Consider the following 56,170-nt stretch of genomic DNA (forward strand, 5'->3'; position numbering starts at 1 on the left):
CATGGACTTCCGCTTTGCCGGCCCCTACACCGGGCTGGAGACCTTTACCGAGGCCGGGACCGTAATCGGCTGGCGCGACGGCGAGCCGGTGGTGACGCCGTATCCGGATTGCGTGCTGGTGATGCCGTCGCTGCGCCAGTTGCGCCCGGGCGTGACCGTAGTGCGCCTGGGCCGGCTGGAACGCTGACCCGGATACGCTGGGCCGGGCGCGGCTGCGCCCGGCAGGATGCGGTGCACAGGCTCATGGCGCGGCCCTCCGGTTGACTGTAGGTGGGGTAAGCGGAAGGGCTAGGCGGCCGGCGCGGGCGCCGTGTCCTCCGGCGGCGGAGGCGGCAGCATGCCGGGGAACAGCTGCTCGACCAGCTCATCGAGCTTGGACGACGGCTGCACGAAGTTGCTCAGGTTCAGCCCGCCGGCGCTGCGGTTGGCGTTGTAGATGGCCTTGCCGACCCGGTCGCCATTGAGAAACACGGTGATGTCGGCGTTGTTCAGGTAGGTGTTCCAGAACCAGGCGCCGCGCGCGGTGTACAGCGCCACCATCGGGCACGATGCGATCGAGGTCTGCGCCTGCAGCACCTTCACCTCGAAATTGCGCCGGCGCAGCGATGACAGGAAGTTCTCGACAAAGTCATTGCCGCTGACCGGGTTCACCACCACGCACAGCAGCGTGCCGTGGGCGCCGTAGTTGCCGAGCGGGCCGCCGCCAGCCGGGAGCTGGAACGCGACAACGGGATCGGTGGGGTCAAGGCGGTCGACCGGCGTCACGGCCTGGTAGGTCGAGCAGCCGGTGAGCAGCAGGCCCACGCAGGCCGCCAGCAGTGCATGGTTCATGGAATGTCCTGGAGGGCTGGGCGGCGCGCCACGACAAGGCGCAATGGCCACCGCATACCTTCACACTGTAGGCGCCGGCAGGCCAATCCAATCGGCCGAACAGAAGCGCAAACCGGCCGCTTCTGGCGTGGCGGATGGCGCCTCAGCCGCCCGCGCCGCCCTGCGCCAGCCGGCCCACCAGCACCAGGCAGAGCGCGGCCAGGCACACACCGACCACCGCCACCTGCACGCGCGTCACGGGTTTGCCGCCGAGCAGCGTCTGGCTGAGCCAGGCGGGCGAGATCACGCCGACGACGGTCGCCACCATGACCAGGATGGCAAGGACGGACAGCACGGATTGCATGGCAGGTAACTCCGGAATCGACGGGGTTCGATCAGTTGGCGCCGCCGCGCAGCAGGCAGTCGCGCAGCAGCGGCATGCCGTCGGCCAGGCCGGCGCCGTTGCACTCCACCGCCACCTTCTGGCCGCGCCGCACCATGGTGGCGCGCGCTTCCACTTCGCACTCGCGCCCGGCCGGGCCGCAGATCTGGCGCGGCAGCAGCAGCGCGCGCACATTGGCGCCCGGGTCGTTGGTGCGGATGTCGACAAAGACCTGCTCGCCCTCGCGGCGGATGCCGCTGGCCACGCCTTCGACGATCAGGTACTGGTCCAGGTAATTGCGATCCGCTTGCGCGGCATTGTCGCGGTACGCCTTCAGCAGCGCATCGGCCTGCAGTTGCGGCAGGCGGTCGGCGGGGCGTTGCGGGTCGATGCTGACCGGATCCAGCGTGCCGTTGCGCGGTACGCCACGCACCTCGGTCGCCGGCACCGCGCTGGCCTCGGCCTGCGCATCGGCCGGCGTGTCGGGCACGGCACCGCCGACATCGTCGCGGCGGTCATTGCCGGCAAACCACAACATGCCAAGGACGGCCACGGCGACGATGGCAACGAGGATCTGCTGGGTGCGGTTCAACATCGGGAAGGTCCTGCGTAGTGAGAGCGGAGGGCGAAGGGCGAATTATGCGCCCTGCCTGCCGCAGAAGCGCGTACGGCGTCGGGAAACGCCGGCCACATCGCCTTGCCGCGTGGGCGGAGCCGTTGGGACACGCCGGCTTGCCTCACCCTACTTCCCAATACAAAACCGCGTAAAAATCGTCCCCAGCAGGTCATCGCTGGTGAACTCGCCGGTAATGCTGTTCAGGTGTTCCTGCGCCAGCCGCAGTTCTTCCGCGAACAGGTCCAGCGCCTGGGCCTGGCGCTGGCTTTGTTCGGCGGCCACGTCCAGGTGCGATTGCGCCTGCCGCAGCGCGGTCAGGTGCCGCTCGCGCGCGAGGAAGGTGCCTTCGTTGCCGGATTGCCAGCCCACCAGCCGCAGCAGTTCGCGGCGCAGCAGTTCGATGCCGGCGCCGGTGCGCGCCGAGATCCAGATCTCGGTCGGGTTGGGGCCGTTGGCGGCGACCACGTGCGGGCGGTTGCCGCCGAACATGACCTCGCCCACCGCGGGGGCCTTGTCGATCTTGTTGACCACGCGCACGATCGGCGCACCCGGCGGCAGCTGGCCGCTGAGCTTGTCGTCGATGGCGTCGTCGATCTCGGACAGGCCGTGGCGCAGGTAGTCGGTGGCGTCGACCAGATGCAGCACGATGTCGGCGCGGCGGATGGCGTCCCAGGTGCGTTCGATGCCGATGCGCTCGACTTCGTCGGTGGCTTCCTCGCGCAGGCCGGCGGTGTCGATGATATGCAGCGGGATGCCGTCGATCTGGATGGTCTCGCGCACGCGGTCGCGCGTGGTGCCGGCGATCGGCGTGACAATGGCCAGTTCCGCGCCGGCCAGCGCGTTCAGCAGCGACGACTTGCCCACGTTGGGCTGGCCCGCCAGCACCACCGACAGCCCCTCGCGCAGCAGCGCGCCCTGGCGCGCCTGCGCCAGCACCGCGCCAAGTTCATCGCGGATGGTGGCAAGCTGGCCGCGCGCGTCGGACTGCTCCAGGAAATCGATCTCTTCCTCGGGGAAATCCAGCGTGGCCTCCACCAGCATGCGCAGGTGGATGACCTTGTCCACCAGCTGGCGGATGGCGTTGGAGAACTCGCCCTCCATCGAGCGCGCGGCCGAGCGCGCCGCGGCCTCGGTGCTGGCTTCGATCAGGTCGGCCACGGCCTCGGCCTGGGCCAGGTCGAGCTTGTCGTTGAGGAAGGCGCGGCGCGTGAACTCGCCGGGTTCGGCCAGGCGCAGGCCGATGCCGTCGCCGGCCTGCAGGCAGCGCGTCAGCAGCATCTGCATCACCACCGGGCCGCCGTGGCCCTGCAGCTCCAGCACTTCCTCGCCGGTATAGGAGTTGGGCGCCGGGAAATACAGTGCCAGGCCGTGGTCGATGACCTTGCCGTTGCCATCGAGAAACGGCAGGTAGGTGGCGTGGCGCGGCTTCAGTGCCTGGCCGCAGACGGCGCGCATCACGGGGCCGACATCGGGGCCGGACACGCGCACCACGCCGATGCCGCCGCGGCCGGGCGCGGTGGCGATGGCGGCAATGGGAAGCTGGGGAGCAGTCATGGCGGTATTGTCGCAGATCGGGTGCGGTTGGCGTGGCACGCGCTGGAACGCGCTGGAACGCTATGGCGGGCCGCCATGGCTGGCGGGACGGTCAGCTGGCGCCGGGCAACGGCGGCGCCTCGTCCGGCATCGCCTGCAGGTCCAGGCACTCGGCCATCAGGCGGCGCGCGACGATGCCGTCGACCTGCCGACCCAGCCGGGCCTGCCGCTTGACCAGCTTGCCGTGCAGGCGCCTGGTATAGCGCGCCGGCAGCACCGGCGCCAGCGCTTCGATCACGTAGCGCAGACGCTTGCCGGCGATGCGCTGCGCGTGCACCGCGGCGGGATCGCCCTTGCGGGCATGCCGGGCCAGTGCCCGCAGCTGCTTGCGGCCGCGGCGCACGCGCCGGCGCGCAAAGGTGGCCAGGCGGGCGCCGTCGCCGCGGGCGCGCGCGGCGAGTTGCGCCAGGTGCGCAAGGTCGCGATGCAGCGCGGGCAGTGGCCAGTCGCGGTAAGTGGCCAGTGTCGCCAGCATCGCGGCGCGCGCGGCATCGCGGCGCTGCCGGGCGGTGTCGGCGATGGCGGCCAGTATCGTGTCTTGCGGCTCCAGTTCGCGGGCCGGGCCGATAGTCTCGGCCAGGAACACATCCCAGTCGCGCACCGTGGTGGTGGTGCGGGCCAGCGTGCGCAAGTCGCGCTTCCAGCGGTCGCGCTCCTGCCGCGGCAAGGCCGGGCCCATGGCCCACACGACCGCGCGCGCCCGGCGCAGGGCAATGCGCAGCTGGTGCAGGTCTTCCGGGTCGTCGCGGCGCTGCAGCGGGTCCAGGCACGCGTCGATGCGCGCCAGGCTGGCTTGCGCCAGCGCGGCAAAGGCTGCGGCGGGCCGCGCCTTGCGGCGCAGCTTGGGAGAATTGGCGTCGGCGTTCATGGCGGACTGCATGCGGTCAGGCGCGCACGCGGGACGCAGATGCCTTCAGTGTAGGCGACAGCACGCGCTTGGGCGGAATGCGGCGCCAGCGCCGCTTTGGCGGTTGACACGCCCTGTCCTTCAGGCTGGAATGCGCAGATTCGCCAGGACCAGCACCCTGACCCACGAGGAAACCGCCATGACCACCGAACAGGAACGGCTTCTGCTGCGCGACACCATCGAGGCCGGCTTCCGCCAGGCCGCCTTCGTCAACGACGTCGGCATCGCGCTTGCTGACTGCGGGCCCGGCTGGTGCGAGTCCACGCTGGCCATCACGGCGCGCCACCTGCAGCACGGCGGCATCGTCCACGCGGGCGTGCAGGCCACCATGGCCGACCACACCGCCGGCGCGGCCGCATCCACCATCCTGGAAGCGGGCCAGCACGTGGTCACCGCGGAATTCAAGATCAACCTGCTGCGGGCCGTGCGCAGCGAACGGCTGCGCTGCCGCGCCGATGTGCTCAAGTCCGGCCGCTCCATCATCGTGGTGGAGGCCGACGTGTTTGCCGACGTTCACGGCGAATCCGTGCTGGTCAGCCGGCTCAACGCCACCATGAGCGTGCTGGACCTGGCCTGAGATCCTCTCTCTCCCATCTCGACAAAGGAAGCCACCCATGATCGACCACACCGGCGTCAGCGTCAGCGATTACGAGAAAAGCCGCGCCTTCTACCAGGCCGCGCTGGGCGCCATCGGCTACGTGCTGGACAAGGAATTCCCGGCCAGCGTCACCGGCAGCACCGATGTCGCCGGCTTCGGCACGCCCGGCCATCCAGATTTCTGGATCCACCGCGGCACGCCCAACCAGCCGCCGGTGCACGTGGCGTTCCGCGTCGACAGCCGCGCGACCGTCGATGCGTTCCATCGCGCGGCACTGGCCGCGGGCGGGCGCGACAACGGCGCACCCGGCCTGCGCGCGCACTACCACCCCGACTACTACGGCGCCTTCGTGCTGGACCCGGACGGCCACAACATCGAGGCGGTCTGCCACAAGCCCGCGTGATGCGGATTCAGCGGCGGATTCAGCGGCGGGTTCAGGGGCGGGTTCAGGGGCGGGTTCAGCGCGTCGCGACGATAAACAGGCGCGGGAACGGCAGCAGCACCGAGCCGTCCGGCAGCGCCGGGTACGCGTTGGCGATCTCGGTCTGGTAACGGGCCAGGTAGGCGGTACGCTCGGCCTCGTCCAGCGGCTGCAGGAAGGGGCGCAGGCCGCTGCCCTTGAACCACTCCACCACCGCGGCCGGGCCACCGGCGAGCGGATGGTGATAGGTGGTCAGCCACACGTCCACGCGCTGGCACAGCGGGCGCAGCAGCTCGTAGTACCAGCGCGCCGGCGCGCGTTCGGCGCGGGCCTTGCTGGCGCCGGCAAGCTTGTCGGCCCACGGGCCTTCCGCCGCCACCCGGCGCATCAGCTGGTGCGCGGGTTCTTCCAGGTTGTCCGGCATCTGCACGGCTAGCGTGCCACCCGGGGAAAGCTTCGACACCAGTTCGGGAAACAAGCGGGCGTGGTCGGGCAGCCACTGCAGCACCGCGTTGGCGAGGATCACGTCGTACGGGCCGGCCTCGTCCCAGGCGCCGATGTCGGCCACGCGGAACTGCACGTCGGGCAGGCGCTTGCGCGCGGCGTCGATCATGTCCTGCGAGCTGTCCAGCCCGGTTACCGAGGCGCCGGCATAGCGCGCCAGCAGCACCTCGGTGGAGTTGCCGGGACCGCAGCCGATATCCACCGCGCTGCGCGCGATCTCGTTGGGAATGGCTGCCACCAGGTCACGGACCGGGCGGGTGCGTTCGTCTTCGAAGGCGACGTATTGGTGGGCGGACCAGCTCATGGGGATCTCCTGATATCGGGCGCAGGTCAGTAGGATACGCCTGCAGTAGCCGGCACCGCAGGCCGTAGCCAACACCGCATGAGCGCGGCTCCCTCTCACGCGAAGTGGGAGAGGGGAGCAAACCGGCGGCAGGCACAGGCCATCGGTCGGCAAAAAACAAAAAGCCCGGCATCTCTGCCGGGCTTTCCATCACCGCATCTTGCAACAGGCTCAGCTCTTGGCCACCACGGCCGTCTTGCCCTTGCCCAGCATCCGGTTGATCTGCCACTGCTGCGCGATCGACAGGATGTTGTTCACCACCCAGTACAGCACCAGGCCGGCCGGGAAGAAGAAGAACATCACCGAGAACACGAGCGGCATGATCGTCATCACCTTGGCCTGCACCGGATCCGGCGGGGTCGGGTTCAGCTTGGTCTGCACGAACATCGACACGGCCATCACGATCGGCAGGATGTAGAACGGATCCGGCACCGACAGGTCCTTGATCCAGCCCAGCCACGGCGCCCCGCGCATTTCCACCGACGACAGCAGCACCCAGTACAGCGCGATGAACACCGGGATCTGGATCACGATCGGCAGGCAGCCGCCGAGCGGGTTGACCTTCTCGGTGCGGTACAGGCCCATCATCTCCTGGTTCATCTTTTGCGGGTCGTTCTTGTAACGCTCGCGGATCGCGGTCATGCGCGGCTGCAGGTCCTTCATCTTGCCCATGGACTTGTAGCTCGCCGCCGACAGCGGGAAGAACACCAGCTTGATCAGCACCGTCAGCGCGATGATCGACCAGCCCCAGTTGCCCAGGAAGCCGTGCAGCTTTTCCAGCAGCCAGAACAGCGGCTTGGCCAGGATGGTCAGCCAGCCGTAGTCCTTCACCAGCTCCAGGCCCGGGGCGATCTTCTCGAGCATGTGCTCTTCCTGCGGGCCGGCGAACAGGCGCGCATCGGTGCTCACGCTCGCGCCCGGGGCCAGTTGGCCCAGCGGCTGCTGCACGCCCACGCGGTACAGGTGCGGATCGATCTGCTGCACGTAGAAGCTGCGCTCCTTGCCGGTCTGCGGAATCCACGCCGAGGCAAAGTAGTGCTGCACCATCGCCACCCAGCCGTTATTGGCGGCGGCCGGCACGGTGGCCTTGCCCTTGGCGATGTCTTCGAAGTCGATCTTGTGGTACTTGTCGGCGTCGGTGTAGACCGCCGGACCGGTGAAGGTGCTGTAGAACTGCGACTGCTCTACCTTGCTGCCGTCGCGCGCCAGTTCCAGGTACAGCGTCGGCGAGACCGGCGCGGTGCCCGCGTTGGTCACGTCGAACTTGCTGTCGACCACGTAGCTGCCCTTGCGGAAGGTGTAGGTCTTGACCAGCTTCACGCCGTTCTTCTCGGCGCTCAGCACCACCTGCAGCTGCTCGGCGCCGTCCAGCGTGCGCGGGCCCGGGGCCGCGGTGAACAGCGTGGTGTGGTTGGGCAGGTCGCCGCCGATCAGGCCCGAGCGGGCCATGTAGGTGCGCACGTTGTCGCGCTCGAACAGCACCACCGGCTTGCCGTCCTTCTCATGCTCCTTGAGCAGCTCCAGGCGCGACACGATGCCGCCGGCGGTGTCGATCTCGGCGCGCACCGTGTCGGTGGTCACCACGATCTTCTCGCCGGTGGGCTGGGCCGCGGCCTGCGGCGCGGCGCCCGCGGCCGGGGCGGCTGCACCCGGCTGGACGTTGGCCTTGGGCACGTCGCCCTGCGCGGCCGCGCCGCTGGCGGCCGGCGCCGAAGCGGCCTGCTGCTGCGTCGTGCTCGGGAAGAACATCGACGCATGGCCGTTGGCGCGCTGCCAGTTGTCGTAGAGCAGCACGAGGGACATCGAGAAGATGACCCAGAGGATGGTGCGTTTGATATCCATGTCTGGCTGTGGTCGGAAAAATCAGGGTCTGGGCAGACGGATTGCCACGGGCGCATGGCCTGTGGCGGCATGGACTGGCGTGTCTGCTTCCGTGCCCGGCACGGGATCATACCCGCCTTGGGCGAAAGGATGGCAGCGGCACAGCCGGCAGGCGGCCATCCAGCTGCCGCGCGCGGCGCCATGATGGACGATGGCGTCGCGGGCGTAGTCGGAACAGGTCGGCAGGAAGCGGCACTGCGAGCCCAGGTAAGGGCTGAGGGCGATCTTGTAGACGCGCAGCAGGGCTAGCAGGATTCGCTTCATGGCGGGGCGGTCAGGCTGGCTGGCCTGGTGGCTGGCTTGGCGAGGGGCTCGCCGGCGGCGCCGCGGTGGGCGGTGCCGGGGGCGAGGCAGGCGGCGCGGGCGGCGGCAGTGGCTTTGCCGCTACGTCGAGCAGGCTGGCGATTTCCGCCGCGCATGCCCTTCGGACCGCCGCGCGCGTGGCAAATTCCACGCGCGGGAACTTCGCTTGCAGGCGCAGCAGCACGTCGCGGCCCGCCAGTTGTTCACGGCGCTGGCGGAACAGCTCGCGCGCCATGCGCTTCACCAGGTTGCGCTCGGCGGCGCGCGGCGCGAACTTCTTGCCCACCACCACGCCCAGGCGGCCTTCCGGCCGGTCATTGGGGCGTACATAGAGCACGAAGTGGGTGCTGCGCCGCCGGGGCCGCAAAGCAAAAACGGATGAAAACTCATCCGTCTTTGTAAGCCTCGCGGCTTTGGGGAAGGCATGGGCTGACACGCTGGGTGACACTGGCAAGCGCTGGCAAATAAGACTGCTGGCGCGAAGCGGCGCCCTGCGGCAAGCTGCCGGCCGACCTGAAGCCGGGGCGGTGGGCATTGACGGCCGCGCGGCACGGCTGCGGTACGCTGCAGCCGGCGCCGGGCGCGCCGTCAGGCCGGTCGCCCGGGCCTCAGATGGCCAGGCGCTTGCGGCCCTTGGCGCGGCGAGCGTTGATGACGGCACGGCCGCCGCGGGTCTTCATGCGCACGCGGAAACCGTGGGTACGCTTGCGGCGGGTAACGGAAGGTTGGTAGGTACGTTTCATGTTGCACTCTCTGGTTGATCTTGGCTCGCCCGACTCCGGCCGGTGCCGGGGTGCCGTGGCCGCCGCGTATGGTTCGCATGGGGTTGCCGCTTGCGAGGGAACTGCAGCGGCGTGTCCGACGATTCTGGTTCTGTCTTAGCTGCCGGCCGAAGGGCGCGCGCTGCAGGCAGGTAGCCTGTGGGCGCGGACGGCACGGACAGGCCAGACCCGGCGATGCGCATACGTGATCCCCTGCCGCATCGCAGAACCCGCCATTTAAACGATTTTCCGCGACGCTGTCAAGGCGACAGTCAGTGTGCGACGGCACAATCACCACACCGCCTGGTGGCGCGTGGTGCGCCATTGTCCACAACGGCCAGTGGGTAACCGCTAGTGCCCAGAAGGACACCTCTAGGTCTGTCATCCACAGGCGAAGTCCCTGTTTTTCCTGAATCTTTGCCCGTTTCCCCACCCCGGAAACCCGCGTCGCAGCAGGGGTTGTGCACATCAATCCACTGCATTTGCACAAGTTGTCCACAGACTTATCCTTTGTGGATAACTCAGGGGCGGGGGTACAATCCGGGTCCAAACACAACACGGGCTGCGTGGCGCAGGCGCAACCCGGGCTCCCACCGCGGCAACGCATGACTTTACGCACGCCAGTGCGGCGAACCGGAAGGCTCGCTGGCGGCTGCATGGCATGCCGCGGCGGCCTCGACCGTGGGAATGGATTCCCAATAGAGCCGAGGCGGCCCGGATCACGCGGCGCATACGCCGCCCGTGGCGTACCCGGGCCGCCGGCAAGGCGGCAACGGGTGCGATTACTTAACAACAAACAATGCAAGATTTCTGGCAGGCGGCAGCCGCGCAACTCGAGCGCGAACTGACGCCGCAACAGTTCAAAACGTGGATCAAGCCGCTGGCGCCCGTTGCGTTCGATGAAGAAACGCATGCGCTGCGGATTGCTGCGCCCAACCGTTTCAAGCTCGACTGGGTCAAGAGTCAGTTTTCGGGGCGCATCACCGCCCTGGCCTGCGAATATTGGGAAGCGCAGGTCAGCGTCCAGTTCGTGCTCGATCCCGCCGCGTCGGGGCGTGCCGCTGCCTACATGCAGCCGGCCCAGCCCGGCATGGGCGTGGGCGGCATGGACCGCATGGAACATCACGCAGCCCCGGGTACGGGCATGGGTGGCTATCCCGGCGCCCAGCCCGTCCAGCCGATGGGTGGCCAGGCCCCGTTTGCCATGCCTGGCCAGCCGGCGCAGCCCGGCTATGGCGAATACCCGAGCGCGGCCGCTTATGGCCTGGGGCAGCCGCAATACGGCAATCCGGGCAACCCCGGCAACCCGGCCGGCATGCCCTCCGCCGCCCCGCTTCCGGCCGGCGCGCGCCACCAGGGCATGGGCCAGCATCCCGGCCAGCACCACCCGCAGCACAGCGCCGAGCTGGGCGAGATCGACGTGGTCCAGATGGACCCCGCCGAAGCCAGCGCCCGCTCCTATCGCGCGCCGCAGCAGGGCCAGCACCCGCATGCCGCGATGGGCAACGCTGTGCAGATGCCCGGCCACCAGCCCAGCGACACGGTCCATGAGCGCTCGCGCCTGAACCCGATCCTGACCTTCGACAACTTCGTCACGGGTAAAGCCAACCAGCTGGCGCGCGCCGCCGCCATCCAGGTCGCAAACAACCCGGGCAAGTCGTACAACCCGCTGTATCTCTATGGCGGCGTGGGCCTGGGCAAGACCCACCTGATCCACTCCATCGGCAACCACATGCTGATGGAGAACCCGCGCGCGCGCATCCGCTACATCCACGCCGAGCAATACGTGTCCGACGTGGTCAAGGCCTACCAGCGCAAGGCGTTCGACGAGTTCAAGCGCTACTACCACTCGCTGGACCTGCTGCTGATCGACGATATCCAGTTCTTCTCCGGCAAGAACCGCACGCAGGAAGAGTTCTTCTACGCCTTCGAGGCCCTGATTGCCAACCGGGCGCAGGTGATCATCACCAGCGATACCTACCCCAAGGAAATCACCGGCATCGACGACCGCCTGATCTCGCGCTTCGATTCCGGCCTGACCGTGGCGATCGAGCCGCCCGAGCTGGAAATGCGCGTGGCGATCCTGATGAAGAAGGCCGCCGCCGAGAACGTGAACGTTCCGGAAGAGGTCGCCTTCTTCGTCGCCAAGCACCTGCGCTCAAACGTGCGCGAGCTGGAAGGCGCGCTGCGCAAGATCCTGGCGTTCAGCAACTTCCACGGCAAGGACATCACCATCGAGGTGACGCGCGAAGCGCTGAAGGACCTGCTGACCGTGCAGAACCGCCAGATCTCTGTGGAGAACATCCAGAAGACCTGCGCGGATTTCTACAACATCAAGGTCGCTGACATGTATTCGAAAAAGCGGCCTGCCAATATTGCACGGCCGCGCCAGATCGCGATGTACCTGGCCAAGGAGCTGACGCAGAAGAGCCTGCCGGAGATCGGCGAACTCTTCGGCGGCCGCGACCACACCACCGTGCTGCACGCCGTGCGCAAGATTGCCGACGAACGCAGCAAGGATGCGCAGCTCAACCATGAGCTGCACGTGCTGGAGCAGACGCTCAAGGGCTGATCGCCGGCTGGTACCCGGGGCGGCTCCCGGGACGGCGTTTTGAAGGGCCAGCCCGCCGGGCTGGCATACTGTAGGGTGCGCGCCACGGACATCCCGTGGCGCCTGGGGAATTAACGTCAGCGACGCCGGGGCAAGTGTCCGGAAAGTGGCCACTGATAAGGCTTTGCGGTGAGTCGGGACGGGATGGCAAGAACGGTTGGCGCCAGCGTGGCTTTTTGGGCACAGCTGGCCCGCCGGCCGGTCCCGCCCCGCTTCACCGCAGCGGCTTATCCTTGGTACAATGGCACATTAACTCCTTGATTCCTAAGTGAATTTGGAGTTGTTTGCGTTCTGCGGTCGCCGATTACAAACGACGAAGGATAAATTCAATGCAATTGGTCAAAACCTCGCGAGACAACCTGCTGCGTCCGCTGCAAATCGTGAGCGGCATCGTGGAGCGCCGCCACACCCTCCCGATCCTGGCCAACCTGCTGATTCGCAAGTCCGGGTCGAACGTATCCTTCCTGTCGACCGACATCGAAATCCAGATCACCACGCATGCGGAATGCGGCGTCGGCAATGACAGCGTCGCCACCACCGTGGCCGCGCGCAAGCTGCTGGACATCCTGCGCGCCATGCCCGACGGCGACGTCGCCCTGTCGCTCAACGACAAGCGCATGACCGTGCAATCCGGCAAGAGCCGCTTTGCCCTGCAGACGCTGGCCGCCGAAGAATTCCCGACCGTGGCCGAAGCCAGCGAATTCAACGCCAGCGTCAGCCTGCCGCAGAAGACCTTCAAGCACCTGCTGGCGATGGTCCACTTCGCCATGGCGCAGCAGGACATCCGCTACTACCTGAACGGCATGCTGCTGGTGGTTGAAGGCAAGAAGGTCATGGCAGTCGCCACCGACGGCCACCGCCTGGCCTACTGCGGCGTCGAGCTGGAAAACGAAGCGGCTGGTGTCGGCTCGCGCCAGGAAGTCATCATCCCGCGCAAGACCATCCTGGAACTGCAGCGCCTGCTGGAAGACAACGACGATCCGGTCACGGTGCAGCTGGCCGCCAACCAGGTCAAGTTCACGTTCGCCAATATCGAACTGATCTCCAAGCTGGTCGAAGGCAAGTTCCCGGACTTCCAGCGCGTGATCCCCAAGGGCTACAAGAACGCCTTCGCGATCGACCGCGTGCAGCTGCAGCAGGCGCTGCAACGCACCGCGATCCTGACCACCGACAAATTCAAGGGCGTGCGCTGCATCCTCGACACGCACATGCTCAAGATCAGCTCCACCAACGCCGACCAGGAAGAGGCGCAGGAAGAGCTGGAACTCGATTATTCGGGCGACGCGCTCGATATCGGCTTCAACGTGACCTACCTGCTCGACGTGCTTGCCAACCTGAAGACCGAGCAGGTGCAGGTCAGCCTCGGCGACTCGAATTCGAGTGCGCTGATCACCGTGCCGGACGACGACAACTTCAAGTACGTCGTCATGCCGATGCGCATCTGATGATCCGGTGACAGGACCTGTGCCACAACCAGCGCAGACAGCAACCGGAGCAGCAAACGGCACGCTACGACACCCGGCCCCGGCCGGTACGTCCAGGGGATGAATATCCCGCCGCGGGGGCAGGATCGTTACGACGATCCGCCCCTTTTGCCGTTTTTAGTAACCCGCCATGCGGACCCATCGCGCCCCGCCGCCGGCATGCCAGCCATGCCCGCCCGGCCCCGATTCCGCATTCGCCGCAAGTAGGAAAGACATGACCGAACAGCAGAAACCGCAACAGGAAAACACCTACGGAGCCTCCTCGATCCAGATCCTGGAAGGCCTGGAGGCGGTACGCAAGCGCCCGGGCATGTATATCGGCGACACCTCCGACGGCACCGGCCTGCACCACCTCGTGTTCGAGGTGCTGGACAACTCCATCGACGAAGCGCTGGCCGGCTACTGCACCGAAATCCAGGTCACCATCCACAGCGACAACTCGATCTCCATCGTCGACAACGGCCGCGGCATCCCGCCCCTGGTCAAGTTCGACGACAAGCACGAACCCAAGCGCAGCGCGGCCGAAATCGCCATGACCGAGCTGCACGCCGGCGGCAAGTTCAACCAGAACAGCTACAAGGTATCGGGCGGCCTGCACGGCGTGGGCGTGTCCTGCGTGAACGCGCTGTCCAAGTGGCTGCGCCTGACCGTGCGCCGCGACGGCCAGGTCCACCTGATCGAATTCGCCAAGGGCGAAGTGCAGAACCGCATCATCGAGACCGTGCCCGGCCCCGACGGCCAGCCCGTTGAAGTCTCGCCGATGAAGATCACCGGCGCCACCGACAAGCGCGGCACCGAAGTCCACTTCCTGGCCGATGAAGAAATCTTCACCAACGTCGAGTTCCACTACGAGATCCTGTCCAAGCGCATCCGCGAGCTCTCGTTCCTGAACAACGGCGTCCATATCAAGCTGGTCGACCAGCGCACCGGCAAGGAAGAAGACTTTGCCTTCTCCGGCGGCGTGAAGGGCTTTGTCGAGTACATCAACCGCGCCAAGAGCGTGCTGCATCCCAACATCTTCTACGCCAACACCGAAAAAGACGGCATCGGCGTGGAAGTGGCCATGCAGTGGAACGACGGCTACAACGAGCAGGTGCTCTGCTTCACTAACAACATCCCGCAGCGGGATGGCGGCACCCACCTGACCGGCCTGCGCGCCGCGATGACCCGCGTCATCAACAAGTACATCGAAGAAAACGAAGTTGCCAAGAAAGCCAAGGTGGAAACCACCGGCGACGACATGCGCGAAGGCCTGGCCTGCGTGCTCTCCGTGAAGGTGCCCGAGCCCAAGTTCAGCTCCCAGACCAAGGACAAGCTGGTCTCGTCCGAAGTGCGCCTGCCCGTGGAAGAACTCGTCAGCAAGGCCCTGACCGACTTCCTGCTGGAAACGCCCAACGACGCCAAGACCATCTGCGGCAAGATCGTAGACGCCGCCCGCGCCCGCGAAGCCGCCCGCAAGGCCCGCGAAATGACCCGCCGCAAGGGCGTGATGGACGGCATGGGCCTGCCCGGCAAGCTGGCCGACTGCCAGGAAAAAGACCCCGCCCAGTCCGAACTCTTCCTGGTGGAGGGCGACTCCGCAGGCGGCTCCGCCAAGCAGGGCCGCGACCGTAAGTTCCAGGCCATCCTGCCGCTCAAGGGCAAGATCCTGAACGTAGAGCGCGCCCGCTTCGACAAGATGCTGTCCAGCCAGGAAGTGCTGACGCTGATCACCGCGCTGGGCACCGGCATCGGCAAGGACGACTACAACCTGGACAAGCTGCGTTATCACCGCATCATCATCATGACCGACGCGGACGTGGATGGATCGCACATTCGGACGCTGCTGCTCACGTTCTTCTATCGTCAGATGCCTGACATCATCGAGCGCGGGTATGTGTATATCGCGCAGCCGCCGCTGTACAAGATCAAGCATGGGAAGGATGAGCGGTATATCAAGGATGATGTCGAGCTCAATGCCTACCTGCTGAAGCTGGCGATGGAGAAGGCGTCGCTGGTTCGGCCGGATGGGTCGGAAATCAGTGGGGATGCGCTGACTGAGTTGGCTCGTCAGTATCAGCTGACGGAAGGTGTGATTGGGCGGCTGTCGCGCGTTGTGGATACCGATGCGCTGCGGGCTATTGCGGATGGGGTGACGCTGGATCTGGATAGTGCTGCTGCAGCGGAAGCTTCAGCTGTGGCGCTGAAGGCTAAGCTGGCTGAGATGCATGCCAAGACGTTGATTGGAGCTGCTGTCAATGATGACGGCACCGCGGACGTGTACGCGCAGTTCGACGAAAAGACTGACAAGCATCGCCTCATGATCGCTCGCCGCCATCACGGCAACGTGCGACTGTCGCATCTGGATGCGGATTTTGTTCATGGGGCTGACTATGCTGCGCTGTCCAATGCGGCTAAGACGTTCCAAGGGCTGACGCCAGAAGGGACTAAGGTGCAGCGGGGTGACGGCGAGAAGCTGCGGGATCAGACTGTCAACGACTTCCACGGGGCTATGCAATGGCTGCTGGCTGAGGCTGAGCGTGGGGTTTCTCGTCAGCGCTATAAGGGGCTGGGTGAGATGAACCCGGAGCAGCTGTTCGAGACGACACTTGATGTGACCCAACGCCGTTTGCTGAAGGTGCAGATTGAGGATGCTATTGCGGCGGATCAGATCTTTACCACCCTTATGGGGGATGAGGTGGAGCCGCGGAGGAACTTTATTGAGAGTAATGCGTTAGTGGCGCGGAATATTGATGTTTGAGTGCCATAGTAGATAGTCGCCTAACCTAAGAATCGCGGACCCATGAGTTGAAAAACTTATGGGTCTTTTTCATTGGTAGTTCGAATTTATGGGATCAATTCGTCGAACACGTTTGACATTACAATCTGTTACATTTATATAATTAGGTGAATCGCCCTTAGATGAGAAGGGGGGCGAGCCACTACCCAACAGTGGGGTATAGAGATCGCCTAAGATGGAGACGCCCTTAACGATGAACGATTCATACGACGTTTGGCACAATTCGCTGCCCCAACTCGGTTAACGAGCCAATATCGCTAGGCAACACAAAGCGGATATCAAGATTGAGAACGCGCGGGGCAAAAAATTTCATGTTGCCCAATTTCAGACCGTATAGATAGAAGGCCATGACGAATTTCCTCATCGACCCCGAATTCGATCCTTATCGCGCTCACATCGAAAGACAATTGCGGGAAGGCAAGACTTGGGCGGACCTGCGGGCGCAGGTAGAACACGCGTTCGATGCAATGGACTCTTGGTTCATTTCCCAGCAGACGTTCTCGTCGTGGCCAAGTCTTGGTTCCACGCCGCAAGAGCGACGCACGACGTGGATTGCACTTCTTGATGCAAAAGAGGAAGCCGAGACGAGGATGACGCTCGCGAAACGTCCACTCGTCGTCGTCGGGCGAGAGGAGACCGAGCCCAACATCAACGTGCCTGAGGCCGAGCATTCGTCATGGCAGCTATACCGCGACCATCTACAGGGTCAGGGCTGGGACAGCGAGGCCATTGCGCCGATCGAGGAATCGTCGCTCAGGATCCTGAAGCGGCTGAGAAAGAAGACGGCAGGAATGTCACCCGTGCGCGGGATGGTGATCGGCCATGTACAGTCGGGAAAGACAGCGAGTATCGCGGGGCTGTCGGCCATGGCAGCAGATCATGGGTGGAATCTCGTGATTGTTCTGAGCGGCACCTTGGAGAATCTGCGTCTGCAGACACTGCGCCGACTTGTGAAGGATCTGAATCACTCTGGCAACCTGCATTGGGAGGCTATCAACCAGCCGTCAGACGAGAGCCCGCACGGCCAGCGGGCACAGGACAAGCATTTCAGGGCGGGAAGCACGTCTCGCCATCTCGTTGTATGTCTCAAGAATCCCAAGCGTCTCAAGAATCTGCTCGACTGGATCACGAAAGATAAGGCTTCGCTGAGCCAGATGCGGATCCTGATAATCGACGACGAAGCGGATCAGGCGAGCATCAATACCGCGGCAGCTGAGCAGGTCCGGACCACTATCAACCGGGCAATCATTAGCCTGACACAGGTGAAGGCGCTCTCTGTCAACTATGTCGGTTACACGGCAACGCCGGCAGCAAACTTTCTTAACGAAGGGCCCGGTGAGGGTCTGTATCCCCAAGACTTCATTCTCTCTCTGCAGCAGTCGGACAAGCATTTCGGTCCGCCGCAGATCTTTGGTGCACCCGATCGCGGCATCGAACCGCTTGGAATCGTCAGCCCGATTTCGTCCGACGATTTAAGCGCGATCAGCGATCTGCATGACGAAGCATCTGCGGCGATTCCCGACAGCTTGGCGGATGCGCTGCGCTGGTTCGTCTGCGCGGCGGCAGCATTTCGCGTCTACGGAATCGCGAAGCCTGTCAGCATGCTCGTCCATACCAGCCAACGGCAGCATCATCACGACAATATCGCCGAAGCCGTGCGCACAATGCTTTTGGCGGCGAGTGCCGATCAGGAAACCTTCATTGCAGCCTGCCGGATGACATGGGATGAAATGGGTGCCATGCTCGGTAGGGACGACTTCAAGGATCGATTCCCCGGCTACGGCTGCCTCGATAGTCTTCGCGATTATCCTGAGTTCGAAGCGATGATCCCGCACATAAGGGAATTGCTCACAGGAGTGACCGCCATTCCGCTCGATAAAGAGGGCGCCATGGCCTATCACCGGGGTATCCACCTCTGCATCGACAACTGCGCGAACAACGGTATCAGCGACGAAAACGAGGTGCGGCGACTTTTCTACCCTGACCCGGATGCCAAGGACTATCCGCACTTCTCTACGGCTTTCATCGTGGTAGGTGGAAGCACGCTCGCCCGCGGACTCACGATCGAGAACCTCGTCAGCACTTACTTTCTCCGTGCGTCGGTTCTCGGCGATTCACTCATGCAGATGGGGCGCTGGTTCGGCTATCGAAGGGGATACGAACTGCTTCCCAGGATCTGGATGCCACAGCAGACCAAGGAAAAATTCGAATTCCTGACACTGGCCGAGGAGGACCTGCGGGACGACCTCAAGCGATTCATGGACGGGGGAGCTAATCCCAGTGAATTCGGACCGAGAGTACGCGCCCATCCCCGAGCATCGTGGTTGCGCCCGACAGCTCGCAACCGGATGAGCGAGGCCCAGGGCGCCGAGTATGACTTCTCAGGGGTCAATCGACAGACAACGATTTTCCATGCCGGACAAAACAGCGGCTCGATTCATCGAGGCAACCGATCTAAGGCGATGGCATTTCTAGAAGGACTTGAAAATGGCCCGACGACTGCTTTGCAGAGAAACGCACTAGTATGGCGTGGGGTGGCATTCGATTCCGTTGCGCAATTTCTGAGCGATCTGGTTTTTCATCCAAATGCACAGTTCTTCTCGGATATTGCGCCGTTTCTGAAATGGTATCGGGCGCAGGCTGCAGCAGCAGGCTATGAAGACTGGAATATTGTTGCCGCAGGCACGTCTGCAAAAGGCAAGGCGTGGGAAATAAAAGGTCATGCCGTGGGGCTCGTAACGCGCACCCGCGTCACGAAAGCGAGCCGGGACGATGCTGTTTCCATTGGCGTGCTGAGGGATCCATTGGACCTTCTGGCGGATATCGAGACCCCGTACGAGGTACCTGAGCAGCCCACCAACGAGTTTGTTTCGCATTGCCGCGCCAAGGCTGGTCTGCACAGGACGCCACAACTGCTTCTGTATTTGATTGACAAGGACAGTCAACCTAGCGGCGCGCAGATGCGCAAAGCACAGAAGGAGAGCGAGAGAGCCAGGCTTGGCGCGGAGGAAGACATCGTCGGTATCAGCCTTTGGCTTCCTGGCGCAAGAAATGTCAAGCGGTCCTATGCGACGCATCTTACCGTACGCATACCACCTGTTCTGGCCGCCGACGATGATGACATTCCCGGCACGGGGATCGGGGACGTCAGATGAAGTATTTTCCGCTGAGCCTTGGTCCCATGCAGGAGTCCGGAAGCGCTCTGCTGCGGGCGTTACAGAACGACTCCATGATTCCGCTTGACTTGCTGGTCAGGGAGGCCGTTCAAAACAGTCTGGATGCAGCATTGAAGTCCGCCGGCAGCGAAGTTACTGTCGATGTCACGATCCGGCCGCATGGAACCGATGCGGTTGCCGGCCTTTTCGAGTCCGGCATCGACAAGGCAGTGCTCTTCCGCCTGTTTCCCAAAGGCGGACGTATGCTCGAAATCCGTGACAAGGGTACAGAGGGCCTGTCGGGACCGCTTCGGCTCGAGGATGTCGGACGTGGCCAGCGTCGGGGAAATCTCCTGAAACTCGTGTACGAGGTGGGCAGGACCCGCAGCGATGAAACGTCTGGCGGCTCTTGGGGGCTCGGAAAGACATGCTATTTCCGAGTCGGTGTGGGCCTCGTTCTCTACTACTCACGGATCCTGCAGAACAACCGCTTCGAGGAGAGGCTTGTTGCATGTCTTGTCGAAAATGAATCTGACGAGAACCGGCTTCAGCGCGACTCGGCGACGGGCATTGCTTGGTGGGGAGGGGAAGCGGGCACGCCCCTGCCCCTCACTGATTCTGCAAGAATTGCGACGTTGCTACGTTCCATCGGTGTGCAGCCGTATTCGGGAGAGGATACCGGTACAGCGATCATCATCCCGTTTCTAAAAGACAACCTGATCCCTCAGCAGGAAGAAGCTTCTCCCGAGGAGCGCGATGACAGCGCACACGCGGAACCATTGCCGTGGTGGTTCAAAGACTATGCGTCCTACGTGCGCGTGGCGCTGCAACGGTGGTTCTGCGCCCGGATTGATAACCCCCGCTTTCGTGGAGGGGCGGCCCTCGCAGTTAGCGTCAATGGCCAGCGCCTGCAGACCGCCCGCATGCAGCCGGTGTTCCAAGTCTTGCAGGCACTCTATAACCGCCTTGATCAAGGAAGCCTCGGTGAAGACTACCTTGATAAATGTGGTGTCGGCCCAGCCGACGTGCTCGATGCGCCCATTGATCTACGCGGGGTCTTCAGAGCTGGAACGAGCGCTGGGCGGATTACTGCGGTCCGCCTCACCCCGGCACAGCTCAAGATGACCGAGCCGGAGAACATGCCGGATCCCTACCGTTGCATTTTCAGCCCGCAAGAACATACGCAACGGGATCGGCCTTTGGTCGCGTTCATGCGCGGTCCTGGAATGGTGATCCGCTGGGACAACAGCAACGATTCCAAGGGATGGGGGGGAAGTGTACAGATGCCAGCCGGGGAAGCGTTTCTTCTGGGGTTGTACGTGCCGGAGAAGGACAGGGAGCTAAAAGATGATGTGCGCAAGAAACTGAGGAACCCGGACCAGACGCTTGAAGCTTATCTGCGATCATGCGAGAGAGCGGATCACCATCAGTGGGCAGATCAGGCTGGGCTCACGATCATCACTAGGATCCGTGGTAAGGCGGGTAGTGAACTAGGAAAATTCAATGCGCCAGTGTCCGCTCGAACTCCAAGCATATCTCTGCGCGCGGCACGGAATCTTGCAGACAGATTGCTCCCCGCAGGGTTCGGGCAAGATGGCCGGATCGCTCCTGTCCCACCTGATCCACCAAGTGGAGGTGGCTCCCCCGGAGGGCGCAATGGCGGCGCACACAAGTTTCCCGACCTTGAAGTCACACACGTGCGATACGGGGAAAACGAAATGCGCATCTGCTGGCGATTGAATTGGGGCAAGGGGCTGACCAGTAGGCAGATATCGCTTGGGGTGGATTCGGAGTCCGGCGTGATCAGTTATGACAAGTGGACCGAAGAAGGGCTTGGGCCTTTCCCGCTCACGATCGAGCAGGCAGTAATCACCGATGAACTTCGATCGCACGTCACCGACATTCTCGGAATTGACAGGATGCTACTGGTAATAAGACCATGGCAATCCAATATGGATGGCACCACCGTCAACGGTGAAATGACTATCCGCATGTCCGGGAGGCTCGCCGGAAATCTACGGCCGGTTCTGCACGCTGCTGTAGTACAGACAACGGACGAGCCAGCATGAAGCGATCTACGATTCCACCCCATCCCGTACTCACCACGGCGCTGGTCGAGCAGATGGAATTTGCTCCTGCCATCACGTTTGCGTCATCGCGAGCGACTCCTGGGGCGCGAGGGGCATGGGGCGAGCAGTATACGCTTGGCCACGATTCTGACTGGGATCCCGGCCGAGACGACCTAGAGGTACGTTGTAGTATCGATGGCATCCAAAATGTCGGGCTGCTCTTCGGGCCAGACGGGGTTGCTCCGCGCTCCGCGACTCTCGCATTGGCTCTCGAGTGGTTCTCGCCAGATTCGGGCTGGCGCATACTCGGAACCCCGGCAATGCTAAGCCTGCCGGAACAACCCGATTTGCCGATCCCAGCGCAACTCACGCTGACCTTGCCGGCCAATACGCTTCGGGGGACTGGCACACTGTCGTTGCAGCTCGTGCTTGGCGATGCGGGTACGCCGGAAGAGGACGAAACAGGTCTGGCACGTATGCCCGGATTCCGTTTCGGTATGCTAGGGCTCGATACACGTCTCGTCATTGATGGGGATGGATCATTGTTCCCGGTTGTGGTGGAAGCGCTTGGCACCGACGAGCCGCTCTGGAGGTTTACGCATGACTGGTCTGACCCTTCGGAAGATGAATTCTCCACCGTATGGTTATCTCTCTCGCTGAACGAGGACCACCCGGACTTTTCAATGCTTCGCGAACAGGGTTCGGAAGCGTGGACGCCGCTCTTCTGCCAGGTTATGGCATCTTGGCTTGCCACTTTTCTCATGGAGCTCAAGGGCGAGCCAGGAGTTGATTTTGATGCCATTGCTCTTGGTCGGCCGGCTGCCGCGGCACGCGGAAGTATCGTGGATGCTGCGGCGTCGATGGTGAAGCGTGGCAATCTCAATTGTTCGTCGCCTAGAGAACTGATCAGATCGATTCAGGCGTGGGTGGACATCACGGCTCGGACGACCCGGGAGAAGCAATGAACTGGGCGAAATTTACACGCAATGCGGCCAGCCGAAAATTTAACGAACTGAAGGATGCCGATGCAATTCGGCCCGGGTCGTTAGCACCAGGCTATCCCGAGCTTAGAGCGGCTGTCCTCGACTCGCTTCCGCTTTTCGCAAAGAGTGGCCTCGAAGCGGGTGCCTACGATATCCAGGCAGGTCTCACCCTGTACAGAGTATTGGGGGAGCGAGGGTTCGGCTTGCGTCATGCCGCCGATGACGGTATATGGCGCTATCTGTCGCTTATTGTCTTGCCGGACTATGTGCAGTCCCGGTGGGATGAATTCCAAGAGGCGCGTTTCTGGCGAGATCGCAGTCGTATTTGGCTGCGCGCAATTTGGTGGTTCGTCCATCTTTCGTGGCAAGGCGATGCAGCCTCCACCCTTGCCAGTGTAAGCGGCATGTCGACCGACGACATCGTGCAGATCGTTGAACGCCCCGGGCGCCGTGGCTTCCGTGTGGAGCTTTATCGTGCCATGGTCCGAGCCGCCGGTGCGAGACCTCAAGGGCAACGAAAAATCCGGCAGCTGATGAAGCTCAATACGGCCACTGTGGTGATGGTCGAGCCGTCAGCGTACCGGGGAGGGGTCTCCGAATACGTGGAGGCCCTGTATCAGCAGATCGACCAGACCAAGTAAAACTTCGGGTTCGGCACAAAATGAACGTTGTACAGGAGATCCGTGCGGCTTTTGCCAATGTTTGGGAAGGCGCCATGCTGCCGGTAAGATCGGGGCAGGCCGAATCCGAAGCGTGGGTGTTTCGCGAGGATGGACGCTTTGGCGTCGCAGTCCCCCTGAGCGCAAATTTGCATATCCTGGAGTTTTTTGCAGGAGCAAAGCTGGGAACAGTGGAGCGCGACGTGGAAGGCCATGTGCGTACATTGCTCCGTCTGGATTCAGGTTGTGAAGCATTGCGCAACGAATTTGCAGTCGTTTGCGCTCAGTTTATCGATCCAGGTATCGATGGACACGACAGAGCGGATTTGACAACGGATCCCCTGGCATGGTGGAACCGATGGCGGCAACTACTGGGTAATGCGAATTGGGACCGCCGGGCATATAGCTCCCTTGGTGAGCTGCTCGCGCTTGAGCGACTCCGTTCGCAAGGTATCGATGCGAGGTGGATCGGTCCACGGCAGGGTTCGGTGGACATCGAAACAGCCGGCGCATCGTACGAGGTGAAGTCGACGCTGAGCCGTTATGGTTCGGTGGTCCATATCGCAGGGCAGTTCCAGTTGAGTCGCTCGAGGCATGTCCCCTTGCACCTGATACACCAGCGATTCGAGCCGTCGTTGGCTGGCGACTCCATCGATTCTGTGGTGCTTCGACTCGCCGAATGTGGCATGGCTGTCGAGGAGCTGGAGGCATTGCTCGCCCGCGATGGGCTTCACGCCGGCGGCGCCGCGCGCGCGGAGACGTATCGACTGCTGGAGTCAACCGTCTACGCGGTGAACGATGAATTCCCTAGCATTACGCCATCGAGCTTCTTGGCGGGCGTGGTCCCGGCCGGCATTGTGTCCATCGAATACGATGTGGATCTTTCCGCGCTGCATGGGCAACCATTTTGATGAAGCGGGTATTTCGGTTGAGGGGACCTGGTATCCTAGGCGCCTTTGATAAACGCTCGTTGGCAAGGTGCCCGACGGCTTGGTGACCAATCACTGAAGCTCGCCTTTGGCTGCGGACGCGAAGAACCTTGTAAGTCGATCATCCCCGCTTCTGATATGCAAGGATCAGCCGGTACGTCGCTGGCGACTACTCCCAGCGTCGACGCAGCGTTGCGATACGGGCGTCGGCCCTGAGTGCATGTCCATCGGGACCGCATAGCGACACTGACCCTGCCGGCAGGCCGAATACCTGTTCGATATTCCGCCGGATGCTGCCGACCGTTGCATCGCCGCGCGCAGCACGGTACCGGCGAGGACTTTCGCCGCCGCTTGTCTTTTCTGCTTCGGCTGGTACTACGGCGCTTTCCAGGTCGGACTCGCTTTCCAATGCATCGTCGGGCCAGACGCAGGTTATCACTGCGTCATTGTCCTCGTCGTCCTCGGCATACCATGTGATCGCATCGCGGGGTCGCCAAACCCTGCCATCCTCGATATGGAATTCGCACAGTTCCTGCGATGGTCGAATGGAGTCGCTCAGTCTGGCCCGCACCCCCGGGATGGCTTCGAAACCGCAGAGGATCGGTTCGAGCAGTGCTATCGGGCCGTCGATGCCGACAAAGGCAGACCACGAATAGGTTCCGAAATTGACACTCTCGCCCTGGCAGACGTAGATGGTAGCCCGCAATTCTTGCGAGTCATGGGCAATCCCCCGAATTGACGCGACAACGGTGTCTCCATATCCGAGCAGCCTCTCGGGGAGGCTGTCCATATCCACTTCCACGGTCGGGATTGGTTCCCGCGAGCGCAAGAAGTGCAGCTCCGTTTCTTGACGTTCGATCAATGAACTCTCCAGTCTTATCGCCCTGAGCGATCCGCTCCGGTCAAATATTAAACTCGGCAAGCAACGGGGCGATATTTACCCCACGAGAGAGGGAGGCCGCAGAAAGTTGCGAGAGACCGCTGGCTGCGGACGTTTCCTTAGCTTAGGCAGTATCGGTTCGACAGTCGGATCAGGCTCTTGGTCATGATTCAGCAATCTCCTGCCCGCTCCAACGATCCAGTGCTTTCAGACGAGCTGAGCCACAACCTGTGCGATCTTGTAGGCTAGCAGTGGCGGAACGGCATTGCCGACTTGATGGAACTGCTCGGTGCGATTTCCCTGAAAGAAATAGTTGTCCGGGAACGTCTGCATCCGTGCCGCCTCGCGAACGGTGAAGCTGCGGCATTGCGCAGGATCCGGGTGTATGAAGTAGTGACCGTCCTTCGCGATATGGCTTGTGATCGTCGTGGAAGGACGACCGTACTGCTGCACCCTGAACCGGTCGGCAAACTTGCCGGACTTCCAGTTGCGATGCTCCGGGTGAAGTCCGCTTAGTAGCGAGAACTCTTCGTGCCCCTTCGGCGAGTGTTCAAATGCCTCCGCGAAGGCCGCCGAATATGCGTAGCGCCTGAGGTCGCTGCTCATATGTCCACGCACCTCAGAGTTCAGCCATACCCTAAGGTTGCCGTCGTGGTACCAGCGCTCCAGCTCTGTCCGCGGCGTGAAGTCCGACCTTGCCCTTTTCAGCCGCAGGTCGCCGGTGCTGAGGTCGTCCGAAAGGCGGGATAATGCCTGCCTGAGTTCGCGGCGCAGTGGTGACAGATCATGGCGGCCCTTCGCTTCGTCCAGCAATTCGGTCAGGTGCCGCTTCACGATGCGGCTCCAAGGAGCGACCTGTTCGTCGCGCCTGCTCAGTTCGCTGCGCAGCATGGGCAATCCGCTGAGCGCGTCCTCGACATATTTTTGGGCCATTGCCCGAAGCTGCCCGGGCTTCGCCCCGAGATCCGTGCGTATCCCGAGCAATATCACGCGATGCCGTGCCTGCGGTATGCCGTAGTCCTCTGCCTTGATGACGAACTCCCGGGCGTCAATGTCGCTTGGAGACATGTCCCCATTGAAAAAGACCGGCGAGGCCAGCGAGTGGATCGTGTATTCGTGCTGTATCCGCTTACCCAAGGCCATGTCTGGTGAGGCAAGGTCCTCCAGGATGGTATGGAAAATCTGCTGATCACCCACCCGCGAGGTTAGGATTCCCTTGACATTCTCCATGACGAAAACTGCCGGCTTGTATTTCTGGATGATCTTCAGATATTCGCGATAGAGGAAGTGCCGGTGGTCTTCCTCGGGTTTGTAGTTCGCCTTACCGCGATTCCGCGAGCGCCCTACCAGCGAATATGCCTGGCAGGGCGGGCCACCGATGAGTATCCAAGGCTTGTTCGGGCCCAGTCCTGCTTTCGAGATGGCATGGTCGAGCTCGGCATTGCCTTCCGGCGTACCCAGCGTGATCTGGCGTGCTTCCTCGCCAGCTTCTTCCCATGCAGCCGCCGTGGCCATGTCCCACGGAGTGTCCGCTGTCCCGTTGCAGAACCGATAGTACGGCTTGAGCGCAACCGCGTCCTCCCGCCTAAGCAGGCGATAGAATGCCCTCAGTCGCAGAGTGCGATGCGCAGACTTGTCCATCTCCGCGGAAACGATGATGCGGAACGCCTTACCATCATCGAGTGCCGAAAAGCCTTCGCCAAGCCCCCCAGGGCCTGCAAACAAGTCGACGACGGGGATAGGGATTGATCTTTGCATCACAAGACGGGCAGAAAAGCTTTCAAGAGCGGGACATTACCAGGAACGCGGCTTCCAGTCGAGTGCAGGGAAACGCGCGCGCAGTACCTAGCTTCCTGCAGCAGCAATTCAGCCAATGACCCGGATCGGGAGGCACACTGGATGGTCGATGTAGTTTCGGTCGAGACGCGCTCGCGGATGATGGCCGGTATCCGGGCCAAGAACACCCGACCGGAAATGCGCCTGCGGCGATTCCTTCACAAGGCGGGTTTCCGATACCGGTTGCATGATCGCTCGCTTCCGGGTACTCCGGATCTGGTGTTGCCGCGGTTTCGTACCGCCATATTGGTTCACGGCTGCTTCTGGCACCGCCATGTTAAATGCCGCCTTGCCACGACCCCCGGTACGAATGTCGAGTTCTGGCAACGCAAGTTCGCCGCCAACGTCGAACGGGATTGCCTTGCCGTGGGGAAACTGCTTGCCGCTGGTTGGAAGGTAATCGTGATCTGGGAATGTGGCCTCAAATCGGTTGATGCCGAAGAGCGCCTCGGATGGCTTCCCGGACACATCACTGATGGGTCGCAGCAGTATCTGGAATGGCCGGCGTTGGAATAGTAGGGGTTTAACGATGGTCCTCTCGCACCAGTCCAATTCCTTCGTCAGGCAAAGGTCGGGCGCATAACGCTGGTGATTGACGAAGGTGGACCGCCTGTACGCGTGCTGTAGGCGACGAGTGTTGAAGGCGCGCGCTCAACGCGCGAAGGGATGCCGGAGAAGAACTGCTCGAAGCATGTCGGCGCGTGGCGACTCCAGGAGGCACGCACCCGCCGCAATGCCGATGCTCGATCGATGGGCGCAGACACGCGGGCTTGACGGAATTGGGTGGACAGCGCTCTCGCCGAAGTTGAACATCAAATGACGGGCAAAGCAGTGACGCATTAATGTCCGTACGAAATTGACGTGGCGCCTTGGCGCCTGTCGAGCCGGTCATTAGGACATGGTACTAACGGGAGTACGCAAACTGGGCATCGGTCGGGTTCGTGAGTACAGGTGGCTCGTCAGGTCTTGGAGTCAGGCGATCTTGGTGGCAAATATCCAAAATCCCTGAGCGATGGGCCGACCTTCGCCGGTGATACAAATATTTGGGTGTCCGCGGCGTAGACCTGAGTACGCGTGGAGTTAAGGGCTTTCCGTGGACCGAGAATATGATGTGACAATATCATTTTTTGATCCAGCCTACAGTTCAGCCCTTCATTTTCTGTTCGCTCAAGATCTTATGAACTAGTCTGTGGCAATTGGCGCAGAGACATTGGACGTCGTCGAGAGTGGTTCTGTGACCTTCCGCCATTTCACTAACGTAAGTGGAGAAATGGTGAACTTCGATACATGCCTCACCCTCTTGAACTCCATAGTGGACCACTGGATCAAAGCCGCATCGTTCGCACGAAAGCCGTCCGTGCGATCGACGATATTGCGCTTTCTTTGCTTTTGCGAGGCCGGGGGCCCGTTCCCGCTTTAAGTGAGATTTGAGCTTGACGCTACCCTCACGCCACTCCATGTCGATATAGGTTTCGCTGTCGGTACGTTCGGACGCCTCGTCCTTGCGCACGATCCGATATCCCGCTGCCCGCAACAACGCGAAGCACATCCCCCCGGCGGTAAAATGTCTCGGTTCGATCGGTACACCATCGAGCGCCATCGAAAGTGCAAGTCCAAAGACGGCTTTGGGCGGAAGGCGGCGGCCATTGTCAGCGATCAGGTCATAGTTAGTTGAAGGCCCAAAGGGATGTTGCACCTTGCCCGCAAGTAGTTGCTGAACCGCGAGCCAGACGTATTCGGGTGTAGCTTGACGCAGCACGTCGGCAGGTAGCCTTTCCGTGCGTTGGAGATCTCCGTCGACCGCGAGACCTCCGAGCCGGGTCGCCAAGTCTTCACTGGAGCCCCTGAAACCGGTCGCGATTCTAATGCGCTTCGTCGAATTGCCTCCCTTTGCGCTTGAATTTGGATCGCTGCGGATATCTTTCATGCGACTGCTCAACAGGCTGCAAATTCGTTCCGGCGATAGACTCCCCTCGGAGTTGTCAAGGATCGATCTCGCACTGGGGGGCAGTGACTGGACCGTTTTGCTATCGACCCACACGCCCAGGATAGGAATCCCAACTCGCGAAAGCCTGTTGAGCAACAAGAGCATAGCTTTCGTATAGTCCGCATTTACGGCCGTACGTTGACCTTTCACGCCACCTCGGCTGTGCAAGATGATGTCCGACTGGTCCACGGAGAAATGGGCATCCAGTTGCAAGCCATCTTCATTTATTACTTGGAACACTGTCGCCAATTCGCATCCTTCATTGATAGCTTAGGTTGGCCGGCTTCTGCGATAATGCCAGATAGAGTTGTATCAATCTCCTATGCGCTCGCAGTGTGCAAGCGATATCGGCACGCAACGGCGAATTAACTATGGCCATGCCAGCCAATTCGATGTCGATTGTAGGCGGTGGTCAGGGTGCGTTGTAGTGGCCGCGACGGGCGAGGAAAAAATTCTCGCCATCGAGTCTGGAAACTCGCAGGTAGATGTCCGTGTCCGTGTCACCAAAGAACTGGCGAACGAGCGCGCCGTCGAGGCGGTCTTCGTCGGGCTGGTAAACGGACAACATGCTGTGCAGTGTTTGGGCGCAGAATGCCTGGCTGTTCGCGCTGATCCAAGCGATTATGTTGTCGTTGTATTCGGGGCTCTCAAACGGGTCGTCGCTTGGCGAGATGTCGATGATCTCCAGCGATGCGCTGTCAAAGTAGGCTAGTACATTGATATGGGGGCGGCGGAAGTACTGAAAGCAAATGCCAATTTGGAGGTTTGCTGCCCCGAGTTTGTCGCCTCTTAGCCCTCGGAAGACAAGACTGAAGCTGTGCTCATCAATGTCGATCGCATTGTAGTCATCGCGAAACGGACTGATGAAGGAGATCCGGGTCGTGGCTAGGCGGGCCCATCCGATTTCTCCTGTGTCTTCCAACAGGCAAAGGTATCGATGTTCCCGAGCTAGGGAGACTGGCACGCCGTCGACTAGCCATTCTGTCAGCGTGTCGCGCGACTTGGCCATCAGCGAGTAGAGCATAGCGCTTGCCTGCCCCTTGGAGTAGCGCCAGTTGACCGTGCCCAAAACTTCTTCGGAGGGAATCCGGCTATGTTCAGCATATGCGTGGAGGCGCGAGAGGCCGGCATGGCGTCGGCGCTTCTCCGCGAGGCGCTGACGGGCGGCGATTTCCTGCCGTAACTGCTCGAAGCGATCTTGAGCCGCTCTGGCTTTGGCTTGTGCTGTCTTAAAAGCCGGGCGCAGCGTTTTGATTTCCTCTTCCATCGCAGCAACCAGCTCTGGCGTGACTTCCCACGCCTCTTTGATCCACGGCTCGATCATCTCCATGATCGCTCGCGGCGTCCTTACATCTGCAAAGGCTGCGGTAATTTCCCTTCGACGCGTGCCGGCGCGGGTCAGGTTTTGGCTCCCCACGCTGGCGAAACGTTCCGGTGCTATGACGACCTTGGCATGGAGCTCCGGGATGCAGAAGATCTGGTGGCCGGCAGCGAGGATGGCCGACATGGTCGCTAGAGACGAGGAGCCGTTGGCAAAGGTCTCGGCGTCGAAGAGCGAGTAGATGCGACTCGGTCCGGCGCCAGCGAGCACATTCTCGGCTGTGCCGGAGGTCAGGTACGGGGAGAGGATGATCAAGTCACAGCCGTTGCTCGCCTTGCGCCAGGCGTGGGTGAGTCCCTTGCCATAGAGCGTCGTGTCGACCGCCAGAATGCGCTGCTTTTCGGAATTTGCCATCCCGCCGCATGATGTTGTTGTTGGTCTAAGGATAATGCAACTGGCGTTTGCACGCTGTTACCTACCGTCTTGGTCTGGGGAGAATGCCATGATACATCTCAGCTAAAAAATGTGGACGATCTACCCCTCGATGTCGAATTTCAACAACCGAAAACAGCAGTAGTATGCCAAGCTCGGCAACGGATTTCCTAAGTAGCGCAAGGACTTCTCGGCAAGAGTGTCAAGACTTCGTTTCCGAAGCACGGGGTCTACATCGGTGTGGGTTGCCGAAAATTTGAGAGTACGCGCATTGTTCTGTATCACCTCTCTTGGGAAACTTGCCTTGTCATCCAGTCGATGGCTGACCAGGTTTGACAGCCTGTCCCATATATAGCGGACGAGCAGATAGCGGTATCCTCTCGTTCGTGCGCCTTTGCACGTCCTCCGGGCGGGCCTTGGCAGGGGAGCCCTAGGGCTCGCCGGTTTATATGTGGCCGGTCTGTCAATCCTGCTTCGTGCCCGCCCACCCCGGTTGACAGCGGACAGCGGGCCTCCATCCCACATATACGGAGGTCGCAATGACTAGCACCACCCCAACCCCCCAAGATCCCACCCTCGCCCAAAAACAAGCCCAGCTGGCCGAAAACCTGGCCAAAGTTGACCGCGCCCAGTTCCGCCGCCGCGCCAAGGCTGCCCCACCGCAACCTAGCAAAGCCGTCACCCTCGAGGACCACATCCTCGAAGTCAGCGACGACCTTTTGCGCGCCAGCGCCGGGTTCCAGTCGGTTCTGACCTTGCTGGACCTGCAGGCCGGCGATATTCCCGACAGCATAGGCCTCCACGCCCTGCTTTCGCCGCTCAAGCGGCAGATCGACCAGTGCGCCGACCGTCTGCAGGCGCTTGTCTGACGAGGGATGGGCCCGCGCAACGCGGGCCCGAAAGCAAAACGGCGCGAGGCTAGTCCTGCGCCGTTTTGGCGCTGGCATTGGGTTATGCTGCAAGTTGATGCGTCGGCGTCGACTCAAGCGTGAGCCAGACATCGCCGGGCTCCAGTTACGAGCGCATTCTAAAAGCGCAAATGATGCGAGCGAGCGAGCGCGATGCGACAATGCCAAGACAGCGGGTGGGCTTAGCTCCCTCAAGAGAGATTGCATCGCCTTCTCAATTCCTGCTCATTTTTCGCGATGCTCCCAAGGCCGGGAATTACCGCAATACTGTTACTCAGGTAGGACGTGGCATCGTCGAAGCGACCTAGGGAGCAGAGTATTTTTGCCGCGTTCAATGCGACATTCTGGCGTAGTTGGTTCCCCTCCGGAGAAAGGGAAATGGACGTCGAGATGCTAGTCAGTGCAGCCTCGTTGTACCCCAAGCGCATTTGCACATAAGCCTTGCTGTTCCACGCATCCGCGCTGTTTGGTGCAAGCACCGTCGCGCTGTCGAAGGATTGGAGAGCGAGTGCAGTTTCGCCCCTACGAAGAGCCTTTCTACCCTCATCCAAATAGGTTTGCACAGATGCGATCGCGCTGGAGGCTGACGGAGCCGACAGGGTTGAGCGCAACTGGCGAACCTTCGCAATGACTGCATCCAAATCTTCCTTTTCAGCAAATACTGCGCGCGCAAGGGCAATCACGCGATCTTCCGCTCTTGCGTCCGGGGAGCTGACCAGTTGGTAATTCTGTAGGATGAATGCGGATTGCCTAGTTGTGCGAGCAAACTTTGAGTCCTGACGCCGGAGGCCGATCTCTTCCTCTTTATGCTGAAGTTCCCGCGCCTTGACATCGCTTTCGAACGCCAGCCGCTTGTGGGCTTGCTCGTTGTTGCTCAAGTATGTGGCATAGGACAAGACAAGCACGCAGCAGGGTAGTAAGTACTTTGCGCCAAGGTCTGTCCAGAACGTTCTCTTGATGTACGCTAGTTTCGCTTGCTCCAGTGCCAGCTTGGCTCGTTCCAAATCTAAAGAGTCACTCATATCTGTCGCGCCGCTCAAAATACGTATATCGGCATCCGACTTATGGCATTTAGCACAACAACCTCCGGACGCTTGTTGTTCTCGCGTTTAGGATTCGGGCGCCGTATGAAAGTCCATGGCAATCAGCGAGCGCGGCCAAACACATCGCTCAGATGCATCGCGTCTACTCGGGGAATGAAGAGGCCGTATCGCGGTATGGCGCTGGCTTTGAGGACCTCTCGCCGTTCAGGTACTAGCACCTAGAAGTGCCGCAACCTGAAGCCTCAGTACTCCCTCAAAACCAACCACGGATCACCGCAAAATATTGCCGCAACCACGCATTGAATCGAAGGTACAAAGGCGTCCCGGCCCCGACGCCCGTTCTGGCCTGATCGCCGAGGCACGGCACCAGGGGCGACAAATGAATTCAAGTCACCGCACTCACAAACGCCTCAAACGCCCTAGCCTCCACCGGCGGACAAAAGAAGTGCCCTTGCCCGTAATCGCAACCAGCCGCCACCAGAATGTCCCGCTGCGACTCCGTCTCCACACCCTCGGCAATCACCCGAATGCGCAGCGCATGCGCCATGCTGATAATGGCGTGGCACAAGGCCACGTCGTCCGGCCCCCGCGTCAGCGAGCGGATGAAGGACTGGTCGATCTTGATGTAGTCAATGTCCAGGCGCCGCAGGTACGACAAGGACGAGTAGCCGGTGCCGAAGTCGTCGAGCGCGATCTCGATGCCGGCCGCCTGGAAGCGGGAGAGCTGGTCCATGACATCGGCGTTCTGCTCCATCAGCGAGCCTTCGGTGATCTCGATGACGAGGCTGCCCACCGGCACGTTCCTGCGCTCGATCATGCTGGACCAGGACTCGGGCCCGCTCGCCGGGGTGCTGAACTCCACGGGTGATTTGTTGACCGAGATCTGGAAGTCCTTGCCCAGCAGCACCTGCCAGCGCGCAAGCTGGTCCAGCGCTTCGGTCAGCACCCAGCGGCCGATGTCGATGATGAGGCCGGATTCCTCCGCAACGGCAATGAAATCGGCCGGGCGGATCGGCCCGCGCACCGGATGGTCCCAGCGGATCAGGGCCTCGGCCTTGCAGACCTTGCCGGTGCGCAGATCGACAATGGGCTGGTAGTGCAGCGCGAACTGCCCGGACGCCAGCGCCGTGCGCAGGTCCTGCGTGATGCGCAGGCGCTCCCGCTCCACCTGCAGCAGCGCCTGCGAGAAGACCTTCCAGCGATTGCGGCCCTCGGCCTTGGCGGCAAACATCGCCTGGTCGGCGCACACCAGCAGGGCCTCGGCGTTGTCGGCGTCCCTGGGCCAGGTCGCCACGCCGATGCTGGCCGACACCACCACCAGTTCGCCTGCCAGGCGGTAAGGCGCGGCAATCCGCTGCAGGATCGCCTGGGCAATGTCCCCGGCAACGCCGGCATCGCCTACCTCGGGCAGGATCACGGTGAACTCGTCGCCGGCCAGCCGCGCCACGGTATCCCGCGCGCGCACCGATGCCGCAATGCGCCGCGCCGCCTCCAGCAGCAACTGGTCGCCCTGGTCGTGGCCGAGGGTATCGTTCACCTCCTTGAAGCGATCCAGGTCGATGAACAGCAGGGTCACCGCATCCAGCGTGCCGCGCGAACGCCCGATCTCCTGCTCCAGCCGGTCGAAGAACAGGCGGCGGTTGGGCAAATCCGTGAGCGCATCGAAATTCGCCTGGTGCCGGATGACTTCCTCCGCCTGGCGCTTCTCGGTCATGTCATGGATCAGCGCAACGCGGCAGCGCTCGCCATACGCGTGGGCCAGGTAGGTATCCACGGTCAGGTAGGCGGGAAACTCGCTGCCGTCCTTGCGGCGGATGAAGAGTTCGCCGCTCCATCGGCCCGTGGCTGCCACGGTGGCCCGCAGGCGTTCGACCAGACCTGCCGCATTGCCTGCCCCGCTGATGCCATAGCCCGGGCGGCCCCGGATCTCCTGGGCGGTATAGCCGGTGGCGGCGGCAAAGGCCGGATTCACGTCGATGATGGTGCCATCGAGCGACGTCACCACCATGGCCTCGCTGCTGGACGAATAGACCAGCGAAGCCAGCCGCATTTCCTCCATATGGCGCCGTCGCTCCGCCATGGAGCGGCGCAGGCTGTAGTACAGCAGGGCAAGCAGCAGCGTGGAAGCCATGGCGCCGGCCAGGGCTACGCGGCGATAGACCTCGTAGGGCGCCAGCACCAGGCTGACCGCCTCGCCCACCACGAAATTGAGCCCGAACTCCGGCAAACGGTAATAGCCGAAGACTCGCTCCACGCCTTCGGAGCCCGACATCGCCCGATAACTACCAGAGTCGGGCGACCCGCTGGCGAGGTACGGCCTGTTGCTGACCGCCCTGGCCAGCGTACCCTCCAGCGCCGGCACGCGCGCAAGGACCATGCCGGAAGTCTTGATGACCGACGCCACTTCGCCATCGCGTTCAGTGAATGTCTGCGCAAAGCTGGCGAACTGCTCCGGACTGACCGAGACCACGATGACCCCGTCGAAGCTGCCCGCGCGCAGGATGGGGCGCGTGAACTGGATCGACCATTTGCGCGAGACCTTGCCCTTCACCGGGTCGCTGATGAACAGCATGTCGCGCCCGCCCGCGTTCTGGTGGACCCGGAAATGCTCGCGCCCGCTCAGGTCGACCTTCTCAGTGGGCGCAGGCCCGGCGATGGACGAGTAGATGAGCAGGCCATGCTTGTCGATCACCGACACCTGGAATGACAGGTCCACCACCAGGTTCTGCCGCTCACGCACCATCTCGATGAACCCCGGCTGGCCGGCCAGCCAGCTGGCCCGCAGGTCCAGCAGGAACTCGGACAGTCGCAGGATGCTGGATTTCGAGTACGCGCCGAACGCCTGGGCCTGGGCCTGGGTACGCTTGGCGGCGTCGTGCAGCAAGCGGTCCCGCTCGCTCACGAGCTGGAACGCCGCGAACGCCCATGTTGCAATCAGCCACGCCGCCGCCGCCAGGTTCAACGGGGAAAAGACCGCGCGCAGGCGCTGCAGCGCCTTGTCATAGCGGGTGGTCGGGCGTTCTGGCATCAAATGGGTATCGCAGTGCAGCGAAGTGGATTGACATCCATAGCAGGCTAGTCGAGGTCAGCGAACCCGACAAGCAGGACGCACTTTAGTCCTGTGCTCAGCGGGTGGAGTCGGGTTGGAGTGAGGCGAAAGCGTCACGTCGCGATCATGCTCCGGTCGCGAATGCGATAGGAAAAGGATGTGCGGTACGACATGGACGCAGAAGCCTCAATACTCCCTCAACACCCATCCGCTGATCGCTGCGAAGTACTCGCGGAGCCAGGCGTTATATCGAAGGTAGATCGGCGTTCCCGCCCCGACTCCGGCGACTTTGCCGAAGCCAGCCTTCCCGGCAATCTGCACCGCCCGCCGTACATGGAAGTCGCTGGTTACCACCACAACGGAGTCGGTGGCATCGATGCCCTGCTCCTCCAGTAACCGCCGGCTGAACACCAGGTTCTCTTCGGTACTGGTACTGCGTCCTTCGCGAATCACCCTGTCCGCCGCTATCCCGCGTGCAACGAGGTAATCGGCCATGATGTCCGCCTCGACACACTGCAGCCCAAAGTCCTGCCCACCACTCACAACGACCTTGGCGTCCGGCCACCTTCGCGCCTGCGCCAGTCCCTGATCCAGTCGCGCAATCAACGTTGGCGACGCCTTGCAGTTAGGGGTACCAGATCCAAGAATGACGATGGCCTTCACCGGCATCCCCGCGGGTACGGAAACGCCCATGCCGCTGCGGATGCCATAAAAGAAAACGCCGACAGTAACCAGCCACACGGCGAACGCCATCCATCCGGCACGCCAAAGCCACTGCCGCCGCCGGTCCGCCTTCCGCCATCGCGCCACGCCATTCCAACACAATGCGAGCAGCAGGAACACGATGCCGATGCACGCCGGCAACGTGATGCCGAAGTTGAACAAGCCCATCCCCATCAGTGCGACGGCATCGCCGAGCAGCACGGCGCCAACCAGCGCCAGGGCAAGGCGTATCCATCGAGTGCTTCGTTTCACTGCGGGGTTCTCAAGGTAGTTGGTTGTTGGATTATCCAACGGCCTCAATCCGGCGCCACAATTGCGTCGCAACCAGTTGCCGCTGAAATCGTCCGAGGCCGCGTCTCCCGCGTTCTCGTAGAGGAAGAACTTGAGGGGAAGACCGTAGGCGTTGGTCGCAACGCGGTGCCCGCCTGTTCGGTCCGTACCCCACTGAAGCATGGCCCATGGAGGGTTGGCACGCACACGGTCGGCCACTAACATCGACGGCCGGGCTAATGCCCCGCCCATTCCCTTCTCAGCGTGCCGCTGCCTCCGCGGTCGGACCTGCCCTCAAGTTTTTCCAACATCCGCCGATATTCTCGTGGCGCCCCATTGTGCCTGTCATTGGATCAGGCAAGGCGCTCAAGGGAACAGAGGTCGATGCACAACGAGAACAAAAAATCGGTTGGCGGCTCGCACCGCGCGACATATACGATGGGAGGGGCCGCCACACGTGCCGTGTGGCGGTGGACCAGTCTGGCGGTTGCCTGTTCGATGGTTACCGGATGCGCTACCGCGCCGGGAGCCTATCTGAAGGAGACCTTTGCCAGCGATGACCCTTGCTCCAATAACGCCCGCAATATCGGGATCGCGGCGGGTGTGATTGCGGGGGCCGTGCTTGGCAATGTCGTATCCGGCAACAAGAAGGTCGGCACACTGCTCGGCGCGGGTGTTGGCGCGGCGCTGGGCGGACTGATCGGGGCGGACATGGATCACCGCCGTTGTGAGTTGTCGCGCATTGCAAAGAAGCATGGGCTGGATGTCACGATGGTCGACATTGCTGCCGACGGCAGCGCGATGCCACCGGCATCGCGCGAGCGTGAACAAGGTGGGATCGGCATGTCCGTGTCGGTGCGGGACACCGGTACGGGTGGCAATGGCCAGTTTGCTTCCGGATCGAGCACGCTGGCACCGGAAGCCCGGATTGCCTTCACGGAGATCGCCCAGCAATACGCCTACGCCGCGCATGCCAGGCAGCTTGGCCACAAATCCACGGCACAGGAGCGGCAGGCCGTCGAGGCGCTGAAGTCACGACGCATCCTGCTGATAGGGCATACCGACGATACCGGGAGTTCCACGCTGAACGCCGAGTTGTCGGAGCAGCGAGCGCGTGCCGTTGCGGCGCTGTTCCGTGATGCGGGCGTGGCGGAGGCGCAGCTCTATTACCAGGGCGCGGGGGAAACGATGCCCCTGGCCGACAATCGTGACGAAGCGGGACGGGCAAAGAATCGCCGCGTCGAAATCGTGGATGTGACCGACGAAGCGGCCTTCGCGAAGTATCTGGACGCCCGCCGGCCCAACGTTGATTTCTATCGCCAGTCTGCCGCTGAGCGGGCTCAGTCCGGCAAGGGCGGTGAGTCGGGCGGCGCCACACAGGCGAAATCGACAGCGATTACTCGCCAAGGTGACCGGGAGAAATCGCAACCCTCTGCAGGCACCGCTTCCGACCGTCCGATGCGGCAAAGCGGGGCGCACAGCGATACAGCAAAGGTGCGAAGCGATGAACGGCCGGCCATGGCCTCCGGCGCTACCTCGCCCTCGCCTGCCGTAGCGCAGAAGAAGAGTCCCGCGTTGCAGACACGGACGGCTGGCACGCCGTCGATTGACTTCGGTGGCACGCCTTCTGGCCGCAGCGCGATGGTGCCGGATCTCGGCAAGCTCGATCGGCAAGGCGGCTTCGCCTTGATCTCCTCGGCGGTAGCCGACACGCCGCTGGCTCGCTGCGACCAGGACCGGCCACGCGAGGCACGTGCCGTGAAATCGCTCAGCGACGACAAGGCCTATCGCACTGCCGACTACATGCCCGGCCTGTACAACACCATCTGGACAGATACCGTCAACGGCCATCTGGTTGCGCTGAAAGGCGTGGCGGTGTTGCGCGACGGTGGCGCGCCGGCGCGCCGCCCTGAAGTGCTGGTCTATCGGAACTACCACGACGCAAGCCAGACCGCGGACCTCCGCACCGAGGCACAGGTGAATACCTATCGTGGCGACAAGGGTCTGCTCTATCGCGTCTTCGTCAACAAGGCGCCGCTGCAATGCCTCGACATCGTGATTCCACATGCCTCGCCTGACCAGGCGCGGGGCTCGTGGCTGCGCTACGACAAGGACGGCAACAGCTACTCCGCCGCATTCAATCCGCGCATGGCGGGTAGCGGCAAGATCTGATTAACGAACCACAAAGATCAAAAGCAATGAGTCAATGGATCAATGAGAACCTTGCGGCGCTGAACTCGGCGCTCGCTCTCGCGGTGTTGCTCGTGGTGTACCTGGGCAACAAGTTTCGGATCGACTTTGCGTTGATGAACCTCTGGTACAGCCTGCCGCTGATCGGCAAGATCGCTCGGCTGTCCCGGGACACGACGCGCTTCGCCAAGGACAAATCCTGGACGTTGTCCGAACGCACGCTGTGCGATGCCTACAAGCAGTTCATCCATTTCACCACGGAGGAAGAGTTCAACAAGCGGCTGACCTACCTGTCCAAGGCGCACGACCTCGGGCGCTCGCCAACGCCCGGCTGGATGATGGGGCTCTTGTGCGTGCTGGTGCTTGCCGAAGGCCTGGGCTTCTCGTACATGCTGGGGACGTGGATGGCCGGCGAAGGCGGGAGCGAGAACGCGCGCCAGTTGCTGATGTGGGCAATCGTGTTCGTGCTGTGCGTGATCTTTGTGTTCGTGATGCACAGTGCCGGGCATCAGCTCTACCGTAGCAACCTGATCGCCAAGGCCGACTCGGAGTGGCGCGGCGAGGGGCAGCCTGGCAAGTTTGCCAGCCACAATATCAAGCTGAACGATCCGCAAGAGAAGGACGAGGCTGAGCCTGAGTACAAGCAGTGCGTGAACCGTGTGGGCACGACTCGCAGTTATTTCATGGTGGGCGTGGCGGCGGTCATCATCGTCTTTGTCTCGGTGGTCTCTACCGTAATGCGTGTCAAACACCTGGAAGCCGAGCGTACCGCGCAAACCGCACTCGTCTCCGAAGCGCCCGGCGCGGGCAATCCGTTCGACAAGCTTGGCCAGGCGCTGCCGGACGAACTTCGCCAGGAACAGCAGAAGGCCGACGACAAGGCCATGGCCGATGGCCACGCCGCTTATGCCGACGAAGGTCTCGCAGCCTTCCTGATGCTCGCGTTCATCTTTGCGATCACGCAGCTGGTGGGCATCGCCGGCGGCTACAAGTGGGGCTTTGCCGGTAAGGAAAGCCAAGCCGCCTACCGCGGCACACGTGGCTTCTCTACCTATGACGATTACCTTGCGTTCTTTACCCCGCTGATGCAAGTGGCTCAGTCGAAGCTGCAGACCTTGCAGCAGAAGATGAGTGAACGGCGCGCCAATGATGGCCTGCGGCTCGAACATACCTTTGACGACTACCTGATGGACGCGCGTACGTCCCGTTCGCGCGTCACTGCTGCCGGTTATACACCGCAGGCGACCATGCCGACGGCGGCTGAAAACTCCACCGATACCGCCAGCGTGCTCGCGCGCATCGATGCCATGACCGCCGCCGGCCGCAAAGCGGATGCCGTAGCGTTGCTCCAGAGCCTCCCGGACCCTGTGCGCGACGATGTCACGGCGAGGCTGGCTGAGCGCAAGGCGGCACAGGAAGCCGCTCGACTCGCTGAGGAGCAAGCCCGCAAGGATGAAGACGAACGCAATAAGGAGGCTGAACGTGCCCGCCTGGAAGCCCTTCTCTGACATGGCGAGCCGGTTCGCCGCAGGCATGCGGGGTTGGGCGGCATGGCTCGCGCTCGCCACCACATTGCTGTGCGGGCCTGCCTGGGCCGCACCGGACATGCCGAGTTGCTATGCGGCCAATCAGCTCGGCGTACCGGCATCGGCACAGCGCGCACTGTTCCTGATGATCGACCAGACTACGGTGTTGGACGACAAGCTCGTTGCGGAGCTGGGTCGTCACCTGCAGGGCCTGCTAAAACCGGGAACGACGTTTCGCGTCTACAGCTTCTCCGCTTACGCGCAAGGCCGTTACCTGCAGCAGTTGGCGGCCGGAACGCTGGAGGCACCACTGCTAGACCAGTCAGTGCGGGACGCTACGGCGGTCAGGACGCTGAAAAGCTTCGATGCATGCCTGAAGTCGCAATACGCTTACGGCACCAGGCTGGTGGCGGACTCGGTTCGGGAAGCCCTGCGCGGAAGCAGCGAAGCGCTGGCCCGCTCTGACGTGCTGGCAAGCATTGCCGCGGTATCGCAGGCGGTACGAGAGGTGACCGCGCAGCAGAAGACTGTGCTCATCGTGTCTGACATGCTGGAGAACTCGTCGGTCTCGAGCTTTTACAGCCAGGAACGCATGCGGCAAATCGACCCTGCGCAGGAGTTGCGCAAGGCCGAGAAGGCGAACGTGCGGGCGGACTTTGGTGGGGCGTCCGTGTATGTGATGGGCGCCGGGATTGTCCCGGAGCCGAAGGGAGCGCGAAACGCAGCGGCCTCCTATCGTTCGCCGCAAAGCATTGAGGCGTTGAAGGCGTTCTGGGAAAGCTTCTTTGGAAGAAGCAATGCCCGGCTCGATGGGTTCGGTGCGCCGGCGCTGCTGACGCCGATTCGATAGCGACACTAGGGCGGGAAGCGATTGAGCAGGCTTCGCGGTACGCCTCTCATCGCTCCTGCCCCTGCCGCAACGCAGGCGCCACCGCACACGCGACCAGCAGCAGCGCCGCCATGATGATCAGTCCGTTACGCGTGCTACCGGTCGCCTGTTCGATCAGCCCCATCACCGACGGCCCGATGAATCCCCCAATCAGCCCGCAGGTATTGATCAGCGCCAGCCCGCCCGCCAGCGCTACACCCTTGAGGCGCGACGACGGAAACAGGAACACGATCGACTGCACCACGAAGAGCATCAGCGCGGTCAGCGAGAAGCCCACTAGCGCCATCACCGGGCCGGCAAAGGCGGCGATCAGCAGGCCGCCAGCCATCACGGCCAGTCCCAGGCACAGAAGTCGGCGGCCGCGGCCCGGGGTGTTGGCGTGGCGGGGCAGCCAGGCGGCGCCGATGGCGGCAGCGATCCAAGGCAGAGAGTTGAGCAGGCCGATCTCCACGGGCGTCAGCTTGCCGTAGGTGCCGATGATGCCCGGCAGGAAGAAGATCACCGTATAGATCGAGATCTGGTGGCAGAAGTAGATGAAGATCGCCAGCCACACCTGCGGGTCGCGCATGGCGCCCAAAAACGAATGGCCGGCCTTGCCGGTGCTGGCATCGGCGGCTTCCGCGGCAAGGCGGCTGCGCACGGCCTGGGCTTGCGCAGGCGTCAGCCATGGCGCGCTGTCCGGTCCGTCGGGCAGCTTCTTCCAGACTACGGCGGCCAGGAACACGGCAGGCAGGCCTTCGAGCACGAACATCCATTGCCAGCCCTTGAAGCCCCAGATGCCGTCCATGGCCAGCAACGCGCCGCCCAGCGGGCCGCTGACGATGTTGGCGATGCAGACACCCAGCAGGAAGTAGCCCACCGCCCGCGCGCGGTCTTCGCGGCCGAACCAGTAGGTCAGGTAAAGCATCACGCCGGGGAAGAGTCCGGCCTCGGCCGCGCCCAGCAGCACGCGCATGATGTAGAAGGACGTCTCGCCCTGGACAAAGGCCATTGCCGCGGACAGCAGGCCCCACGTCACCATGATGCGCGTGATCCAGAAGCGGGCGCCGACCCGATGCATGATCAGGTTGCTCGGGATTTCCAGGAAGGCGTAGCTGAGGAAGAACAGGCCGGCGCCCAGGCCGTAGGCCGCGGCCGAGATGTTCAGGTCGACCGCGATGTGGGTCTTGGCCAGCGCGATATTGGTGCGGTCCAGGAAGCTGATCACGTACGACAGCACCAGCAAGGGCATGAGCTTGCGGAACAGTAGCGCGGTCAGCGGGCGGTCGGTCGGCGCGGCCAGCGGCGGTGCGCCCGAGGCGGGTACGGTCTGCATGTGCGTGGTCTCCATCGGCGGATACGGCGCCGCGCCCGTGGCGCGGGCTTGCCATTCGGCCTGGTTGATGTCTTCGGTGATCGATGCCTGCCCGGGCCGCGCCATGGCGGCTCGGCGGTTCAGAACGCGGTGCCTGCGGCGCCCTTGAGGTCGAGGATGTCGCGGGCTTCGTCGGGCGTGGCGACGTCGATGTTCAGCGCTTCCAGCACGGTGCGGATGCGCGTGACCTGCTCGGCGCTGGACGCGGCCAGCTGGCCCGGGCCGATCCACAGCGAGTCCTCCAGGCCGACGCGCACGTTGGCGCCCATCGCCGCGCCGATGGTGGCCAGCGGGATCTGGTTGCGGCCGGCGCCCAGGATCGACCAGCGGAACTGGTCGCCGAACAGGCGCTGCGCGGTGCGGTGCATGTGCATCAGGTCTTCCGGATCAGGGCCGATGCCGCCCAGGATGCCGAACACGGACTGAATGAACACCGGGCCCTTGACCAGCCCACGGTCAAGGAAGTGGCGCAGGTTGTAGAGATGGCTGATGTCATAGCACTCGAACTCGAAGCGCGTGCCGTTGGCATTGCCGATGCGCAGAATGTTCTCGATGTCCTGGTAGGTGTTCTTGAAGATCAGGTTGCGGCTGTTCTCCAGGTGCTCGCGCTCCCAGTCGTGACGGAGATCCTTGAAGCGCTCCAGCATCGGGAACAGGCCGAAGTTCATCGAACCCATGTTCAGCGAAGCCAGCTCCGGCTTGAAGGTGGTGGCCGGCAGCATGCGTTCGTCGACGGTCATGTGCGGGCTGCCGCCGGTGGTGATATTGATCACTGCATCGGTCTCGGCGCGGATCCTGGTAAGGAACGGCCGGAACAGCTCCGGATCCTGCGACGGGCGTCCGTCCTTGGGATCGCGGGCGTGCAGGTGCAGGATGGCGGCGCCGGCGCGTGCAGCGTCGATGGCGGCGGTGGCGATCTCGTCGGCAGTCACCGGCAAATGGGGCGACATGCTGGGCGTGTGGATCGCGCCGGTCGGGGCGCAGGTGATGATGGCTTTGGCTCGCTTGGCCATGGTGGTTCCTTGTCGATGTTGGTGGTCCGCATCGCGGATAGCCCGCGGTGCAAGAAATGCGGGAGGCGCGCTAGCTGAGCGCCTGGGTCAGGCCGTCGACGACCATCTCCTGCCCATGCACGCTGGCGGCCTGGTCGCTGCACAGAAAGCGCACCATGTCGGCGATATCGCGCATCGTCACCATGCGGCCCAGCGACGCTTGCGAGGTGTAGTCGCGCGTCACTTCCTCCAGCGGCTTGCCCAGCGACTCGGCCTTCGCGGCGATCACGGCGCGAATGCGCGGACCGTCGACCGCCCCGGGCAGCACCGTGTTGACGCGGATGCCGTCGGCGCCCAGTTCCAGCGCCAGCGACTTGGTAAAGCCCACCACCGCCCATTTCGAGGCGGAGTAGGCAGAACGGCCCGGCATGCCGAGATGCCCGGCGGCCGAAGACAGGTTGACGATCGAAGGCGAGCGGCCTTGCCGCAGGCGCGGCACCGCGGCGCGGGCGCACAGGAATTGGCCGGTAATGTTGACGGCCAGCGTGCGTTCCCAGTCGGCCAGCGACAGCGTTTCGACGCCGCCGGTCGGTCCGGCAACGCCGGCATTGTTGACCAGCACGTCAAGGCCGCCAAAAGCCTGGTCCACCGCCTGGAACAGCGCCTCGACGTCGCTTTCCTTCGACACATCGGCCCTGAGGGCCACCACGCCCGGCAATTCGGCGCACACGCGCTCCAGTCCGTCGCCGGCCACGTCGCAGACCGCGACGCGGGCGCCGGCTTCGGCCAGCGCCCGTGCAATCTCCAGCCCGATGCCGCTGGCACCCGCAGTGACCAGTACGCGCTTGCCGGCGAGCGATTCATCCTTCCACATGGTTTCAATCTCCTCAGGGCAGGCCGGTGCCTGCCTTCCGGACGAAGATTAAAACTGTGATCACAGATCAAATATAGAGAATAACCCTATGTGCTATGCTTCGCGGCATGAGCCTGAATGACCTTGTGACGCCTCTCGTCCGCCAGACCCTCAGCCGCGATGTCTACACGCAGCTGCGCGAGCTGCTGGTCAGCGGCCAGATGATGCCGGGCGAGCAGATTTCCCTGCGCAACATCGCTGCCGCACTGGGCGTCAGCGTCATGCCGGTGCGCGAAGCGGTGCACCGGCTGGTCGCCGAGCAGGCCCTCGAACTCACGCCCAACCGCGCGCTGCGCGTGCCACGCATGAGCGTCAGCCAGTTCGAGGAAATCACCAAGATCCGGATCGAACTCGAAGGGCTCGCCACCGCGACCGCGGCCGAACGCATCACCGGCGAGGAACTGAGGCAGGTGCAGACCCTGCACCGCCGCTTTGCCGAAGAGATGGCCAAGCGCAATCCAGACGGCGCCGATGTCATCGCCGCAAACCAGGCCTTTCACTTTGCCGTGTACACGGCGGCGCGCATGCCGATCCTGCTGCAGATGATCGAGTCACAGTGGCTGCGCATCGGGCCGATCCTGAACCATGACCTGCGCTCGGGGTCGCGACGGGTAGAGGAACGCGTCGCGGTCAAGCATCACGACAAGCTGGTCGAGGCGCTGCGCAAGCATGACGGTGCGGCGGCCTGCGCGGCGCTGCGTGGGGATATCGAGAGTGCGGCGGCTTATATTGTCTCGGCGGGGGTGCTGGTGAATGCGGATAAGGCCGAAGAGGCGGCCGTCGCACTGGTGCCATTAAAACGGGCCGCGAAGGCGGGGCGGGCGAGGGCGAAGCGCTGATCAGCGCTTTTGGTGAGCAGGCCCCTCCCCGTGAAGATGAACAGGCGTCCGGGCGGGCGTTGGACAATCTAAGGACGGCAAGCGATAGTCACAGCATGATCTTACGGGAGCGCCAGGCGCCACGGTCCGCTTGGCCATCCGGCACGCCTGAGCCACTGCCACCGCCGATCAGGCCGAATACGCCCATTCCAATTAGTGCGACAGCATCGCCCAGCAGCACAGGCACCGACCTGCCTCGCGGACGACCTCGTTCGGGGCGTCAGCCCGCGGGATCATGTGATATCCGTAACCAAATTGCTCGCATAGATAATTGAGTGCACAAGATCGACGCCGAATTGCTGGCAAATTCGCGTGGGCTCTTGCAAGTCTGGCGCAGACCGGCTTTGCGAGTAGAGGTGAATAACCTTTGCGTGGTTCGGATAGTAAGCGGAGTATGCGAGCACCTGGCCGAGCGCATGCTTCCAGTTCTCGAGTCTCTTGATCTCGATGATAGCTTTTGGAAGCAGCAAGTCTATGAATCCAACCGGCGTATGCACTTCAATGCGACCTTCAGGGTTTCGGATGGCAAGTATGTCCTGAACGGCGCATTCGACCATGTTGCCCTTTGGCAAATAATTGCAGTACCGCTTGGCAACCGCCGGTGTTGCAAAGTAATGGGCATGCTTGTGGCGCGCCCTACTTACCTGACTCAGCTCTTTGAAATGGCATATTAGTTGGTCTTCTATGCGGATCGCTTGATAGTCAGGCGACAGAAGATCGAATACGCCGTAGCCAACTAGGCCCCCACCGGCATGGAGCCACCGAGCAGGATGAATGGTAAGTAGTCCACTCCTGGCCTTCTTCTCGTGTACCGCATAGAGGTCGATGAATTCCATCGCGTCAGGAGAGGCGACCGAGTTGGCCTCAGGTAAGGCAAGCCGCATTCACCACCCCCACCGACAACGAAATCACCCCCATCACCGCCCCCACCCCGCGGTTATCACTTGAGATCGCCTCACTGACACCCCCCAGCGCCCGCGCCACCACCAGGTAAGCCACCACCTGCACCGCAAACGCCCCAAACGCCCACAGCAAGAACATCGCAAACGTAGCGTTGTGCTGAATGCTCGACGACAACGTCAGCGAGAACCCCAACACCGCCCCACCCAGCGACAATGCCGCCGCGATATTCCCCTCGCGGATCAGCGTGAATTCCCGATGCGGCGTGACGCGCGTATAGACCAGCAGGAACAGCCCCAGCATGGCAAAGCTGGTGACGATGTAGATCAGGTAGGCAAGCGCCGGGTGCATGGTATTGACCATTGGATGGACTCGTTGTCGGTTGTCTGGTTTGCGTGCGGGATGGCGTTCGGCAGGGGCATTCAGCCGCCGCCGGAGCGGCCGGAGCTGCCGAAGCGGCTGGTGAAGCCGCCGCGCGATACCACCGGTGCGCGCGATACGGCCGCGGAGCGCATGGTCAGGCCCATGGAGCGCCCGCCGCCGAGCGCGCTGCGGCGTACGGTGGCTTCTTCCACCATGGCTGCGCGCGGGGTGGCGTTGGTGAAGGATTGCGTGGGCGTGCCGTTGCGGTCGTAGACCTGCATCGGGCGCAGCGGGCCGGAGGACATGTCGCGCTGGGTCTGGGTGCCGTTGGGGTGGTAGACGGTGCCGCTGGCGGTGTAGTACGGGCCGTACCAGCGTGCGTAGTACGCGCTGCTGCTGTGCGTGGTGCCTGAGCCGGCGGCTTCGCTGGCGGGGGCGTTGAGGCTGGAGCTGTAGATGGTGCTGGGGTCGTCGATCGGCACGCTTTCGCAGTCGTTGGGCGTGTTCCAGTCGGCCTCGCAGTCTTCCAGCGTGGCGTAGCTGGCGCGGCGCACGGTGACGCCGGGGTCGTCGTCGGCGTCGTCGCCGCAGGAGCCGAGCACGGCCACGCCGGCGACCACGGCGCAGGCGCCGACGATCCACAGCGCGGGCGAGCCGCCCTGCTTTTTCTGTTCGGCCTGGTAGGCGGCGATGCGCGGCGACGGGCCGCCGGAGCCGCCCCGGCCGGGCATGTATGGGCTGCCGTACTTGGAGCGTTTGGTGCCCTTCTTCTTGTTGGCCATGGCTTACGCGTGGGTGAAGTAATGGGGGACGAAGAAGCTGGTGTTCTTGGCGATGGGCCCGGATTCTTCCCGCACGCACAGGCCGCTGGGCACGTCGTCGACGATCCAGACGCCCAGCGTGGTGTAGCGCCCGTCAAAGCGCCGCGCCGGTTCGTAGGCCTGGTAGATGAAACCTTCTTCGCCATATTCGCCGGGGTTGTGGACGCGCTCGCCCTCGGGGGTGAGCAGCGTCACGCTTTCGCCTTCGCGCGACAGGAAGGGCTTTTTCGCGTGCGGCTTGCCGGCGAAGTGGCCGGGGTCGAAGCTGGCTTCGATCAGGTTGGGATGTCCCGGGAACAGGTCCCACAGGATCGGCAGGATGGCCTTGTTGGACAGCACCGCCTTCCACGGCGGCTCGACCCAGCGCACGGGGCTGTGCGCGAGCTGGTCGCGGTAGTCGGAGGTGGCCATCCATTCCCACGGGTAGAGCTTGAACACGACTTCCATCGGCACGTTGTCGGCATCGTAGAAGTTGCCGCGGCCGTCGGTGCCGATCTGTTGCAGGTCGACCAGCTTGACCGGCCAGCCGGCCTGCAGCGCGGTGTCCATCAGGTACTCGGTATTGCAAACGTCTTCCTGGCTGTCGAACATGCAGGCAAGGTGCAGCAGGCTGGCGTTGCGGTAGTGGTTGCGCAGCCACCGCCAGCGCGCCACCAGGGCGTCGTGCAGGCTGTTGAACTGGTCGGCCTGCGGCTGCACGGCGTCTTTCCAGTACCACTGCGCGACGGCGGATTCGATCAGCGAGGTCGGGGTGTCGGCGTTGAACTCGTACAGCCTGGGCACGCCGTGCGGGTCCAGCGTCATGTCGAAGCGGCCGAACAGCGTGGGCTCGTCGCGGTCCCACGAGGTGCGGATCAGTTGCGCGAAGTCCGCGCCGATCGCCAGACGCGCGAACAGGTCGTGGTCGATCACATGCTGCACGGCTTCCAGGCAGCGCTGGTTCAGGTCGTAGGCGGCGGCATAGAGCGTTTCCACCTCCTGCTTGCTGAAGGCGTAGGCAGCGTCTTCGCGCCAGTAGAAGAAGGTGTTGTCATCGACTTCGCGCGGGACGTTGAACTCGTCCAGCGAATGGAAGTGGAAGCCCACCTTCTCGAGTTCGCGCGGCCAGTTGCGGCGCGGGGTTTGCGGAATGCGTTGCATCAGCAGGCAAGGTTCAGCAGGGAGGGATCGGGCTGGACCTTGGTGTCGTCCAGCAGGAAGTCGGTGAAGGCGAGCGAGTTGGCGCCGGGCCGGGGCAGCCAGCTGGTGAAGGCGATGCTGAGCGGGGCCCACCAGTGCGCGGCATCGGCCAGAACCGGGCCGAAGTCGAGCGCATCGGATTCCACCACGCCGCGCGACGGATGGGCCAGCATCCACTGCATGCCGGCGACCAGGCTCGATGCCACCTGCAGGCTGGTGGCGGTGTTGTACGGCGCCAGCGCACGCGCGCGCTGCACCGACAGGCGCGAGCCATGCCAGACTGCACCGTGCCGGCCGCTCATCAGCAGCACGCCGAGTTCGTCTTCGCCGCACTGGATCTCGTCGCGCAGGATGCGTTCGCCGCGCACGCGCGGGGCGGCGCGGTCGTCAAGCCATTGCATCGAGGCCTGCGTGGCGGCGGTGGGGCGATAGGCGTAGTAGACGGTGGGGCGATACAGCGGCTGGCCGGCGCGGGTGTCGGTCAGGTACTCGGCGATCGAGATCGATTCGTTGTGCGTGATCAGGCAGGCGTCGAACGGGCCGTGCACCGGCGACCACGAGCGCACGCGGGTGCGATGGCCCGGCCGGTCCAGCGCGATCGCCGCGCCGCTGCCGTAGCCGTGGCGGTAGCCAGCGGGCGGCATGCGGGGTTCATGGCTGCCCCAGCCGAGTTCGGCGTCCTGCAGGCATTCGGTGATAAAGCCTTCGGCGGACCAGGTGTTGGCGAACTCGCCGTCGCGCGGATAGCCAGGCGCCTGCTGGCTGTCGTATTCGGCGACCTGGATCACGCGCACGTCCAGCGCGCGCGCCAGCGCGGCCCAGCCGGCGCGATCCCGGGGTTCCGGCCGATCCATGCCCGCCTTGCCGGCCAATGCCATCAGCGCGGACTTGACCAGCACCGAGACCAGCCCGGGATTGGCGCCATGCGCGACCAGCGCGGTCGGCAGCGCTTCGCGGCCGCGGGCGAAGGCCAGCATCTCGTGGCGCAGCGCGTAGTTGCTCAGGTGCGAGGCCCGCGGATCGGCGGCGTAGTCCCAGGGTTCAATGCCAGCGTCGACATAGAACGCGCCGTGCGCCTGCGCCAGTGCGATCAGGTCGCGGCTGCAGACGGACGGGGCCAGGTTCAGCAGGAAGGCGCCGGGCCGCAGCAGCGGGGCCAGCATGGTTTCGTAGTTGGCCGCGGTGATGGTGGCCTGGATGGCTTGCAGCTTGTGGCGGGCGACCAGTTCCTGGCGCGCGCGGTCCAGCACGCGGTCGACCACGGTGATCGCTGCCCGCGGCCAGGCCCGCTCCAGCAGCGGCAGCACGGCCTGGCCGATGCAGCCAAAACCGACGATGACGATATGTTCGATCACGCAGACCCTTCCGCCCGAGCAACGGCAAGCGGCGGATCCCCGGGCGCGGCAACGGCCGCGCCGGCGCAGGACTGCCCTTGCCTGGCTTTATCAATTCTGATCAGAATCGCTAAATCTAGCGAAGGGCAATACTATCGCCGCGCGCGGCGGCTGCCAACTGGCGGAAGGGTCCCTGGCCCGCGCTTCAGCGCAGCAGGCGCCAGGCCAGCCGCGCCGCCACACGCGCGCCCAGGTGGTCGCGGTCGTACTGGGGGTTGTACTCCGCCAGGTCGGCCACGCGCAGCTTGCCGCTGCGGCGGACCAGCCGCGCCACTTCCTCGACCACCGGCAACGGCACGCCGTAGGCGGCGGGCGCCGACACGCCCGGCATCACTGCGCCCGGCAGGGCGTCGAGGTCGATGGTCAGGTACACGTGGTCCGCGGCATCGATGCGGGCGGACAACTCCGCCAGCCGTGCTGCCAGGTGGCGCTCCTGCATGTCGACGTCTTCGACGTAGCTGACGCCCAGCGCCTCGGCGCGACCGAACAGCGCCGGCGTGTTGCTGAGGCGGCTGACGCCCAGGCAGACATAGTCGAACGGCTGGCCGCGCCCGGCGCAGGCATGGGCGATCTGGTCGAACGGCGTGCCGGAGCTGGCGGGCCGGCTGGTGCGCAGGTCGAAGTGGGCGTCGATATTGATGATCAGCACGCGACCAGCATCGTCCCGCGCATCCAGGTGCGCGCGCAGGCCCTGCCACGTGCCCCACGCCACTTCATGGCCGCCGCCCAGCACCAGCGGAAAGCCGCCACGCGCCAGCACCGCCTGGACCGCGCCGGCCAGCGCCTGCTGGGCCGATTCCAGCTCGCCGTCGTCGCAGCTGACATTGCCGGCGTCGTACAGCGCCGGCAGCCCGTGCGCCGGCACGTTGGCCAGCGCCTGGCGGATGGCGTCGGGGCCGTGGGCGGCGCCGGGGCGGCCCTGGTTGCGCAGCACGCCGGCATCGCAGCGAAAGCCGAGCAATACCGGCGCGTGGTCCAGCGGCGCGGTGACCGCGGGGTCCAGCGCCTGCACGATGCGGAACAGCCGCGTGGTGTCGCCCTGCTCGCCGTGGTCGACACGGCCCTGCCAGGGGTTTTGCGTCACTGCCATCCTCATGCCCGCGTCAGCACCGCCTGCAGGAAGCCGCGCGTGCGTTCCTGCGTCGGCGCGGAGAAGATCACCGACGGCGGCCCCGCCTCGATGATGCCGCCGCCGTCCATGACCACGACGACGTCGGCCACTTCGCGGGCAAAGCCCATTTCATGGGTGACCACGACCATGGTCATGCCTTCGGCGGCCAGCACCTTCATCACCTGCAGCACTTCGCCCACCAGCTCGGGGTCCAGCGCGGAGGTCGGCTCGTCGAACAGCATCACGCGCGGCTCCATCGCCAGCGCGCGGGCGATGGCCACGCGCTGCTTCTGGCCGCCGGACAGGCTGGCCGGCATGGCGTGGGCCTTGTGCGCCAGGCCGACTTTCTCCAGCAGGCTCATTGCCTTGCGCTCGGCGTCGTCGCGCGAGACGCCACGCAGCATGCGCGGCCCCACCGTGACGTTGTGCAGCACCGACAGGTGCGGGAACAGGTTGAACGACTGGAACACCATGCCCACTTCGGTGCGCAGCTGGTTCAGCCCCTGCTCGTCGATCAGCTGGCCGTCGGTCACCAGGCGCTTGCCAACGATGTCGATGGTGCCGGCCTCGGGCTGCTCCAGCCCGTTGCAACAGCGCAGGAAGGTGCTCTTGCCGGAGCCGCTGGGGCCGATCACCACCACCACCTGCGACGGTTCCACGTCGAAATCGATGCCGCGCAGCACGGTGTGGCTGCCGAACGATTTGCCCAGGTTGCGGATCCGGATGATTGCGGAATCGCTCATTGCACCATGCCTCCCATGCGCAGCCGTTGTTCGGCGCGGCGCAGGATCAGCCCGGCCGCGCTCGTCAGGATCAGATACACCAGCGCGATCGCCAGGTAGACTTCCAGCGACCGGTACGACACGCTGATGATCTTCTGGCCCTCGTGCATCAGGTCGGCGATGGTCAGCAGCGACACCAGCGCCGAGTTCTTGATCAGCGCGATGAACTCGTTGCCCAGCGGCGGGATCATGCGCACGATGGCCTGCGGCAGGATGATTGCGCGCATGGCCTGGCCGGACGACATGCCGATCGAGCGCGCGGCTTCCATCTGGCCCTTGTCGACGGACTGGATCGCGCCGCGCACGATCTCCGAGACATAGGCGCCGGAATAGATGCCCAGCCCGATCACGCCGCACACAAAGGCCGGCAGCAGGATGTTGAACTGCGGCAGCCCGAAGAACAGCAGGAACAGCTGCACCAGCAGCGGCGTGCCGCGGATAAAGGTCACATAGGCGGTACAGATGCTGTAGATGACGCGGCGCCTGGGGTCCAGCCGGCCGATGCCGACCAGCAGGCCCATCACGCAGCCCAGCACCAGCGCGCAGGCCGTGACCTGCACGGTGATGACGGCGCCGTGCAGGATGTCAGACCACCCGGCGAAGACGGGAGAAAAATCCAGTTCCATGGTGTCGGTCCGCGTGGCTTACTTGGCGGCCGCGCCGAACCACTTCTGGGTCAGCTTGGCGTAGGTGCCATCGGCCTTGAGCTTGGCCAGCGCGGCATTCAGCGCGCGCGTCAGCTCGGGCGTGTCCTTGCGCACGGCCATGCCGTATTCCTCGGTGGTCAGCTGCTGTTCCACCACGCGCAGGCCGCCGCGGGTCTTCACGTACTGCATCGCGGCCGGCTTGCCGGTCACGGCGGCATCGGCGCGGCCGATCTCGACCAGGTTGAACATTTCCTGGTTCTTCTCGACTTCCACGCGCTGCACCTGCGGATAGGTGTCGCGCAGGAAGCTGACCGACTTGGTCCCCACCTGCACGCTGACCTTCTTGCCGTTCAGGTCTTCCGGCTTGTTGATGGTGGCGTTGCCGCTCTTGACCAGCGCCACCAGGCCGCCGGTGTAGTACGGCTCGGTAAAGTCCACTACCTTGCGGCGCTCCGGGGTGATGTAGATGCCGGATACGGCCATGTCGAAGCGGCGCGAGACCAGGCCCGGGATCAGGCCCTTGAAGTCGATGTTGGTCCATTCCACCTGCTTGCCCATGGTCTTGGCCATGGCCTCGACCAGCTCGACGTCGAAGCCGGTGCGCTTGCCGTTCTCGATGAATTCCATCGGCGGGAAGGTGGCGTCGGTGGCCACGCGCAGCACGTTGCTGTCCTGCGCGTGCGCGGCGGCGCCGAAGGTCAGTCCGGCCACGGCCGAGAGGCCGGCGATCAGGCATTTGCGACGAAGGTTCATGGGGGTCTCCTTTTTTCCGGGAACGGGAAATCTGCCGTCGCGCGGGTCTGCGGACGGTGCGGTAAAGATTGCTCTGGTGTTTTCAGTAAGACTGCAGCCGCGCGGAAATCCGCATGGCTGCCGCCACGGTCATGTCGATCAGCGCGCTTTCGCGCCCTTGCCGGCGTGTGGCCGGCACCATCAGCGTGATCGAGCCCAGCGCGTCGGCCTTGGCCCGCCGCGAGAACAGCGGCGCGCTCACGCCCCACACGCCGGGGTCCACTTCGCCCTCGCTGACGGCATAGCCGGTGGCGCGGATCGCAGCGAGTTCCGCCAGCAGTTTTTCCGCTTCGGCCGGCTCGCACTGGGCCCGGACCACGCGTTCGCGCGCGTCGTCGCGCATGAAGGCCAGCAGCGATTTGGCCGACGCGCCCGCGCGCAGCGGCACGCCGCGGCCCTTCTCGAACGAACAGCGCAGCGACTGGCGGCTCTCCACCATTTCCAGGCACACCGCGTGGTCCTTGACCGCGACCACCAGGCCGACGCTTTCATCCGACTGCTGCGCCAGCAGTCGCATATCGGGCACCGCTTCGCGGGCCAGGTGCGAGGCCATGTCGAAACCGAGCGCGAGCTGCAGGCTGATCGGGCCCGGCGCGTATTCGCCGTCGGATTCGAGCACGAAGCCCCAGCGCTTGAGCAGCATCAACTGGCGATAGAGCGTGCTCTTGGGCAGTCCCGTCCGGGCCACCAGGTCGCGCACCGTGATCGGGGCGCCGTGTTGCGCCAGCGCGGCCAGCACGAACAGCACGCGGTCGGCACCGCCGGCCGGCTGTGCGGCATCTGCGCTTGTGGGAGCGGCGGTCTGCCGCGGCGTGGTGGGGTCGACTGCATTCAACATGGGGCCCAAGAATAGGACCGGATTCCCGGAAATCAAAACCGCCAGTCCCGAAAAATGGGAATGCTTGCCTAGGGATAACCCTTGGAGGGTGGCAATTTGCTGGGTGGGGTGCGCGCGGCGCCGCTTCGTGTTGGCAATAAATCGCCCGGCTGCCGTCGGTTGTTGCAGGACCGAATAAAGTCTATATTCGGTCCATTGCACAGTCAGGCTCACATCATGCGCTACTCTTCCCAGGTCAAGCCGATCAGCTACCTGAAGGCCAATGCCGCCGAGGTGCTCGAGCAGGTCAATGAGCGGCGCGAGCCGCTGGTGATCACCCAGAACGGCGAGGCCCGCGCGGTGCTGCAGGACGTTGCGTCGTTCGAGCAGACGCAGGAAACGCTGGCCCTGCTGAAGATCCTGGCGCTGGGCAACCAGGAAATCGCCGCCGGCAAGCTCAAGCCTGTCAAGGACGTGGTCGCGCGCCTGCGCAGCAAGCGGGCCGCCGACTGATGCCGGCGGGCGGCAAGCGCCATGAGGTCCTGCTTACCGCCGGGGCCGAACAGGATCTGGAGTCCATCTACGACTACATTGCGGAATTCGACTGTGTCGAGAATGCGGACTACGTGCTGGATCGGTTGCTGGAAGCCGTGGACCAGATTTCGCGCTTCCCCGAGAAGGGCAGCTACCCGGCCGAGCTGATCGCGCTGGGTATCCGGGAATATCGCCAGACCGCATTCAAGCCGTATCGCGTGATCTACCGCCTGGTGGACGACAGCGTGATCATCTATGTCATCGCGGATGGCCGGCGCGACCTGCAGGCATTGCTGGCGCGCCGGCTGCTCGGCGCTTGAGCCGCCGCAGCCATCCGTTCACTGCCCGAGGGCAACTCACCCATTGCACACGCCGATGCCGGCGTGCTGCCACACGAAGCATTCGCCACACCACCATGCCCCTGATCGATATCAAGAACCTGCAGCAAGCCGCCTACGACTTCGGCGAAGCCCGTCACTGGGGCAAGTACCACAGCCCCAAGAACCTCGCGATGGCACTGAGCGTCGAGGTCTCCGAACTGGTCGAGATCTTCCAGTGGCAGACCGAGGACGAATCGCGCGCCATCATGTCCACGTCCAAGCGCGAGCATGTGGAGCAGGAGCTTGCGGATATCACCATCTATCTGACCCAGCTGGTGACGGCGCTCGGCGTGGATTTGGACGCCGCGGTGCGGGCGAAGATGGAAATCAATGCGAGGAAGTATCCGGTGCCGGAGTGATTCGCACAGGCTGATGCGCTTACGCCAATGACCAATTGGGACCGGCGATCAGCTGTGCCACCCAACCAGCCGCATACATCCCCACCCCAAAAACCGCATGCGTCACCAGGCTATGCACCCGCGCGACATTCGGCCGTGGCATGCGGCTGGCCGCGATGCCAGCGCCCATCGCGGGCTGCATCAGCAGGAAGGGCGCGGCGACGCTGGCGATGCCGACGATCAAGGCTGGTGCCAGCGTCGGCTTGCGCGCCCAGTCCAGCCCCCATAACGCCAGCAGTATCCCCGCGAACGCGATGCCGGTCAGGTAATGCGCGATCCAGCCGATGGCCTGCTCGCCGCGCACCGGTGGCGTCGCGGCGATGGGCTGATGATGGAAGCGTCCGCGTGGCAGCCAGGCGAGCCAGCGTCCCACCAGGCCATAGTTCAGCGCAGGCAAGCCGAGCAGCCATTTGCGCAGGATGGCCCAGGCATCCATGACCAGCGTGGCGCCGGTGCCGATGACCGTGGCATGGAGCAGCATGGCGGTGGTGTGGTCAGGCATGGTTGGTGTCCCGGCAATTGAGCGGAACAGCCGCGGTCGCGCGCGCCGTGATGGTCCAGCACGCCGCGGTGTAGCGCACGGAATCGCCTTGCACGTAGGGCTCGAACGCGGCGCGCACGGTTGTGGCGACGCGCTCGCGTGTGGTGGCGTCCGCGCCTTGCAGTGCCAGCCCGACCGGGCCGAGACGCGACAGGTAGCCGGCCAGCGCCGGCTCCGGCAGCGTGCAGGTCACGTCGGTCGGTCGGATCTCGATATCGCCCCAGCCGCTCCCTTGCAGGATCGTCGACACGCGCTCGCGCTCGCCGAAGGCAAACTGCCCCGGCGCGCCGGGCTGCCGTGGCGGCAGGTTCGCCAGCAGCGGGGCGGCGGCGCGCTCGGCGGTGGTCATGAAGGGGTTCTCGGCGGCGCTGCGCCAGGCGATGCAGTGCAGCGTGGCGTCCGACGTCGCGGCCCAGCGCAGGTTGGCGAACGCGCGCACCGGGTCGCTGAAGAACATCACGCCCAGGCGCGACACGATCATGTCGAAGCTTGCCGGGGCGAAGGCGTGCTCCTGCGCATCGGCGTGGATAAA

General features: G+C 63.5%; 53 protein-coding genes (2 of these 53 only partly in view). 20 read left to right on the forward strand and 33 right to left on the reverse strand.

Annotated elements, in window-relative coordinates; translation table 11 throughout:
- Positions 1-187: the 3' portion of a M14 family metallopeptidase gene (locus AC3FMM_RS21615; RefSeq protein WP_488687445.1), read on the forward strand. Its footprint begins 791 nt before the window's first position; the window shows 187 of its 978 coding nt (coding positions 792-978); the start codon falls outside the window, past its left edge; it ends in the stop codon at positions 185-187.
- Positions 188-288: 101 nt separating this feature from the next.
- Here the strand turns inward: AC3FMM_RS21615 and AC3FMM_RS21620 are convergent, their stop codons facing one another.
- From AC3FMM_RS21620 to AC3FMM_RS21640, 5 genes are all read right to left on the reverse strand, one after another.
- Positions 289-831, reverse strand: coding sequence for an Sbal_3080 family lipoprotein (locus AC3FMM_RS21620; RefSeq protein WP_115711478.1), 543 nt, complete (start codon positions 829-831; stop codon positions 289-291).
- Positions 832-973: 142 nt separating this feature from the next.
- On the reverse strand, positions 974-1,174 hold the full coding sequence (locus AC3FMM_RS21625; protein WP_115711480.1) for a hypothetical protein: 201 nt from the start codon (positions 1,172-1,174) through the stop codon (positions 974-976).
- 31 nt (positions 1,175-1,205) lie between these two features.
- Positions 1,206-1,787, reverse strand: coding sequence for an OB-fold putative lipoprotein (locus tag AC3FMM_RS21630; protein WP_488687446.1), 582 nt, complete (start codon positions 1,785-1,787; stop codon positions 1,206-1,208).
- Positions 1,788-1,934: 147 nt separating this feature from the next.
- On the reverse strand, positions 1,935-3,362 hold the full coding sequence (mnmE, locus tag AC3FMM_RS21635; RefSeq protein ID WP_115681351.1) for a tRNA uridine-5-carboxymethylaminomethyl(34) synthesis GTPase MnmE: 1,428 nt from the start codon (positions 3,360-3,362) through the stop codon (positions 1,935-1,937).
- A gap of 91 nt (positions 3,363-3,453) precedes the next feature.
- Positions 3,454-4,269, reverse strand: a complete 816-nt coding sequence (locus tag AC3FMM_RS21640) for a CHAD domain-containing protein (RefSeq protein ID WP_488687447.1) — start codon at positions 4,267-4,269, stop codon at positions 3,454-3,456.
- A 178-nt stretch (positions 4,270-4,447) separates the two neighbouring features.
- Here AC3FMM_RS21640 and AC3FMM_RS21645 point away from each other — a divergent pair, with 178 nt between their 5' ends.
- Together AC3FMM_RS21645 and AC3FMM_RS21650 are read left to right on the forward strand one after the other, a co-directional pair.
- Positions 4,448-4,885: a PaaI family thioesterase gene (locus AC3FMM_RS21645; protein WP_062796033.1), complete on the forward strand. Its 438-nt coding sequence runs from the start codon at positions 4,448-4,450 to the stop codon at positions 4,883-4,885.
- A 37-nt stretch (positions 4,886-4,922) separates the two neighbouring features.
- Positions 4,923-5,309: a VOC family protein gene (locus AC3FMM_RS21650; RefSeq protein ID WP_115663457.1), complete on the forward strand. Its 387-nt coding sequence runs from the start codon at positions 4,923-4,925 to the stop codon at positions 5,307-5,309.
- 55 nt (positions 5,310-5,364) lie between these two features.
- On the opposite strand, the gene tam is transcribed toward AC3FMM_RS21650, so the two are convergent.
- The 5 genes from tam to rpmH form a co-directional block, all read right to left on the reverse strand.
- Entirely contained in the window at positions 5,365-6,135 is a 771-nt protein-coding gene (gene tam / locus AC3FMM_RS21655; protein ID WP_115702826.1) for a trans-aconitate 2-methyltransferase, read from the reverse strand.
- 210 nt (positions 6,136-6,345) lie between these two features.
- Positions 6,346-8,016 (reverse strand): membrane protein insertase YidC, encoded by a 1,671-nt coding sequence (yidC, locus tag AC3FMM_RS21660; RefSeq protein ID WP_115679022.1) that lies wholly within the window; start codon positions 8,014-8,016, stop codon positions 6,346-6,348.
- Positions 8,017-8,037: 21 nt separating this feature from the next.
- Positions 8,038-8,319 carry a membrane protein insertion efficiency factor YidD gene (gene yidD / locus AC3FMM_RS21665; RefSeq protein WP_012354399.1) on the reverse strand — a complete coding sequence of 94 codons (282 nt, stop codon included), beginning with the start codon at positions 8,317-8,319 and terminating at the stop codon, positions 8,038-8,040.
- Positions 8,320-8,329: 10 nt separating this feature from the next.
- A complete protein-coding gene (rnpA, locus tag AC3FMM_RS21670) occupies positions 8,330-8,794 on the reverse strand; it encodes a ribonuclease P protein component (protein WP_115679023.1) in 465 nt (154 codons plus the stop codon).
- Positions 8,795-8,966: 172 nt separating this feature from the next.
- The gene (gene rpmH / locus AC3FMM_RS21675) at positions 8,967-9,101 is read right to left on the reverse strand and encodes a 50S ribosomal protein L34 (protein ID WP_008650850.1); all 135 of its coding nucleotides are present in this window, start codon (positions 9,099-9,101) and stop codon (positions 8,967-8,969) included.
- 817 nt (positions 9,102-9,918) lie between these two features.
- Between rpmH and dnaA the strand changes: the two genes are divergently transcribed.
- From dnaA to gyrB, 3 genes are all read left to right on the forward strand, one after another.
- Positions 9,919-11,691: a chromosomal replication initiator protein DnaA gene (dnaA, locus tag AC3FMM_RS21680; RefSeq protein WP_488687448.1), complete on the forward strand. Its 1,773-nt coding sequence runs from the start codon at positions 9,919-9,921 to the stop codon at positions 11,689-11,691.
- Between the two features lie 368 nt (positions 11,692-12,059).
- On the forward strand, positions 12,060-13,175 hold the full coding sequence (dnaN, locus tag AC3FMM_RS21685) for a DNA polymerase III subunit beta (RefSeq protein WP_012351345.1): 1,116 nt from the start codon (positions 12,060-12,062) through the stop codon (positions 13,173-13,175).
- Positions 13,176-13,428: 253 nt separating this feature from the next.
- Positions 13,429-15,954, forward strand: a complete 2,526-nt coding sequence (gene gyrB, locus AC3FMM_RS21690) for a DNA topoisomerase (ATP-hydrolyzing) subunit B (protein ID WP_488687449.1) — start codon at positions 13,429-13,431, stop codon at positions 15,952-15,954.
- Between the two features lie 241 nt (positions 15,955-16,195).
- On the opposite strand, the gene AC3FMM_RS21695 is transcribed toward gyrB, so the two are convergent.
- Entirely contained in the window at positions 16,196-16,342 is a 147-nt protein-coding gene (locus tag AC3FMM_RS21695; RefSeq protein WP_488687450.1) for a hypothetical protein, read from the reverse strand.
- Here AC3FMM_RS21695 and AC3FMM_RS21700 point away from each other — a divergent pair.
- The 5 genes from AC3FMM_RS21700 to AC3FMM_RS21720 are packed head-to-tail and all read left to right on the forward strand — an operon-like array spanning position 16,341 to position 23,770.
- Positions 16,341-19,148 (forward strand): Z1 domain-containing protein, encoded by a 2,808-nt coding sequence (locus AC3FMM_RS21700; RefSeq protein ID WP_488687451.1) that lies wholly within the window; start codon positions 16,341-16,343, stop codon positions 19,146-19,148. The two genes, AC3FMM_RS21695 and AC3FMM_RS21700, sit on opposite strands and share 2 nt — an antisense overlap.
- Complete coding sequence (locus AC3FMM_RS21705) at positions 19,145-21,217, forward strand: ATP-binding protein (protein WP_488687452.1); 2,073 nt, start codon at positions 19,145-19,147, stop codon at positions 21,215-21,217. The genes AC3FMM_RS21700 and AC3FMM_RS21705 overlap by 4 nt, the downstream gene beginning before the upstream one ends.
- A complete protein-coding gene (locus tag AC3FMM_RS21710) occupies positions 21,214-22,182 on the forward strand; it encodes a hypothetical protein (RefSeq protein ID WP_488687453.1) in 969 nt (322 codons plus the stop codon). Before AC3FMM_RS21705 ends, AC3FMM_RS21710 begins: the two co-directional genes overlap by 4 nt.
- Positions 22,179-22,841, forward strand: a complete 663-nt coding sequence (locus AC3FMM_RS21715; RefSeq protein ID WP_488687455.1) for a DUF6339 family protein — start codon at positions 22,179-22,181, stop codon at positions 22,839-22,841. Before AC3FMM_RS21710 ends, AC3FMM_RS21715 begins: the two co-directional genes overlap by 4 nt.
- 20 nt (positions 22,842-22,861) lie before the next feature.
- Positions 22,862-23,770 (forward strand): PD-(D/E)XK motif protein, encoded by a 909-nt coding sequence (locus AC3FMM_RS21720; RefSeq protein ID WP_488687457.1) that lies wholly within the window; start codon positions 22,862-22,864, stop codon positions 23,768-23,770.
- 187 nt (positions 23,771-23,957) lie between these two features.
- Here the strand turns inward: AC3FMM_RS21720 and AC3FMM_RS21725 are convergent, their stop codons facing one another.
- Entirely contained in the window at positions 23,958-24,650 is a 693-nt protein-coding gene (locus tag AC3FMM_RS21725; RefSeq protein WP_488687458.1) for a hypothetical protein, read from the reverse strand.
- A gap of 225 nt (positions 24,651-24,875) precedes the next feature.
- Positions 24,876-26,426, reverse strand: coding sequence for a DNA cytosine methyltransferase (locus AC3FMM_RS21730; RefSeq protein ID WP_488687459.1), 1,551 nt, complete (start codon positions 26,424-26,426; stop codon positions 24,876-24,878).
- Between the two features lie 141 nt (positions 26,427-26,567).
- Between AC3FMM_RS21730 and AC3FMM_RS21735 the strand changes: the two genes are divergently transcribed.
- Positions 26,568-27,020, forward strand: a complete 453-nt coding sequence (locus AC3FMM_RS21735) for a very short patch repair endonuclease (RefSeq protein ID WP_488687460.1) — start codon at positions 26,568-26,570, stop codon at positions 27,018-27,020.
- 628 nt (positions 27,021-27,648) lie between these two features.
- Here the strand turns inward: AC3FMM_RS21735 and AC3FMM_RS21740 are convergent.
- Positions 27,649-28,731: an HNH endonuclease gene (locus AC3FMM_RS21740; protein WP_488687504.1), complete on the reverse strand. Its 1,083-nt coding sequence runs from the start codon at positions 28,729-28,731 to the stop codon at positions 27,649-27,651.
- A 172-nt stretch (positions 28,732-28,903) separates the two neighbouring features.
- Positions 28,904-30,226: a phospholipase D-like domain-containing protein gene (locus AC3FMM_RS21745; RefSeq protein ID WP_488687461.1), complete on the reverse strand. Its 1,323-nt coding sequence runs from the start codon at positions 30,224-30,226 to the stop codon at positions 28,904-28,906.
- Positions 30,227-30,783: 557 nt separating this feature from the next.
- Here AC3FMM_RS21745 and AC3FMM_RS21750 point away from each other — a divergent pair.
- Complete coding sequence (locus AC3FMM_RS21750; RefSeq protein WP_488687463.1) at positions 30,784-31,113, forward strand: DUF1484 family protein; 330 nt, start codon at positions 30,784-30,786, stop codon at positions 31,111-31,113.
- Between the two features lie 230 nt (positions 31,114-31,343).
- Here the strand turns inward: AC3FMM_RS21750 and AC3FMM_RS21755 are convergent, their stop codons facing one another.
- The 3 genes from AC3FMM_RS21755 to AC3FMM_RS21765 form a co-directional block, all read right to left on the reverse strand.
- Positions 31,344-32,030: a hypothetical protein gene (locus AC3FMM_RS21755; protein ID WP_488687464.1), complete on the reverse strand. Its 687-nt coding sequence runs from the start codon at positions 32,028-32,030 to the stop codon at positions 31,344-31,346.
- A gap of 550 nt (positions 32,031-32,580) precedes the next feature.
- Entirely contained in the window at positions 32,581-35,223 is a 2,643-nt protein-coding gene (locus tag AC3FMM_RS21760) for a bifunctional diguanylate cyclase/phosphodiesterase (RefSeq protein WP_488687465.1), read from the reverse strand.
- Positions 35,224-35,430: 207 nt separating this feature from the next.
- Positions 35,431-36,489, reverse strand: coding sequence for a YdcF family protein (locus tag AC3FMM_RS21765; RefSeq protein WP_488687466.1), 1,059 nt, complete (start codon positions 36,487-36,489; stop codon positions 35,431-35,433).
- Between the two features lie 132 nt (positions 36,490-36,621).
- On the opposite strand from AC3FMM_RS21765, the gene AC3FMM_RS21770 reads away from it, so the two are divergent.
- The 3 genes from AC3FMM_RS21770 to AC3FMM_RS21780 are packed head-to-tail and all read left to right on the forward strand — an operon-like array spanning position 36,622 to position 40,803.
- Positions 36,622-38,409 (forward strand): OmpA family protein, encoded by a 1,788-nt coding sequence (locus AC3FMM_RS21770; RefSeq protein ID WP_488687467.1) that lies wholly within the window; start codon positions 36,622-36,624, stop codon positions 38,407-38,409.
- A 26-nt stretch (positions 38,410-38,435) separates the two neighbouring features.
- Positions 38,436-39,935, forward strand: coding sequence for a hypothetical protein (locus tag AC3FMM_RS21775; RefSeq protein ID WP_488687468.1), 1,500 nt, complete (start codon positions 38,436-38,438; stop codon positions 39,933-39,935).
- Entirely contained in the window at positions 39,910-40,803 is an 894-nt protein-coding gene (locus tag AC3FMM_RS21780; RefSeq protein WP_488687469.1) for a hypothetical protein, read from the forward strand. Before AC3FMM_RS21775 ends, AC3FMM_RS21780 begins: the two co-directional genes overlap by 26 nt.
- Positions 40,804-40,849: 46 nt before the next feature.
- On the opposite strand, the gene AC3FMM_RS21785 is transcribed toward AC3FMM_RS21780, so the two are convergent.
- The 3 genes from AC3FMM_RS21785 to AC3FMM_RS21795 form a co-directional block, all read right to left on the reverse strand.
- Positions 40,850-42,157: an MFS transporter gene (locus AC3FMM_RS21785; protein WP_488687505.1), complete on the reverse strand. Its 1,308-nt coding sequence runs from the start codon at positions 42,155-42,157 to the stop codon at positions 40,850-40,852.
- A gap of 119 nt (positions 42,158-42,276) precedes the next feature.
- A complete protein-coding gene (gene kce, locus AC3FMM_RS21790; RefSeq protein WP_326347577.1) occupies positions 42,277-43,209 on the reverse strand; it encodes a 3,5-dioxohexanoate:acetyl-CoA acetone transferase in 933 nt (310 codons plus the stop codon).
- Positions 43,210-43,279: 70 nt separating this feature from the next.
- Positions 43,280-44,062 carry an SDR family oxidoreductase gene (locus tag AC3FMM_RS21795; RefSeq protein ID WP_488687470.1) on the reverse strand — a complete coding sequence of 261 codons (783 nt, stop codon included), beginning with the start codon at positions 44,060-44,062 and terminating at the stop codon, positions 43,280-43,282.
- Between the two features lie 95 nt (positions 44,063-44,157).
- Between AC3FMM_RS21795 and AC3FMM_RS21800 the strand changes: the two genes are divergently transcribed.
- Positions 44,158-44,940 (forward strand): GntR family transcriptional regulator, encoded by a 783-nt coding sequence (locus tag AC3FMM_RS21800; protein ID WP_488687472.1) that lies wholly within the window; start codon positions 44,158-44,160, stop codon positions 44,938-44,940.
- Positions 44,941-45,212: 272 nt separating this feature from the next.
- Here the strand turns inward: AC3FMM_RS21800 and AC3FMM_RS21805 are convergent, their stop codons facing one another.
- From AC3FMM_RS21805 to AC3FMM_RS21850, 10 genes are all read right to left on the reverse strand, one after another.
- The gene (locus AC3FMM_RS21805) at positions 45,213-45,815 is read right to left on the reverse strand and encodes a hypothetical protein (protein WP_326347574.1); all 603 of its coding nucleotides are present in this window, start codon (positions 45,813-45,815) and stop codon (positions 45,213-45,215) included.
- 28 nt (positions 45,816-45,843) lie between these two features.
- Positions 45,844-46,242, reverse strand: a complete 399-nt coding sequence (locus AC3FMM_RS21810; protein ID WP_326347573.1) for a DUF350 domain-containing protein — start codon at positions 46,240-46,242, stop codon at positions 45,844-45,846.
- Between the two features lie 59 nt (positions 46,243-46,301).
- Positions 46,302-47,024 (reverse strand): hypothetical protein, encoded by a 723-nt coding sequence (locus AC3FMM_RS21815; protein WP_115707646.1) that lies wholly within the window; start codon positions 47,022-47,024, stop codon positions 46,302-46,304.
- A 3-nt stretch (positions 47,025-47,027) separates the two neighbouring features.
- Complete coding sequence (locus AC3FMM_RS21820; protein ID WP_488687473.1) at positions 47,028-48,203, reverse strand: glutathionylspermidine synthase family protein; 1,176 nt, start codon at positions 48,201-48,203, stop codon at positions 47,028-47,030.
- Positions 48,203-49,597: a saccharopine dehydrogenase NADP-binding domain-containing protein gene (locus AC3FMM_RS21825; RefSeq protein WP_488687474.1), complete on the reverse strand. Its 1,395-nt coding sequence runs from the start codon at positions 49,595-49,597 to the stop codon at positions 48,203-48,205. The genes AC3FMM_RS21820 and AC3FMM_RS21825 overlap by 1 nt, the downstream gene beginning before the upstream one ends.
- Positions 49,598-49,781: 184 nt before the next feature.
- The gene (hutG, locus tag AC3FMM_RS21830) at positions 49,782-50,732 is read right to left on the reverse strand and encodes a formimidoylglutamase (RefSeq protein ID WP_488687475.1); all 951 of its coding nucleotides are present in this window, start codon (positions 50,730-50,732) and stop codon (positions 49,782-49,784) included.
- Entirely contained in the window at positions 50,729-51,490 is a 762-nt protein-coding gene (locus AC3FMM_RS21835) for an amino acid ABC transporter ATP-binding protein (RefSeq protein WP_018006726.1), read from the reverse strand. The genes hutG and AC3FMM_RS21835 overlap by 4 nt, the downstream gene beginning before the upstream one ends.
- Positions 51,487-52,155, reverse strand: coding sequence for an amino acid ABC transporter permease (locus AC3FMM_RS21840; protein WP_115707656.1), 669 nt, complete (start codon positions 52,153-52,155; stop codon positions 51,487-51,489). Before AC3FMM_RS21840 ends, AC3FMM_RS21835 begins: the two co-directional genes overlap by 4 nt.
- Before the next feature lie 18 nt (positions 52,156-52,173).
- Positions 52,174-52,929, reverse strand: a complete 756-nt coding sequence (locus AC3FMM_RS21845; protein ID WP_115702899.1) for a glutamine ABC transporter substrate-binding protein — start codon at positions 52,927-52,929, stop codon at positions 52,174-52,176.
- 82 nt (positions 52,930-53,011) lie between these two features.
- Complete coding sequence (locus AC3FMM_RS21850; RefSeq protein ID WP_488687476.1) at positions 53,012-53,806, reverse strand: IclR family transcriptional regulator; 795 nt, start codon at positions 53,804-53,806, stop codon at positions 53,012-53,014.
- 216 nt (positions 53,807-54,022) lie between these two features.
- On the opposite strand from AC3FMM_RS21850, the gene AC3FMM_RS21855 reads away from it, so the two are divergent.
- The 3 genes from AC3FMM_RS21855 (at position 54,023) to AC3FMM_RS21865 (ending at position 55,058) form a co-directional block, all read left to right on the forward strand.
- Positions 54,023-54,298, forward strand: a complete 276-nt coding sequence (locus AC3FMM_RS21855; RefSeq protein WP_115702903.1) for a type II toxin-antitoxin system Phd/YefM family antitoxin — start codon at positions 54,023-54,025, stop codon at positions 54,296-54,298.
- Positions 54,298-54,639, forward strand: coding sequence for a type II toxin-antitoxin system RelE/ParE family toxin (locus AC3FMM_RS21860; RefSeq protein ID WP_115702905.1), 342 nt, complete (start codon positions 54,298-54,300; stop codon positions 54,637-54,639). The genes AC3FMM_RS21855 and AC3FMM_RS21860 overlap by 1 nt, the downstream gene beginning before the upstream one ends.
- 95 nt (positions 54,640-54,734) lie before the next feature.
- A complete protein-coding gene (locus AC3FMM_RS21865; protein WP_115702907.1) occupies positions 54,735-55,058 on the forward strand; it encodes a nucleotide pyrophosphohydrolase in 324 nt (107 codons plus the stop codon).
- A gap of 19 nt (positions 55,059-55,077) precedes the next feature.
- Here AC3FMM_RS21865 and AC3FMM_RS21870 read toward each other — a convergent pair whose 3' ends face one another.
- Both AC3FMM_RS21870 and AC3FMM_RS21875 read right to left on the reverse strand, forming a co-directional pair.
- Positions 55,078-55,599: a DUF2938 domain-containing protein gene (locus AC3FMM_RS21870; protein WP_115707664.1), complete on the reverse strand. Its 522-nt coding sequence runs from the start codon at positions 55,597-55,599 to the stop codon at positions 55,078-55,080.
- Positions 55,592-56,170: the 3' portion of a class I SAM-dependent methyltransferase gene (locus tag AC3FMM_RS21875; protein WP_488687477.1), read on the reverse strand. The gene runs 315 nt beyond the window's last position; only the last 579 of its 894 coding nucleotides appear in the window; the start codon falls outside the window, past its right edge; it ends in the stop codon at positions 55,592-55,594. Before AC3FMM_RS21875 ends, AC3FMM_RS21870 begins: the two co-directional genes overlap by 8 nt.

It is taken from the genome of Cupriavidus sp. 207A1, from assembly GCF_057798955.1.

Coding starts and splice junctions, on each gene's coding strand:
- AC3FMM_RS21705 (WP_488687452.1), top strand. CDS start 19,145: ATGAAGTATTTTCCGCTGAGCCTTGGTCCCATGCAGGAGTCCGGAAGC.
- AC3FMM_RS21845 (WP_115702899.1), bottom strand. CDS start 52,929: ATGAACCTTCGTCGCAAATGCCTGATCGCCGGCCTCTCGGCCGTGGCC.
- yidD (WP_012354399.1), bottom strand. CDS start 8,319: ATGAAGCGAATCCTGCTAGCCCTGCTGCGCGTCTACAAGATCGCCCTC.
- AC3FMM_RS21760 (WP_488687465.1), bottom strand. CDS start 35,223: ATGCCAGAACGCCCGACCACCCGCTATGACAAGGCGCTGCAGCGCCTG.
- AC3FMM_RS21800 (WP_488687472.1), top strand. CDS start 44,158: ATGCTTCGCGGCATGAGCCTGAATGACCTTGTGACGCCTCTCGTCCGC.
- AC3FMM_RS21855 (WP_115702903.1), top strand. CDS start 54,023: ATGCGCTACTCTTCCCAGGTCAAGCCGATCAGCTACCTGAAGGCCAAT.
- AC3FMM_RS21865 (WP_115702907.1), top strand. CDS start 54,735: ATGCCCCTGATCGATATCAAGAACCTGCAGCAAGCCGCCTACGACTTC.
- AC3FMM_RS21650 (WP_115663457.1), top strand. CDS start 4,923: ATGATCGACCACACCGGCGTCAGCGTCAGCGATTACGAGAAAAGCCGC.
- AC3FMM_RS21870 (WP_115707664.1), bottom strand. CDS start 55,599: ATGCCTGACCACACCACCGCCATGCTGCTCCATGCCACGGTCATCGGC.
- AC3FMM_RS21715 (WP_488687455.1), top strand. CDS start 22,179: ATGAACTGGGCGAAATTTACACGCAATGCGGCCAGCCGAAAATTTAAC.
- rpmH (WP_008650850.1), bottom strand. CDS start 9,101: ATGAAACGTACCTACCAACCTTCCGTTACCCGCCGCAAGCGTACCCAC.
- AC3FMM_RS21840 (WP_115707656.1), bottom strand. CDS start 52,155: ATGGAACTGGATTTTTCTCCCGTCTTCGCCGGGTGGTCTGACATCCTG.
- AC3FMM_RS21730 (WP_488687459.1), bottom strand. CDS start 26,426: ATGCAAAGATCAATCCCTATCCCCGTCGTCGACTTGTTTGCAGGCCCT.
- gyrB (WP_488687449.1), top strand. CDS start 13,429: ATGACCGAACAGCAGAAACCGCAACAGGAAAACACCTACGGAGCCTCC.
- AC3FMM_RS21735 (WP_488687460.1), top strand. CDS start 26,568: ATGGTCGATGTAGTTTCGGTCGAGACGCGCTCGCGGATGATGGCCGGT.
- AC3FMM_RS21625 (WP_115711480.1), bottom strand. CDS start 1,174: ATGCAATCCGTGCTGTCCGTCCTTGCCATCCTGGTCATGGTGGCGACC.
- AC3FMM_RS21700 (WP_488687451.1), top strand. CDS start 16,341: ATGACGAATTTCCTCATCGACCCCGAATTCGATCCTTATCGCGCTCAC.
- tam (WP_115702826.1), bottom strand. CDS start 6,135: ATGAGCTGGTCCGCCCACCAATACGTCGCCTTCGAAGACGAACGCACC.
- AC3FMM_RS21620 (WP_115711478.1), bottom strand. CDS start 831: ATGAACCATGCACTGCTGGCGGCCTGCGTGGGCCTGCTGCTCACCGGC.
- AC3FMM_RS21630 (WP_488687446.1), bottom strand. CDS start 1,787: ATGTTGAACCGCACCCAGCAGATCCTCGTTGCCATCGTCGCCGTGGCC.
- dnaA (WP_488687448.1), top strand. CDS start 9,919: ATGCAAGATTTCTGGCAGGCGGCAGCCGCGCAACTCGAGCGCGAACTG.
- yidC (WP_115679022.1), bottom strand. CDS start 8,016: ATGGATATCAAACGCACCATCCTCTGGGTCATCTTCTCGATGTCCCTC.
- AC3FMM_RS21720 (WP_488687457.1), top strand. CDS start 22,862: ATGAACGTTGTACAGGAGATCCGTGCGGCTTTTGCCAATGTTTGGGAA.
- AC3FMM_RS21815 (WP_115707646.1), bottom strand. CDS start 47,024: ATGGCCAACAAGAAGAAGGGCACCAAACGCTCCAAGTACGGCAGCCCA.
- AC3FMM_RS21640 (WP_488687447.1), bottom strand. CDS start 4,269: ATGAACGCCGACGCCAATTCTCCCAAGCTGCGCCGCAAGGCGCGGCCC.
- AC3FMM_RS21850 (WP_488687476.1), bottom strand. CDS start 53,806: ATGTTGAATGCAGTCGACCCCACCACGCCGCGGCAGACCGCCGCTCCC.
- AC3FMM_RS21835 (WP_018006726.1), bottom strand. CDS start 51,490: ATGAGCGATTCCGCAATCATCCGGATCCGCAACCTGGGCAAATCGTTC.
- AC3FMM_RS21765 (WP_488687466.1), bottom strand. CDS start 36,489: ATGGGCGGGGCATTAGCCCGGCCGTCGATGTTAGTGGCCGACCGTGTG.
- AC3FMM_RS21785 (WP_488687505.1), bottom strand. CDS start 42,157: ATGCAGACCGTACCCGCCTCGGGCGCACCGCCGCTGGCCGCGCCGACC.
- mnmE (WP_115681351.1), bottom strand. CDS start 3,362: ATGACTGCTCCCCAGCTTCCCATTGCCGCCATCGCCACCGCGCCCGGC.
- AC3FMM_RS21805 (WP_326347574.1), bottom strand. CDS start 45,815: ATGGAATTCATCGACCTCTATGCGGTACACGAGAAGAAGGCCAGGAGT.
- AC3FMM_RS21775 (WP_488687468.1), top strand. CDS start 38,436: ATGAGTCAATGGATCAATGAGAACCTTGCGGCGCTGAACTCGGCGCTC.
- AC3FMM_RS21795 (WP_488687470.1), bottom strand. CDS start 44,062: ATGTGGAAGGATGAATCGCTCGCCGGCAAGCGCGTACTGGTCACTGCG.
- AC3FMM_RS21745 (WP_488687461.1), bottom strand. CDS start 30,226: ATGGCAAATTCCGAAAAGCAGCGCATTCTGGCGGTCGACACGACGCTC.
- AC3FMM_RS21810 (WP_326347573.1), bottom strand. CDS start 46,242: ATGGTCAATACCATGCACCCGGCGCTTGCCTACCTGATCTACATCGTC.
- AC3FMM_RS21770 (WP_488687467.1), top strand. CDS start 36,622: ATGCACAACGAGAACAAAAAATCGGTTGGCGGCTCGCACCGCGCGACA.
- AC3FMM_RS21820 (WP_488687473.1), bottom strand. CDS start 48,203: ATGCAACGCATTCCGCAAACCCCGCGCCGCAACTGGCCGCGCGAACTC.
- AC3FMM_RS21645 (WP_062796033.1), top strand. CDS start 4,448: ATGACCACCGAACAGGAACGGCTTCTGCTGCGCGACACCATCGAGGCC.
- AC3FMM_RS21750 (WP_488687463.1), top strand. CDS start 30,784: ATGACTAGCACCACCCCAACCCCCCAAGATCCCACCCTCGCCCAAAAA.
- AC3FMM_RS21860 (WP_115702905.1), top strand. CDS start 54,298: ATGCCGGCGGGCGGCAAGCGCCATGAGGTCCTGCTTACCGCCGGGGCC.
- hutG (WP_488687475.1), bottom strand. CDS start 50,732: ATGAGGATGGCAGTGACGCAAAACCCCTGGCAGGGCCGTGTCGACCAC.
- AC3FMM_RS21710 (WP_488687453.1), top strand. CDS start 21,214: ATGAAGCGATCTACGATTCCACCCCATCCCGTACTCACCACGGCGCTG.
- AC3FMM_RS21695 (WP_488687450.1), bottom strand. CDS start 16,342: ATGGCCTTCTATCTATACGGTCTGAAATTGGGCAACATGAAATTTTTT.
- dnaN (WP_012351345.1), top strand. CDS start 12,060: ATGCAATTGGTCAAAACCTCGCGAGACAACCTGCTGCGTCCGCTGCAA.
- kce (WP_326347577.1), bottom strand. CDS start 43,209: ATGGCCAAGCGAGCCAAAGCCATCATCACCTGCGCCCCGACCGGCGCG.